63 protein-coding genes and 1 other RNA gene (3 of these 64 running past the window's edge) are annotated in these 57,671 nt (G+C 37.1%); 49 read left to right on the top strand and 15 right to left on the bottom strand.

Annotated elements, in window-relative coordinates:
• The 11 genes in view from N3C60_07580 to flgB are tightly spaced (at most 55 nt apart) and all read right to left on the bottom strand, a layout consistent with a single transcriptional unit that may run on beyond the window.
• On the bottom strand, nt 1-217 hold the 5' end (the start) of the coding sequence (locus N3C60_07580; protein MCX8084761.1) for a U32 family peptidase. 983 nt of this gene lie to the left of the window's left edge; only the first 217 of its 1,200 coding nucleotides appear in the window; its start codon is at nt 215-217; its stop codon lies off the left edge, out of view.
• The gene (locus N3C60_07575; GenBank protein ID MCX8084760.1) at nt 207-836 is read right to left on the bottom strand and encodes a methyltransferase domain-containing protein; all 630 of its coding nucleotides are present in this window, start codon (nt 834-836) and stop codon (nt 207-209) included. Before N3C60_07575 ends, N3C60_07580 begins: the two co-directional genes overlap by 11 nt.
• A gap of 3 nt (nt 837-839) precedes the next feature.
• Complete coding sequence (locus tag N3C60_07570) at nt 840-1,310, bottom strand: hypothetical protein (protein MCX8084759.1); 471 nt, start codon at nt 1,308-1,310, stop codon at nt 840-842.
• A complete protein-coding gene (locus tag N3C60_07565; protein MCX8084758.1) occupies nt 1,300-1,737 on the bottom strand; it encodes a flagellar FliJ family protein in 438 nt (145 codons plus the stop codon). Before N3C60_07565 ends, N3C60_07570 begins: the two co-directional genes overlap by 11 nt.
• Nucleotides 1,738-1,741: 4 nt before the next feature.
• Complete coding sequence (fliI, locus tag N3C60_07560; protein MCX8084757.1) at nt 1,742-3,046, bottom strand: flagellar protein export ATPase FliI; 1,305 nt, start codon at nt 3,044-3,046, stop codon at nt 1,742-1,744.
• On the bottom strand, nt 3,024-3,788 hold the full coding sequence (locus tag N3C60_07555; protein MCX8084756.1) for a FliH/SctL family protein: 765 nt from the start codon (nt 3,786-3,788) through the stop codon (nt 3,024-3,026). Before N3C60_07555 ends, fliI begins: the two co-directional genes overlap by 23 nt.
• 12 nt (nt 3,789-3,800) lie before the next feature.
• Nucleotides 3,801-4,805: a flagellar motor switch protein FliG gene (gene fliG / locus N3C60_07550; protein ID MCX8084755.1), complete on the bottom strand. Its 1,005-nt coding sequence runs from the start codon at nt 4,803-4,805 to the stop codon at nt 3,801-3,803.
• A gap of 4 nt (nt 4,806-4,809) precedes the next feature.
• On the bottom strand, nt 4,810-6,474 hold the full coding sequence (gene fliF / locus N3C60_07545; protein MCX8084754.1) for a flagellar basal-body MS-ring/collar protein FliF: 1,665 nt from the start codon (nt 6,472-6,474) through the stop codon (nt 4,810-4,812).
• Between the two features lie 7 nt (nt 6,475-6,481).
• Nucleotides 6,482-6,784: a flagellar hook-basal body complex protein FliE gene (gene fliE, locus N3C60_07540; GenBank protein ID MCX8084753.1), complete on the bottom strand. Its 303-nt coding sequence runs from the start codon at nt 6,782-6,784 to the stop codon at nt 6,482-6,484.
• A 55-nt stretch (nt 6,785-6,839) separates the two neighbouring features.
• Nucleotides 6,840-7,244 (bottom strand): flagellar basal body rod protein FlgC, encoded by a 405-nt coding sequence (flgC, locus tag N3C60_07535; GenBank protein MCX8084752.1) that lies wholly within the window; start codon nt 7,242-7,244, stop codon nt 6,840-6,842.
• Nucleotides 7,245-7,254: 10 nt separating this feature from the next.
• Nucleotides 7,255-7,659, bottom strand: coding sequence for a flagellar basal body rod protein FlgB (gene flgB, locus N3C60_07530; protein ID MCX8084751.1), 405 nt, complete (start codon nt 7,657-7,659; stop codon nt 7,255-7,257).
• A 79-nt stretch (nt 7,660-7,738) separates the two neighbouring features.
• On the opposite strand from flgB, the gene N3C60_07525 reads away from it, so the two are divergent.
• From N3C60_07525 to larA, 5 genes are read left to right on the top strand one after another with little or no spacing between them, the layout of a single operon-like run.
• Nucleotides 7,739-8,755 (top strand): L-threonylcarbamoyladenylate synthase, encoded by a 1,017-nt coding sequence (locus N3C60_07525; protein MCX8084750.1) that lies wholly within the window; start codon nt 7,739-7,741, stop codon nt 8,753-8,755.
• A 57-nt stretch (nt 8,756-8,812) separates the two neighbouring features.
• Nucleotides 8,813-9,100 (top strand): twin-arginine translocase TatA/TatE family subunit, encoded by a 288-nt coding sequence (locus tag N3C60_07520; GenBank protein ID MCX8084749.1) that lies wholly within the window; start codon nt 8,813-8,815, stop codon nt 9,098-9,100.
• Nucleotides 9,097-9,846, top strand: coding sequence for a twin-arginine translocase subunit TatC (gene tatC / locus N3C60_07515; GenBank protein ID MCX8084748.1), 750 nt, complete (start codon nt 9,097-9,099; stop codon nt 9,844-9,846). The genes N3C60_07520 and tatC overlap by 4 nt, the downstream gene beginning before the upstream one ends.
• Entirely contained in the window at nt 9,839-10,822 is a 984-nt protein-coding gene (gene moaA / locus N3C60_07510) for a GTP 3',8-cyclase MoaA (GenBank protein ID MCX8084747.1), read from the top strand. Before tatC ends, moaA begins: the two co-directional genes overlap by 8 nt.
• 1 nt (nt 10,823) lies before the next feature.
• A complete protein-coding gene (gene larA, locus N3C60_07505) occupies nt 10,824-12,074 on the top strand; it encodes a nickel-dependent lactate racemase (protein ID MCX8084746.1) in 1,251 nt (416 codons plus the stop codon).
• On the opposite strand, the gene N3C60_07500 is transcribed toward larA, so the two are convergent.
• A complete protein-coding gene (locus tag N3C60_07500) occupies nt 12,071-13,024 on the bottom strand; it encodes an ADP-ribosylglycohydrolase family protein (protein MCX8084745.1) in 954 nt (317 codons plus the stop codon). The genes larA and N3C60_07500 overlap by 4 nt on opposite strands.
• Nucleotides 13,014-14,720, bottom strand: a complete 1,707-nt coding sequence (locus tag N3C60_07495; protein ID MCX8084744.1) for a hypothetical protein — start codon at nt 14,718-14,720, stop codon at nt 13,014-13,016. The genes N3C60_07500 and N3C60_07495 overlap by 11 nt, the downstream gene beginning before the upstream one ends.
• A gap of 553 nt (nt 14,721-15,273) precedes the next feature.
• On the opposite strand from N3C60_07495, the gene mgtA reads away from it, so the two are divergent.
• Both mgtA and N3C60_07485 read left to right on the top strand, forming a co-directional pair.
• Entirely contained in the window at nt 15,274-17,919 is a 2,646-nt protein-coding gene (gene mgtA, locus N3C60_07490) for a magnesium-translocating P-type ATPase (protein ID MCX8084743.1), read from the top strand.
• Nucleotides 17,920-17,943: 24 nt separating this feature from the next.
• Entirely contained in the window at nt 17,944-18,642 is a 699-nt protein-coding gene (locus tag N3C60_07485; protein ID MCX8084742.1) for an MgtC/SapB family protein, read from the top strand.
• Between the two features lie 89 nt (nt 18,643-18,731).
• Here N3C60_07485 and N3C60_07480 read toward each other — a convergent pair whose 3' ends face one another.
• Entirely contained in the window at nt 18,732-19,103 is a 372-nt protein-coding gene (locus tag N3C60_07480; protein ID MCX8084741.1) for a PD-(D/E)XK nuclease domain-containing protein, read from the bottom strand.
• Nucleotides 19,104-19,167: 64 nt separating this feature from the next.
• Nucleotides 19,168-19,446 carry an AAA family ATPase gene (locus N3C60_07475; protein ID MCX8084740.1) on the bottom strand — a complete coding sequence of 93 codons (279 nt, stop codon included), beginning with the start codon at nt 19,444-19,446 and terminating at the stop codon, nt 19,168-19,170.
• 145 nt (nt 19,447-19,591) lie between these two features.
• Between N3C60_07475 and rpmE the strand changes: the two genes are divergently transcribed.
• Entirely contained in the window at nt 19,592-19,804 is a 213-nt protein-coding gene (gene rpmE, locus N3C60_07470; GenBank protein ID MCX8084739.1) for a 50S ribosomal protein L31, read from the top strand.
• 12 nt (nt 19,805-19,816) lie between these two features.
• The gene (gene thyX / locus N3C60_07465; protein ID MCX8084738.1) at nt 19,817-20,542 is read left to right on the top strand and encodes an FAD-dependent thymidylate synthase; all 726 of its coding nucleotides are present in this window, start codon (nt 19,817-19,819) and stop codon (nt 20,540-20,542) included.
• 77 nt (nt 20,543-20,619) lie between these two features.
• On the top strand, nt 20,620-21,471 hold the full coding sequence (locus tag N3C60_07460) for a DUF1385 domain-containing protein (GenBank protein ID MCX8084737.1): 852 nt from the start codon (nt 20,620-20,622) through the stop codon (nt 21,469-21,471).
• On the top strand, nt 21,464-22,534 hold the full coding sequence (prfA, locus tag N3C60_07455) for a peptide chain release factor 1 (GenBank protein MCX8084736.1): 1,071 nt from the start codon (nt 21,464-21,466) through the stop codon (nt 22,532-22,534). The genes N3C60_07460 and prfA overlap by 8 nt, the downstream gene beginning before the upstream one ends.
• A gap of 9 nt (nt 22,535-22,543) precedes the next feature.
• Complete coding sequence (locus tag N3C60_07450; GenBank protein MCX8084735.1) at nt 22,544-23,368, top strand: peptide chain release factor N(5)-glutamine methyltransferase; 825 nt, start codon at nt 22,544-22,546, stop codon at nt 23,366-23,368.
• Entirely contained in the window at nt 23,350-24,612 is a 1,263-nt protein-coding gene (gene murA, locus N3C60_07445) for a UDP-N-acetylglucosamine 1-carboxyvinyltransferase (protein ID MCX8084734.1), read from the top strand. The genes N3C60_07450 and murA overlap by 19 nt, the downstream gene beginning before the upstream one ends.
• On the top strand, nt 24,605-25,225 hold the full coding sequence (gene hisG, locus N3C60_07440; GenBank protein ID MCX8084733.1) for an ATP phosphoribosyltransferase: 621 nt from the start codon (nt 24,605-24,607) through the stop codon (nt 25,223-25,225). The genes murA and hisG overlap by 8 nt, the downstream gene beginning before the upstream one ends.
• Nucleotides 25,222-27,456 carry an outer membrane protein assembly factor BamA gene (gene bamA / locus N3C60_07435; GenBank protein MCX8084732.1) on the top strand — a complete coding sequence of 745 codons (2,235 nt, stop codon included), beginning with the start codon at nt 25,222-25,224 and terminating at the stop codon, nt 27,454-27,456. Before hisG ends, bamA begins: the two co-directional genes overlap by 4 nt.
• Nucleotides 27,457-27,475: 19 nt before the next feature.
• A complete protein-coding gene (locus N3C60_07430; protein MCX8084731.1) occupies nt 27,476-27,997 on the top strand; it encodes an OmpH family outer membrane protein in 522 nt (173 codons plus the stop codon).
• Entirely contained in the window at nt 27,976-28,992 is a 1,017-nt protein-coding gene (gene lpxD, locus N3C60_07425; GenBank protein MCX8084730.1) for a UDP-3-O-(3-hydroxymyristoyl)glucosamine N-acyltransferase, read from the top strand. Before N3C60_07430 ends, lpxD begins: the two co-directional genes overlap by 22 nt.
• Complete coding sequence (gene fabZ / locus N3C60_07420) at nt 28,992-29,423, top strand: 3-hydroxyacyl-ACP dehydratase FabZ (protein ID MCX8084729.1); 432 nt, start codon at nt 28,992-28,994, stop codon at nt 29,421-29,423. Before lpxD ends, fabZ begins: the two co-directional genes overlap by 1 nt.
• A 12-nt stretch (nt 29,424-29,435) precedes the next feature.
• Complete coding sequence (lpxA, locus tag N3C60_07415) at nt 29,436-30,212, top strand: acyl-ACP--UDP-N-acetylglucosamine O-acyltransferase (GenBank protein MCX8084728.1); 777 nt, start codon at nt 29,436-29,438, stop codon at nt 30,210-30,212.
• Nucleotides 30,209-31,177, top strand: coding sequence for a Gfo/Idh/MocA family oxidoreductase (locus N3C60_07410; GenBank protein MCX8084727.1), 969 nt, complete (start codon nt 30,209-30,211; stop codon nt 31,175-31,177). The genes lpxA and N3C60_07410 overlap by 4 nt, the downstream gene beginning before the upstream one ends.
• A gap of 1 nt (nt 31,178) precedes the next feature.
• Nucleotides 31,179-31,997 (top strand): UDP-2,3-diacylglucosamine diphosphatase LpxI, encoded by an 819-nt coding sequence (lpxI, locus tag N3C60_07405; protein ID MCX8084726.1) that lies wholly within the window; start codon nt 31,179-31,181, stop codon nt 31,995-31,997.
• The gene (locus N3C60_07400; protein ID MCX8084725.1) at nt 31,987-32,451 is read left to right on the top strand and encodes a chemotaxis protein CheX; all 465 of its coding nucleotides are present in this window, start codon (nt 31,987-31,989) and stop codon (nt 32,449-32,451) included. The genes lpxI and N3C60_07400 overlap by 11 nt, the downstream gene beginning before the upstream one ends.
• 6 nt (nt 32,452-32,457) lie before the next feature.
• Nucleotides 32,458-33,237: a prepilin peptidase gene (locus N3C60_07395; GenBank protein MCX8084724.1), complete on the top strand. Its 780-nt coding sequence runs from the start codon at nt 32,458-32,460 to the stop codon at nt 33,235-33,237.
• A gap of 9 nt (nt 33,238-33,246) precedes the next feature.
• Nucleotides 33,247-34,449 carry a tyrosine--tRNA ligase gene (gene tyrS, locus N3C60_07390; protein MCX8084723.1) on the top strand — a complete coding sequence of 401 codons (1,203 nt, stop codon included), beginning with the start codon at nt 33,247-33,249 and terminating at the stop codon, nt 34,447-34,449.
• Nucleotides 34,450-34,460: 11 nt separating this feature from the next.
• Nucleotides 34,461-35,708: a DUF1015 domain-containing protein gene (locus N3C60_07385; GenBank protein ID MCX8084722.1), complete on the top strand. Its 1,248-nt coding sequence runs from the start codon at nt 34,461-34,463 to the stop codon at nt 35,706-35,708.
• Nucleotides 35,709-35,713: 5 nt separating this feature from the next.
• The gene (locus N3C60_07380) at nt 35,714-36,676 is read left to right on the top strand and encodes an RluA family pseudouridine synthase (protein MCX8084721.1); all 963 of its coding nucleotides are present in this window, start codon (nt 35,714-35,716) and stop codon (nt 36,674-36,676) included.
• A gap of 166 nt (nt 36,677-36,842) precedes the next feature.
• Nucleotides 36,843-37,196, top strand: coding sequence for an NADH-quinone oxidoreductase subunit A (gene ndhC, locus N3C60_07375; GenBank protein MCX8084720.1), 354 nt, complete (start codon nt 36,843-36,845; stop codon nt 37,194-37,196).
• The gene (locus N3C60_07370; protein MCX8084719.1) at nt 37,187-37,663 is read left to right on the top strand and encodes an NADH-quinone oxidoreductase subunit B; all 477 of its coding nucleotides are present in this window, start codon (nt 37,187-37,189) and stop codon (nt 37,661-37,663) included. The genes ndhC and N3C60_07370 overlap by 10 nt, the downstream gene beginning before the upstream one ends.
• Before the next feature lie 8 nt (nt 37,664-37,671).
• A complete protein-coding gene (locus N3C60_07365) occupies nt 37,672-38,166 on the top strand; it encodes an NADH-quinone oxidoreductase subunit C (GenBank protein ID MCX8084718.1) in 495 nt (164 codons plus the stop codon).
• Between the two features lie 12 nt (nt 38,167-38,178).
• Nucleotides 38,179-39,372, top strand: a complete 1,194-nt coding sequence (gene nuoD / locus N3C60_07360; protein MCX8084717.1) for an NADH dehydrogenase (quinone) subunit D — start codon at nt 38,179-38,181, stop codon at nt 39,370-39,372.
• 10 nt (nt 39,373-39,382) lie between these two features.
• Nucleotides 39,383-39,874, top strand: coding sequence for an NADH-quinone oxidoreductase subunit NuoE (nuoE, locus tag N3C60_07355; protein ID MCX8084716.1), 492 nt, complete (start codon nt 39,383-39,385; stop codon nt 39,872-39,874).
• Nucleotides 39,875-39,884: 10 nt separating this feature from the next.
• Nucleotides 39,885-41,672, top strand: coding sequence for an NADH-quinone oxidoreductase subunit NuoF (nuoF, locus tag N3C60_07350; GenBank protein MCX8084715.1), 1,788 nt, complete (start codon nt 39,885-39,887; stop codon nt 41,670-41,672).
• 15 nt (nt 41,673-41,687) lie between these two features.
• Nucleotides 41,688-43,979, top strand: a complete 2,292-nt coding sequence (locus N3C60_07345; protein MCX8084714.1) for a molybdopterin-dependent oxidoreductase — start codon at nt 41,688-41,690, stop codon at nt 43,977-43,979.
• A complete protein-coding gene (locus N3C60_07340; protein ID MCX8084713.1) occupies nt 43,969-44,757 on the top strand; it encodes a tetratricopeptide repeat protein in 789 nt (262 codons plus the stop codon). Before N3C60_07345 ends, N3C60_07340 begins: the two co-directional genes overlap by 11 nt.
• Nucleotides 44,747-45,736: an NADH-quinone oxidoreductase subunit NuoH gene (nuoH, locus tag N3C60_07335; GenBank protein MCX8084712.1), complete on the top strand. Its 990-nt coding sequence runs from the start codon at nt 44,747-44,749 to the stop codon at nt 45,734-45,736. The genes N3C60_07340 and nuoH overlap by 11 nt, the downstream gene beginning before the upstream one ends.
• 9 nt (nt 45,737-45,745) lie before the next feature.
• The gene (locus N3C60_07330) at nt 45,746-46,183 is read left to right on the top strand and encodes an NADH-quinone oxidoreductase subunit I (protein MCX8084711.1); all 438 of its coding nucleotides are present in this window, start codon (nt 45,746-45,748) and stop codon (nt 46,181-46,183) included.
• Between the two features lie 3 nt (nt 46,184-46,186).
• Complete coding sequence (locus N3C60_07325) at nt 46,187-46,687, top strand: NADH-quinone oxidoreductase subunit J (protein ID MCX8084710.1); 501 nt, start codon at nt 46,187-46,189, stop codon at nt 46,685-46,687.
• 8 nt (nt 46,688-46,695) lie between these two features.
• Nucleotides 46,696-46,995, top strand: a complete 300-nt coding sequence (gene nuoK, locus N3C60_07320) for an NADH-quinone oxidoreductase subunit NuoK (GenBank protein MCX8084709.1) — start codon at nt 46,696-46,698, stop codon at nt 46,993-46,995.
• Between the two features lie 10 nt (nt 46,996-47,005).
• On the top strand, nt 47,006-48,916 hold the full coding sequence (gene nuoL / locus N3C60_07315; protein MCX8084708.1) for an NADH-quinone oxidoreductase subunit L: 1,911 nt from the start codon (nt 47,006-47,008) through the stop codon (nt 48,914-48,916).
• Between the two features lie 10 nt (nt 48,917-48,926).
• On the top strand, nt 48,927-50,426 hold the full coding sequence (locus N3C60_07310; GenBank protein MCX8084707.1) for an NADH-quinone oxidoreductase subunit M: 1,500 nt from the start codon (nt 48,927-48,929) through the stop codon (nt 50,424-50,426).
• A gap of 12 nt (nt 50,427-50,438) precedes the next feature.
• Nucleotides 50,439-51,866, top strand: coding sequence for an NADH-quinone oxidoreductase subunit N (locus N3C60_07305; protein MCX8084706.1), 1,428 nt, complete (start codon nt 50,439-50,441; stop codon nt 51,864-51,866).
• Nucleotides 51,867-51,874: 8 nt separating this feature from the next.
• Nucleotides 51,875-52,336, top strand: coding sequence for a ferritin family protein (locus tag N3C60_07300; protein MCX8084705.1), 462 nt, complete (start codon nt 51,875-51,877; stop codon nt 52,334-52,336).
• An 89-nt stretch (nt 52,337-52,425) separates the two neighbouring features.
• Nucleotides 52,426-53,436, top strand: coding sequence for a phenylalanine--tRNA ligase subunit alpha (pheS, locus tag N3C60_07295; GenBank protein ID MCX8084704.1), 1,011 nt, complete (start codon nt 52,426-52,428; stop codon nt 53,434-53,436).
• Between the two features lie 9 nt (nt 53,437-53,445).
• Nucleotides 53,446-55,812 (top strand): phenylalanine--tRNA ligase subunit beta, encoded by a 2,367-nt coding sequence (pheT, locus tag N3C60_07290; GenBank protein MCX8084703.1) that lies wholly within the window; start codon nt 53,446-53,448, stop codon nt 55,810-55,812.
• Between the two features lie 40 nt (nt 55,813-55,852).
• Nucleotides 55,853-56,038, top strand: coding sequence for a cell division protein ZapB (gene zapB, locus N3C60_07285; protein MCX8084702.1), 186 nt, complete (start codon nt 55,853-55,855; stop codon nt 56,036-56,038).
• A 10-nt stretch (nt 56,039-56,048) separates the two neighbouring features.
• A complete protein-coding gene (locus tag N3C60_07280; protein MCX8084701.1) occupies nt 56,049-56,300 on the top strand; it encodes a cell division protein ZapA in 252 nt (83 codons plus the stop codon).
• Nucleotides 56,298-56,481, top strand: a non-coding RNA gene (gene ssrS / locus N3C60_07275) — 6S RNA. Before N3C60_07280 ends, ssrS begins: the two co-directional genes overlap by 3 nt.
• A gap of 2 nt (nt 56,482-56,483) precedes the next feature.
• Nucleotides 56,484-57,671, top strand: partial view of an AAA family ATPase gene (locus tag N3C60_07270; GenBank protein ID MCX8084700.1) — the 5' portion only. It continues 21 nt past the right edge of the window; only the first 1,188 of its 1,209 coding nucleotides appear in the window; the start codon lies at nt 56,484-56,486; its stop codon lies beyond the right edge, outside the window.
• A protein-coding gene (locus N3C60_07265) for a 5-formyltetrahydrofolate cyclo-ligase (protein MCX8084699.1) crosses the window boundary here: on the top strand, nt 57,631-57,671 show its beginning. Its footprint extends 553 nt past the window's final position; 41 of the gene's 594 nt are visible here — the first part of the coding sequence; the start codon lies at nt 57,631-57,633; the stop codon falls past the right edge of the window. Before N3C60_07270 ends, N3C60_07265 begins: the two co-directional genes overlap by 62 nt.

The following is a 57,671-nucleotide window of genomic DNA, read 5'->3' as shown; positions in this document are numbered from 1 at the left end:
CATCATTTCTTGCATATATATTCACGGTAATATACCCTTTCTTCCCTCTTGATCTCAAAAACTCAAAAGCCTCCTTCATCTCCTCCAATGAAAAATTACCTGCAGCAGCCCTCAATCCAAAATCTTTTCCAGACAAATATACAGCATCAGCACCAAAATTTATTGCTGCCTTTAGCTTTTCCATATTGCCAGCAGGAGCAAGTAACTCAACCCTCATAATGTAACACCACCAAACCGTTTTCTATTGGTACAAACATAGATGATATACCCTTTTCATACTTTATGTTATTTATAAATCTTCTTAGCAATCTCACACCTTCCCTATATTTATAAGGTGTCTCTGACTCCTCTTGAAACACATAGCCATATAAGAAGAGATCATCAAAAATCACCACCGAACCTCTTGTAAGAAGAGGTTTCAATAGATACCAAACCTTTTCATAATCTTTTTTTATGGAATCCACAAATACAAAATCGTACTTACCGCTATCACTTTTCAAAAATTCTTCTACCCTTGTGTGAACAAATCTGACACCGGAATAATTCATCAAAAATCTTTGAGCTACCTCCAGACGCTCTTTATTGTTATCCACACCTGTATAATTTGTCAAATGTCCGTCCAGCATATACTTGGCTGCAGTACCAATGCCACAACCCAGTTCCAATATATTCGAAGGCTTCAATAATGAACTAAAAAATCTCAGAAGAATCCCCACAGATTTGGCCACAACAGGAACATCCCTTTTAGCAGCATAATCATAAAAAGGGTCATAACCTTCGAAGAAACTATTTTCAAGAAAATTATATACATAGGGCAGTAAAAGTTGGGTCTTCATATTCTACTTTTTTGGAGGGAGTAATTGCTCTGAGATCTTTGCAGCTTTTTCTGGGTTTGTTTTACCCATTGCAGTCATTATATTACCAGCTTTTTTACTATCCATCTTTTTTAAAACTTTTACAGCCTGCCCTTCCTCCATCTTTTCTAAAATAGCAGCTGCAGACTTAGGTTTTGTATTTGATAATGTTTTCACAAGTTTATCTATATTTTCGTCATCCACACCCTTAATATCATCATACAATTTCTGCAAGGAAGCCCTTATATCCTCAAGCTCTTTCTGCTTTGCTTTCAAATCATCCTCCAGTAGCTTTAACTTTTTCTCCTTTTCGTTCAGTTGTTTCTCCTTTTCTGCAAGCTGCTTCTCCTTAGCCTGCAAAGATTTCTGAAGATTTTGGATATTGATCAATTGATCTTCTGCATATACACTAAAAGCAATCAAAACTAAGAAAAATATCAGAAAATTAACTCTCATTACCACTCCTTGTAATCACCAGATCATCTATCAACTTCATCTCCTCTTTCTTTAGATAAGCAATATAGTTTATATTGTGTTTCTCCTTTAATTTTTCCATGATTTTCACATCATTCATTGCTGATATAACCTTTTCTTTTTGCTTTTCTATATCTTTCTTCAAAGATTCTATCATATTATTGAGATTTTGCAACATCCCATATAATCTATCGAGATATCTGTTAGCCATTACTATCATATCAAAGTTACCTTCAGTACTAAACAGATCCACATCTTTCCTTTTTATCTCTATCTCCTTAGATAAAGATTCTCTTTTAAAACGGTAGTCCTTCAGTCTATTCTGAAGTTCGATAAGTTTCTGTTTTTCTAATTCAAAAACCTTCTCTCTATATTCAAGGATCTTCTGTAATTTAAACTTTCTATCCAAAACCTTAACCCACTATCTTTTTCATTTGGGCATACGTCGTCTCAAAATCATACCTTTCATCCATCGACTGCCTTAAAAAACCGTTTATTGCATCTATCTTAGCGATAGCAGTATCTATCCTTTTGTTACTCCCTTTTGCATAAGCACCTATGTTTATGAGATCCTCTGCTTCATTATAGGCAGCCATAAGATCCCGCATAATGCCAGCAATTTTGAAATGCTCATCACTGACAATCTCCTTCATAAGCCTACTGGCACTCATGAGTACATCAATTGCAGGAAAATGGTTTCTTGCAGCAAGTAGCCTACTAAGAACGATATGACCATCTATAATGGATCTAACACTGTCAGCTATTGGGTCATTTAAATCATCACCCTCTACAAGCACTGTATAAAGCCCCGTAATCGCACCTTCACCCTTTTTTGTTCCAGCTCTTTCCAAAAGCTTGGGTAAAAGTGCGAACACAGATGGAGTATAACCTTTTGACGTGGGCGGTTCCCCAACGGTAAGCCCAATCTCCCTCTGAGCCATAGCAAATCTTGTAACCGAATCCATCATAAACATGACATTTTTTCCAAGAGCTCTAAAATACTCTGCAATGGTCGCAGCAACAAACGCACCCAATTTCCTCACAAGTGGAGACTGATCACTTGTAGCAACCACCACCACACTCCTTTTGAGCCCCTCTTCACTTAAATCTCTTTCGATAAACTCCCTTACTTCTCTACCCCTCTCCCCTATTAGTGCAATTACATTAACCTCAGCTGTGGTATTTCTGGCAATCATCCCCAAAAGAACAGACTTACCTACACCGCTACCAGCAAAAATACCTACCCTTTGACCATTACCAACAGTAATAAGCCCATCGATTGCCTTCACACCAGTTGGTATAACTGTTTTGATTATCTCCCTGTCCAATGGTCTTGGAGGTTCGTTATAAACCGGCATCAGCTCAAAATCTGTTATGGGACCTTTATCATCTATGGGATTACCCAAACCATCAAGGATTCTACCCAAAAGCTTTTCTGTCACCTTAACACTGTTACCATAGGAGACATTTCTTACCCTACTTCCAGGAGCAATACCTTCACTTTCGCCATAAGGCATAAGAACAATTCTATCATCTTTAAAACCTATAATCTCTGCTAAAACACCATTTTTAGATCCATTTTCGATAAGGCATCTGGTACCAATACCCATCAAGGGGCCATCGGCCTCTATTGTAAGACCAACGATCTTTGTAACCTTCCCAAAAATCGTCAGTTCCTTTGAGAGTTTAACCCTCTTAATCGATTCCAAGCTCTTCATGGATACTTTTTGAAAGGTCATTCAAGATAGATTCTAAAGAGAAATCGGCTTCACCTATCTTTGTTTTTACCTTAAGACTACCTTGAAGTATCGAAGGATCGCCTAAGACATTATAACCAGGAAAATATTCCTTAACTATCTCTACATCTCGCGGATTTACAATAAAATCAGAAATCTCTATATCCTTCAGCTTACCCAAAGCTTTCTTAATCATATTGACGATAAGGGTATCGTTTATTTTTCGTTCTACCCCAATGATTTCATTTATGAAATTGATAATTATATCTGGTATATCCTTGTCTATACTATCCATAAATGTATGAAGCCTGTTTATATATTCCTGAACATGTTGAAGTTCTGATTGGAGGAGTTTAATATAATCTTCTTTTTTAGCATTGTACTCTTTAGTTAGCTGTTGTTCTGCATCGGAAAATCCCTTTTGATACCCTTCAGCTAATCCTTCCTCTTTTCCAGCCGTAAACCCTTTTTCGATGCCTTCTTTAAGCCCTCTTTCATACTCGTTTTTTATCTGTTCTTCAAACTCCTCCTCCGTAATATTTAAGTGTGGGCGAAGCTCCTCCTCAAGGGTATCCTTTAGAATATTTTTAGGGGGTTCCTCCTTTTTTAGTTCAAAAGGTTTAAATACAAATGATGATATGCCCCGCTCGGCATGGGTAAAAACCTTCATGTCAAAAGGAGTTATCACCCGTTTTTCACCTGATTTTAAAATCCTATTGGCCACAGGATCCCCTCATTATACATACTGATCCTCTTCACCACCAGAAATACTCACTAGACCTTCACTATCAAGCTCCCTTACTATCTCAACAATCTCATGCTGAGCCTTCTCAACATCTTTGAGCTTCACAGGCCCCATAAACTCCATCTCCTCTTTCATTGCCTCAACACCACGCTTTGACATATTAGCAAAAAACTTTTCTTTCAATTCATCATCAGCACCCTTTAAAGCAAGTGTAAGAGCTTTTTTATCTGCTCTTTTGAGTATTTCTTGAATTGCAGTGTTACTAAGCCTTTTTATATCATCAAATACAAACATCATATCCCTAATGTTTGAAACAAGTGTTGGTGCATCCTTCTCCAAACGCTCCATGATAACCTTACTTGTATTCTTATCCAATCTATTAAATATTTCCGCAACAGCTTTCGTTCCACCAACTTCTACATTGTATGAACTGATAGATTCAAACCTTTCTTCCAAGACTTTTGCCAATGTTCTAACAACCGATGGAGATATATCTTGAAGGTTGGCTATTCTCATCGTTACCTCAGCTTTTAAATCATCAGGTAACTCAGCCAAAGACTCGGCAGCATGAGAAGGATCAAGATGAGCAAGAACCAATGCAATGGTCTGGGGATGTTCATTAGCTATAAACTTGGCAAGCTGTTTGGGCTCGACCCTTGACAAAAACTCAAAACCACTCGTCTGTTCCAGCATCTTAGTAAGACGATCGATGATCTTACGTGCCCTATCAGGCCCCAAAGATTTTGTAAGGATAGTTTTAGCATACTCCAAACCACCTTTAGCGATAAACTTTTTAGCAAGCATCATATTGTAAAACTCTTCGACAACCGCATCAGCCACCTCAGGCGGAACCACTTTTGTCACAGCTATCTCTTTGGAAATCTCCTGAACCTCCTCATCATCGAGATGGCTCATTATCTGTGCAGAAAGATCATCGCCCAATGTGATCAAAAGCATAGCTGCTTTTTGAATACCAGTGATATTAGACTCTGACATAGCCCTAATCCTTTATCCAAGTTTTTATCAAATTTGCTAACATCTCTGGGTCCTCCTTTACAGCCTCTTCTATCTTCTTGATCATAACCTTTGTCTTTACAGAGCCCACATCCACATTTACCTTTTCCTCTAATTCTGACTCTATCTCCCGCTCCAGTTCTTCCAATGTCTTAGGAAACTTTACACTGTCATCCAATTTCAAATCCAACTGGCTCCCTTTAATAGGGATATCACCTACAGCAGCTAATTCACCCGTTTTAGTTTCCTTGATATCTCCCAACTTTTTCAAGATTGGGCGTATCACAAGGAAATAAAACAGCAAAAACATAATGAGAGCCATAACATATTTTGAAATCTGAATTATGAGCTCATTCATCTTTTCCTTCTCTATTAATTTACTTTCAGTTGTTTGTGAGGTATCAAAAGAGACATTTGTCACCTCTATCTGATCACCTCTTTTTTCATCAAACCCTGCAGCCTTAGCAACTAAAGCTTTTATCTTTTCCAGCTCCTCTTTTGTTCTGGGCACATACTTTGTTGTCTCTTTTTTACCATCTTTGACAATCTCAGCCTTATCATTTACCACCACAGCTATCGTAAGCCTTTTAACGCTTCCGATGGACTTTTCCTCTTTTGTAACAGTTCTACCCACCTCAAAGTTCTGGGTTTCCTCATTTTTAGTATACTGGGAATTGGTCCCCTGTTGCTGAATATTGGGTTCAGCCAAATTAGGCTCCACTCCTGGTTGACCCTGGGGAGTATTTGGGGTATTCTTGCTCTCAATCTCAATGGTTTGGGAGGACCTGAGCACAGGGTTTTGATCAAACTCCTCTTTATTGATCTCTTTTTTATCAAAATCTATCTCTGCAGTCACCTGAGCAACAGCATTATTTTCACCAAGCGTAGTAGCCAAAAGAGTATTTATTTTAGAAGCTATCAGTTTTTCAACTTTCTTCTGATACTCAAGCTGAGTCTGAGTTTTGACATAGGGAAGATTTTCCTCACTTAACGATTCACTTAAAAGATTTCCAGCAGTATCTACAATCTGCACATTCTGTATTTTTAGCCCTTTAACAGAACCAGCAACAAGGGAAGCAATGGCTTTTACCTTTTCCCGGGAAAGGGTTTCACCCTTTTTCAATTTTAATACAACCGCAGCTTTTGCCTCAGTATCTTCAGAGAGGAACAAACGATCCTTAGGTATCGTCAGATGAACCCTTGCAGCCTCCACCTCTTCTAAGGTACCAATAGTCCTCGAGAGCTCACCTTGAAGCGCCCTCTGATAATTCACATTTTGAGCAAACTCAGTAATGCCAAAAGACGCTTTGTCAAAAAGCTCAAATCCTACACCACCACCTTTTGGGATACCTTCCTGTGCCAACTCTATCCTTGTTTCGTAAACATTTTTCGCTGGCACCTCTATCGTCTTACCACCGTCCTTGAGGTTATATGGGATTTTTTTAGCCTTCAGCCGGGAAACAACCTCAGCAGCATCCTCCTGAGTCAGGTTTGCAAACAAGACTTTATAAACAGGCTTATTAGCCCAATAAACTAAAACAACAATGGAAAGCAAAATAGCTACAGCAGCCGTAATTATTGTGATCTGCTGTATCCTCGAGAACTTCTGAAATACCGTCTTAAACTGTTCGGCAACATCCCTCAGATTCATCTAAACACTACACCTGTGTCCTCATTATATCCTGATAAGCTTCAAGTAATTTATTTCTTACCTCCATCATTAGCTTTAAAGAGACATCCGCTTTCTGAATCGCAATCATGGTATCATGTATATCAGTATTTTCTCCAGACATCGCTTTTTTTATAGCTTCATTGGCTTCCAATTGGGCGTTGTTAACCTGCTCGATACTTTTTTTAAGTATGTCAGAAAAAGAGACTTCACTACCACTTTCACTTGCTTTATTCTTAGACTCAGTCAATTTGTTTGGTAGTAGTAAACTTATATTCTTTATCTCGGACATAGCACACCTTACTAACTATTATATTTATTTTTTTACTATTTTACAACAAAAATTTTTATCCTCTTCCTATCTCAAGGGCCCTCATGGCAAGCTGTTTAGCAGTATTAAGAACCGTAACGTTTGCCTCATAACTTCTACTAGCTTCGATCATATTTACCATCTCTTCTATGGGATTTACATTTGGGTACTGAACATAGCCCTCTTCATTGGCATCAGGATGCCCCGGATCATATTTCAGCACAAAAGGTTTTTTATCTTCCACAATTTTTTCCACCACAACACCACCCTTATACTTACCCTCTAACACCTCTTTAAAAATAAGATCCTTCCTCCTATAGGGCTCACCAGTTTCTGTTTTTGTGGTATTTACATTTGCAAGGTTTGAAGAGATCACATTTACCCTAATCCTTTGTGCTGACAACCCAGTTGCTGCAGTATTTAGAATATTAAAAAAGCCCATAAACTACCTCCTATCTACCTTGAATTGCAGATTTAAGACCAGTAAACTTACCTGAGATGATCTGGGAAAACATGGAGTATTGGATACTGTTTTTAGCCATTTCACTCATTTCATAGTCAAGATTTACGTCATTACCATCGTTTCGAAGGGATGGATTGTTCTGTAATCTTACAAAACTTGATGGATCATCTATATTTATACCCCCTTTTATATGCTTATGGTTAGTTGTTTTAAGGGGCAATCTCGATCCACCGGAAAAATATTCCTGCATAACCTCAGTAAACTCAAGTTTTTTAGCTTTATATTTAGGTGTATCCACATTGGCTATATTATTAGCCAAAATACTATTCTTGACACTATTTACCCTCAATGCATAACTTAGATCGTTCACCAAACTTTTATTAAAAATATCCATAATCTGCCTCCTGTAACAATAATTAATCAAATTTTATGCCACTTGACGATGGGAATTTTTTGATGTAATCTCACCCATCATGTCAGAAACAGAGATTGTAAAACTTACAGATAGCAATTTTTTTCCCGCGTTAGACTTAACGGCATCGGTTATAAAAAACGATGGTATAGCTGTTATCCCCACAGAAACAGTATACGGAATTGCAGCTTCCATCTACAGCTCAAAGGGACTAAAAAAGATTTTTTTGGCCAAAGATCGCCCTAAGGATAACCCCCTCATAGTACATATCGCCAATGTGGAACAGCTCAAAGAACTAACAGAGGAAATAAACGAACCTTCTGTCAAACTTATAAATCATTTTTGGCCTGGGCCGCTTACAATCATATTTAAAGCTAAAGGAGATATAAACAGAATAATTACCGCAGGACTGAATACAATAGCAGTGAGAATGCCTAATAACCTTTTCACTCTGAAACTCATAGAAAAAACAGGACCCCTCGCGGCACCATCAGCCAATATCTCCGGTAGACCATCTGGTACCTGTGTAGAAGATATTAAACAGGAGCTTTTAGGTAAGGTGGACATTATCATAGATGAAGGTCTCACAGAAATGGGTCTTGAATCCACTGTAATAAACCCTTTAACAATGCCACCATCTATACTGCGCAAAGGTTCCATCTCAAAGGAAGAGATAGAAAAAGTGATTGGTGATACAACGTTTTTCAAGGAAACAGACAAAGTCCTCTCTCCAGGCACAAAATATAAACATTACGCTCCTAAGTTACCTCTGTGTTTTATAAAAAAAATCGATTCTCATACTAACTTTAATAACTTATTAAGCACACTTTCTAAAGAAAAACGCTTAGCCATTATACATTTTGATCATGATATAACCTACAATCAGGAAAATATCCTGTTATTCAATTTAAGCAACAAACCCCAAAAAGCGATGAAACTTTTTTTTAGTACTTTAAGAAAAGTCGAAGTTCTTGTAGATGAAATTGTAGTATTACCTTTACCAGAATATAAAGGGCTATGGTCGAGTCTGGAAGATAGAATAGAAAGAGGTGCTACCAGGATAATACCAGTTCTTTAGTATTGATTTTGAATAAAAAATGATACATATTCAAAAGGTAAAAATACGAGGTTAACTATGTTCGGTTTGGGATTGTCAGAAATATTATTAATAGCAGTTGTAGCTATAGTGGTAATTGGCCCTAAAAGACTACCTGAGGTGGCAAAAGCCTTGGGCAAAGGGTATGCAGAGTTCAGAAGAGCTATGGATGGGTTTAAGGAAGCAGTTAAAATAGATGATGTTTTAGAAGATAAACCCAAAGAGAAAGACCTAAAAACCGTTTATGAAGAGAAATGGAAACAAACCTCAGAAGAAAGCAATTCGTCATCCCAGAAAAATACGCAAGAGAAAAAGGTTGATCAATGAGACATGTAGATACGGAACAGCCCTTGATGGCTCACCTTGAAGAACTTAGAAAAAGGCTCATCAGGATACTTGTAGCCCTAACAATAGCCTTTTCCCTCTGCTACTGGAAAAGTAGCTATTTTTTCGCCTTTATAAAAAAACCTTTGGATATATACCTGCCCCCAAACTCAACATTATCCATGCTAAAACTAACTGAGGGTTTTATCACAGAATTAAAGATATCTTTCATGGCTGCCGTTTTTTTTTCAATGCCCTATATCCTATACGAATTATGGAAATTTATAGCACCAGGTCTATATGCCCATGAGAAAAAATATGTCTCAGGGTTTGTAATTTCAGCATCAATATTGTTTTTTGCTGGAGCTTTTTTCTGCTATGAATATGTGTTACCCATAGCTTTTAAATTTTTCCTTTCTTACGCATCAGAAGGGATAAGTGCAAACCTTTCATTGTCATGGTACCTATCCTTTGTAGTTAAGCTGATGTTGGGATTTGGTATAGTTTTTGAGCTACCAGTAGTTGTTTTTTTCCTGGCCAATATAGGTCTTGTGACAGATAAAATGTTAAAAAAATATAGGGGTTATTCCATAGTAGGAATCTTCATAATTGCAGCTATCCTTACTCCACCGGATGTGGTCAGTCAGATAATGATGGCTATTCCACTACTTTTTTTATATGAAATAAGCATATTCATAGCTAAAATCTTTGGTAAAAAAGATACTAACCAAGTTAACATTTATGAATGAGCTTGCAGACAAGTACGGAAGAAAATACAAATATATACGTGTATCCATCACAGATAGATGTAATTTCAGATGCAAATACTGTGTCCCCCATGATGGTTTTAAATTTGCTGATCACTCAAATATTTTAAGATACGAAGATATCCTCTTTGTTTTAAAGCTATTGACTAATATGGGCGTAAAAAAGGTTAGGATCACCGGAGGGGAGCCTCTTGTTAGAAAGGGGCTTGTAGATTTTGTAAAGATGCTCAGGGAAAATACGAGCGTAGACGATCTCACACTGACTACAAATGGGGCACTTTTATCAAGATTTGCCCATGGTCTAAAAAAAGCTGGTCTTGACAGAATAAATGTAAGTATCGATTCTTTAAGACCAGAAAGGTACCAGCAAATAACCGGTGGGTTTGACCTAGTAGAGATTATAAATGGTATAAAAACAGCTCAGGATGCTGGCTTTCTAAACATCAAGATAAACACCGTGCTGATAAAAGGGTTTAATGATGATGAAATCATAGATTTTTGTGATTTTGCATCCGAACACAACGTCACTGTGAGATTTATAGAATTTATGCCGATAGGAAATTTTAGTGAATGGTCAAAAGATTCCATCATCAAAGGTAAAGAAGTTATAGATGAGATCGCCAAATATTTTGAGCTAAAGAAGATAGAAAAACATAAATACGAAGGACCAGCACTTAACTACAGGTTGTCAAACGGTGCCAAGATAGGGATAATCACTCCAGTATCCAACCATTTTTGTGGAGATTGCGATAAACTAAGGCTTACTTCAGATGGGAAATTACGCCCATGCTTACTCTCCGATAAAGAGATCGATTTAAATGATGCAATCAAAACAAAGGATGAAGGATCACTCATAGAAAAACTAAAACAATCCCTTGAATTTAAAGACTGGTCGCACCATTTGGATGACTGTTCCCACAGAAGCTTTAAAAGAACCATGTCAAAGATAGGTGGCTAAAATGCAGATTAGGTATGGAAAAGATATTTTAAATCTGGGCATAGATACCGCTGATATACTTTCATTAGACTACTCAAAATCACCTTTAAGCTTAGAAAAAATTGTGAACATTCTAAACAACGAATCAATTTTAATGGAGGGTATAGAAGAGGTTATAGCTCACTCTAACCATACCCTTATAATATTACCAGATATCACAAGGAAATCTGGTGCGGAGATTTTTATACCGTATCTCTTTAATATCTTTGAACAGTACAATAAAAGTTTTAATATTATTTTTGCTATTGGCACCCACCGAAGCCTAACTGAAGATGAAAAAAAACTGATTCTTACTGAACAGATCTATGAAAAGTACTCCCACAAAATCATAGATCACAACCCCGACGATGTAGACTCACACTTTTATTTTGGTAAAACGAGAAATAATACCCCCATCCTTATAAATAATGCTTATTTAAAAGCAGACACCATTATACCTATAGGATCAGTTAGTTACCATTACTTTGCAGGTTTTGGTGGAGGTAGAAAGCTTATTATCCCCGGCATTGCAGCACGAAAAACAGCACTTCACAACCATAAGCTTGTCTTAGATGAGGAAAACAGATGTAAAAATCGCTTTGCTACTACCGCAAACCTTAAAAACAACCCTGTCCACAACGATTTAGTAGAAGCAATCATGATAGCCAGAAGGGGAAAAACCTTTTTTTCCATAAACACCATCCTAAATGATAACAACGAAATAATAGATCTAACATGTGGAGATCTCTTTACTGCTCATATAGAGGCTTGTGAAAAGTTAAAACAATACACCTCCATCCGGGTAGGTGAAAAATATAATAACGTAATTGTATCAGCAGGTGGCTTCCCAAAAGATATAAATATGGTACAGGCTCAAAAATCTTTGGATCGCATCACAAACATTGTGAAAGATGGTGGTAATATATTCTTTTTTGCCGAATGTAAAGACGGATACGGTAACGAACACTTTAAAAACTTTTTTGATCTTCCATCTTCAAAGGAGATGTTTAATAGGCTTTTATTTGACTATCAGATAAACAGACAAACCGCCTATAACCTAAGAAGTATCACTGAACGCTTTAATTGTTACCTTTTTTCAGGTTTCAATGAAGAAGATACAAAAAGAATGGGTTTTATAAAGCTCAAATCCATAGACGAGATAAAAAACTTAATCAAAAATCAAAGTCTGGCCATCGTTCCTACCAGCTACAACTATCTCTTTGTGATAGACTAACATATCTCCGTGAGAAAACTGTATTTCTCATACACGGGCTTGATAAGAACCCTGAGTTCCTCAGGTATAGCACAAAATCCATAAATAGCCCCAGCAATTGCACCTGTTACTGCGGCTATTGTGTCTGCGTCTCCGCCAAGATATACCGCCTTTAAAATAGCCTCCATAAAACTATGGGATTCCAAATTTAGCCATATAGCAGTCTGCAATGTAGTCACAACATACGCCGTATTTTTATAGAACAGAGGCTCAAAAAATATCTCATTTATATCTTCGATCAAATTGTAATACCTTTTATAAACATCTTCTATTGCGTCTAAAAGGTTTTTACCTAAGATAAGATCCTTTAAAAGGATATTGTAAATGATATTGGTAAATATAGATACAGGATGGCCATGGGTCACAGATGTGGACTCAGCGGAAACTCTTTCCAAAAACTCATTGGATCTATTATAAAAAAAACATGATAAAATCGAAGATCTCATCAAAGCACCATTGCCATTATCTTTTCTTGTACCAGCGGGTACACCTTCAACTACAGCCTTATAAGTTGTTTTCCCGTACCCAAAAGCTCTACCTTCAGGAGTATATTTACCCTCAAATAACCATTGACGATATTTGATCAATTCGTTCTTCTTGTCTACACAACCTTTCTCCAAAAGGGATTCAGTAAGAGCAAGTAACATAGAGGTATCATCGGAATAGAGATCGCATTTATAGTTTTGTAAATGCTCCTTGAGTAATATATCTGGGGCACGTGGTAGCAGGATAGGCCTTTTACAATCACCTATACTTTTACCTTCAAAGGGCAAACCAAGCATATCACCAATTATATTACCAGCAATAACCCCCTTAACCCTATCGGAGGTTTCTCTAATTACCTCACCTAATACTTCTGTCACTTTTTTTGAATGCAAGCAATCAGAGACAGCGTCACTGTTACTTAACAATGATCTCCCCCTTTTTTAGTATCAAATCTCTACCACTAAAAACCTTATCAGGTATTCTTATCCCAGACCAGATAGCTTTCCCTTGAAGCGCACAAAATTCCATAAAATGGGAAAACAAAGGGACATTGTTTACTATGACACCGTCAAAACTTATTATTTCATCTACATAACTTATTGAAGAAGATGGTAATATCTTATAGTTTTTCACATCATCCTTATAGAAAAAAGTCACCGTCTTATGGGTATTCAAAGCAAATAACCTCTTTACAAGATTATCAGCAATCTCCTCTACCCTGTCTATATCCCCTTCATAGATCTCAGGTGGTACAAACTGTATCTTAAATCGATCCATCTGGGCCTTTCTAAAATAGATATTAAAAGCTACATTCCCGTAAAAATTGTTATCAAGAATCTGTTTTATTTCATCCAGCTCAAGATAGTAGATATCATCTTTTTTCTTTATTTGCATATTTTCCATCAATCTGGAAGCAATCTTATCAACTATCTCCTTTGTTTTTATCATTAGATTGTTTCTTATTACAAATAATTCATCCCTGACATCCAATCCATTATGCAAATGTTCCACTGCTTCCAAGATCTTTTTCTTATAAAAAACTCTCTTAATAGATGAGATCTCTTTTAGAAAATCTTCTACATCTACAGGCTCGAATGATGGTATTTCGACGAATCTAACTTCAGTGTTGAGATCAAAGTATTCACAAACTTTTATTTTTGAATTGGACAAAGGGTTGTGCCTTCTCGTTTTATAAATAAACATCAATGTGTTATCCAGGTCTCTAAATGTATCAAGAAGAAAACATAATCTTCCCATCAAAAGTAGAAAATTCATCTCCTCGCACATAACAATAAGCGACAATAGCTGTGTATAGTGTTCGGAAAATATCTTTTCATCATCAAAACTCACCAAGTATTCTCTGATCTCATCAAGAATACTTTTAATTTCATCAAAAGTGATATTCAACTCATACGAATCAAGTTTTGGGATTTTTTTATAATCTTTTTTTACAAAAAGATGTTGTGCAAAATTTATATCATAAAAATAATCTCCAACATTCAGTGTAGCACCCCATATAGAAGCATTTCTCATATTAAAATAGGGCTTATTAAATATAATTTTTATTGAAGGGGTATATGTTTTAAAGTTTGCATGTACAAAAAGTGGAGAAAAAATCTCAGAATGTTTCTTCAACAAACTTGAAGTAAAATATGTCAGCGTATCAGGGAAAAAACCCGAAAAGATCGTGTTCGAATAGAGATTTTTTTCGATGGATGAATCTTTAAAAAGACTATATTCCACACCTGTTAAAGGACTTTTTATCTCCCCAAAAGGTATCATATCTTTAGTAGCTAAATCATCTTTTAACCCCTTTATTATAAAATCATCCCCAAAGATCGAAAACTCTACCATCAGATCAAAAGAGTGGTTTCGTTCGATATTTGATAGAAAATCAGATATTCTGGATAATATCCTGTCATCTAAATCGACTACACCAGACAAAACTCTGACAAAATCTTTGTGAATACTCTTTATTAAAAGTATATTAAAAGTATCACAAAAAATATGAAAAAATCCCCTGTTACCTTTGTAATGGAATTTTGCCACATAGGTAATCCCATCAACACTCGGATCGTACTTTAAATTTAGACTTTCAATTAAACTCTTATATCTCTCCATAACTTTTCTATAAATCCAATCGTATTAAAAATCAATCTCATTTACCGAAATTAAAAAGATTCACACATAATAGTAGACAAATAACAATATCCAAATGATTTTGTTATTCATCTTTAATATAACATAAAAATAAACCTTAAATATCAGGGAATTTTAGTTGCCAGGGAGTATAAACACAACCTTGATACATTTTATATTGACATTTGATTAATTAAAATATAAGAAGTAAAACCTTTTAAAAATGAGGTGATGTCAATGGAATCGGGACCTTACGATAGTTATAGCACAAAACATTCCAGTAGGTGTTCGGTAAATATCAATTCCGGTTACCATTTGGCATCACTGAAGATGTCAATCTAACCCCGCCTAAGCAAAAAAATCAACCGAACAAACTGCTGGTCATTTAACAATTTCCTTTAATAAGGGAAATTTTAGAAACAACAAGAAGTATTTTTTTGTCTTTTTGTAAAAAAGTTATGCGTACTTTTTTCGTTAAAGCTTAAAAGTGTAAACAATCGATCACTCAAATACTTACAAAAGGAGGTTCATAAAAATGAAAAATAGATTCTTAAACCCAATTAACGAGAGCAATAACCTAAAAGATAAGCTTGTCTTTTATAGCCAACAATCTTTAGAAGATGTTCTAAAAAAACTACAAACAGACGTAACAGGTTTATCTGATGAAGAAGCCTTAAAAAGACTCGAGCAATATGGTGATAACGTAATCACCCAAGAAAAACCTACTCCATGGTACATTCACCTGATAAAATCATTTATAAACCCTTTTAACATAATTTTGTTAGCCATTGCTACCGTTTCTCTTTTCACAGATATCATATTTGCACACCCTGAAGATAGAAGCTACAAGACTTTAATAGTTATTTCTTTAATGGTTACAATCAGTGGTTTTTTACGCTTTTTTCAGGAATATAAATCCAATAAATCAGCAGAAAAACTAAAAGAGATGGTTAGAGTAACCACCACCGTACTTCGCAGAGATTCTGGGAAAAAAGAGATTTTGATGAAGGATATAGTACCTGGTGATATAATATATCTTTCCGCTGGAGATATGATACCAGCAGATATGCGTCTGATTTCATCAAAAGACTTATTTGTGAGTCAATCAACATTAACAGGAGAATCCGAACCTGTAGAAAAACGAACTGAAGCAAAAATATATCCTACTTCAAAAATTAACATAACAGAATTAGAAAACATCTGCTTATTAGGAACAAATGTAGTAAGCGGCACAGCTATTGGTGTAGTTGTGGCAACAGGTAGTAACACTTATTTCGGTTCTGTAGCCCAATCAATAATTGGCAGACGTGCTATTACAAGTTTTGACAAAGGAGTGAACAGTGTCAGTTGGCTCTTAATCAAATTCATGGCCTTTATGGTTCCTATTGTTTTTTTCATAAACGGTCTTACAAAAGGAGACTGGTTTGAAGCTATACTTTTTGCTCTTGCCATAGCAGTAGGTTTAACCCCAGAGATGCTTCCAATGGTTGTAACCACCAATCTTGCAAAAGGTGCAGTAACAATGTCTAAAAAAAAGACTATTGTTAAAAGACTAAATTCCATTCAAAACTTTGGAGCTATGGATATCCTCTGCACCGATAAAACTGGTACCCTTACTTTAGACAAAGTGGTATTGATGAAATACCTGGATGTTCATGGTAACGAGGAAAAAAGGGTATTACGACACGCATGGCTTAATAGCTATTATCAAACTGGACTTAAAAACCTTCTTGATGTAGCCATTTTACAAAAAGGGAGAGAGGAAGGGCTTGAAGGTATAGAACATATATATAAAAAAGTAGATGAAATACCATTTGATTTTACACGCAAAAGAATGTCCGTTGTACTTGAAAATGGAGCTGGAAAACGTCAACTTGTCACAAAAGGTGCAGTGGAAGAAATGCTATCTGTTTGTACCCTTGTGGAATATCAGGGGGAAGTTATACCTTTGACGGAAAGTATAAAAGAAGAAGCCTTAAAAAAAGTAAAAGAACTCAATAAAGATGGACTACGTGTAATAGCTGTTGCCCAGAAAAATGATGTACCTAACGAAAATATCTTCAGTATAGCTGATGAAAGTAACCTCGTTTTAATGGGATTTATAGGATTTTTCGATCCCCCTAAAGAATCAGCATTTCCCGCAATCAAAGCTTTAAGGGAATATGGAGTAAGTGTAAAAATACTTACAGGTGACAACGAAATTGTAACAAAAAAAGTTTGCAAAGATGTTGGGCTAACTGTAGATAATATCATGTTGGGTCATGAAATAGATATGCTAAGTGACGAAGAGCTTGCCCAACGAGCTGAGAATACAACAGTTTTTGCAAAACTTACCCCATATCACAAATCTAGAATCATTAGGGCACTACAGCAAAAAGGTCACACAGTGGGTTTTCTCGGTGATGGTATCAATGATGCAATTGCCTTAAGAGACGCAGATGTTGGTATCTCAGTTGATTCTGCAGTAGATATTGCAAAAGAATCAGCTGATATTATCCTTTTGGAAAAAAGTCTATTGGTATTAGAAGAAGGTGTAGTTGAGGGACGTAAAGTTTTTGGTAATATTATTAAATATATAAAGATGACCGCTAGTTCAAATTTTGGCAATGTCTTTAGCGTACTTACAGCAAGTGCGTTTTTACCATTTTTGCCCATGTTGCCAGTGCACCTATTAGTACAGAATTTATGTTATGATATCTCTCAAACATCTATCCCATGGGATACAATGGATGAAGAGTACCTTAAAAAACCACGTCAATGGATAGCAGATGATATAGCTAGATTTATGATTTGGATAGGCCCTATTAGTTCCATTTTTGATATTGTTACCTATTTGGTAATGTGGTATGTCTTTAAAGCTAATTCCCCAGAAGTACAGTCACTTTTCCAGTCAGGGTGGTTTATCGAAGGATTACTTTCTCAAACACTTATTGTACACATGATAAGGACTGAAAAGATACCCTTCATTCAAAGCCGGGCCTCTACCCCTGTAATGATAATGACTAGCTTAATAGTTTTCACAGGTATAATCATACCTTTTTCCCACTTTGGCGCTTCCATAGGTTTACAGCCTCTTCCACCAACATATTTCATCTGGCTTGTTTTGATACTTGGCTCTTACATGCTCCTAACTCAAACGGTAAAAACTATTTATATTAAAAGATTTAAAACTTGGCTTTAACACTTCTTCTAAGGGGTAAAAATTATGTTTTTTAATCTAAATGTTCTTACAAACCTTTTAACTGCATTAGGACTTGGTATTCTGATAGGCTTGGAACGCCAAATAAGACAGAGAGCTGCAGGGTTAAGAACCAATACCTTGGTTTCACTTGGTTCTGCTGCCTTCGTAATACTAACTACTTTGGTAGAAGGTGAAAATAGCCCAACACGTATTGCAGCACAGGTTGTTTCTGGAATAGGCTTTCTAGGTGCTGGCTTAATTATTCGGGAAAGTTCTGGAATTCGTGGGTTAAATACAGCAGCAACCCTTTGGTGCTCAGCATCTGTAGGTGTATTAGCTGGTTCAGGACACACATATGCAGCAGTGGCAACAACAATTCTGGTTTTATTGAGTAACATACTACTTAGGCCTATTGCAATTTATATAGATCGTTTCGGAAAAGGCGCTAATGAATTAGAACAGATATACATTGTAAAACTAAAATGTTTGCCAGAGGGTGAATTACACTTACGAACACTGTTGGTTCAAATGTTGGCTCCAAGTCATTTACTACTAAGAAGTCTTCACAGTGAAGATATAGATGAAGGTAAAAAGGTATGTATAAAGGCAGAGGTTATAGCAAATATTCATGCTCAAACAATTTTGGAAGATGTAGTATCGAGACTAAGTCTTGAATCGAGTGTATCTTCTGTTAGCTGGGAAATACAAACTAATCAAGAATAATATTACTTATTAGACTCATCACTGCCTCTATAAGCATAGGGGCAGTGTTTTTTAGTCAGAACAATAAGTTTAGTGGCTTAAACTTTACCCTAACTTGGATATATAAAAGTAACTTTATAGTCCTCTATATTTCTTTTCTGAACAACAAAATTTATACCCACAAGATAGATATTCTTACCACTATGTAGATACTGTCTATGGCAGTCTCTTTCTTTTATCTGGTTTAGAGCAACCTCTGCACTCTGATTACACTTAAACTCAAAGATATATACCTTATCCCTCATCTCCAATACCATATCTATCCTACCACTGTAGTTTAGCACCTCACTCCTTGCTGGTAAACCACCTGCTGATAACATAAGGTAAAACAACGTATGGAAACTCCCCTCATTCAACCTAATACCTTCCTCATAAGGGATAAATGCAAATATCGAACTTACAACAGAAATAAATCCAGCCACATCACCCACCGATAACTTATCATATATCTTCGTATAAACATTGTACTCATCCTTAGAAAAACTCTTAAATCTGATTAAAGTCTATTTTTACAACTGGATAAAATCCCCAATCATAACCTGACTCATATATCCATAGCCCCTTAAAAAGATCTTTGTTCCCTTTAAAGACCTGCTCCAGTGTGGATACAAACAAAGATTTTCCAAACCGGTGGAGGCAAGAAAGGAAGTAATACTTGGAAGATGTTAATAGCTTATATACAAATTGCGTCTTATCCACGTATAAAAAACCATCATTGATGAGGTTTGCGATGTTGAACTCACCTATGGGTAATCTTTTTTTCATAATGTTATATTAACAGCAGTTCCGCTTTGTTTTAATGTTTTTGTTTGTAAGAAAAATCATAAATTAGATTGTGTAGAAATTTTTGTTGAAAAAAAATATATTTGTGCTATACATGTAGTCTTAATATTTTGTGAGGTGTGCGGTAATGAAAAAAGGTATTCATCCAAATGTAAAAGAGGTTGTTTTCAATTGTGCATGTGGAAATGAGATAAAGACAATATCTACTGCTAAAAAGACAGGTATTGCTATCTGTTCTAATTGCCATCCATTTTTTACTGGTAAACAGAAATTTGTTGACGCTGCTGGTAGAGTGGAAAAGTTTATGAAAAAATACGAGGCTTCTGCAAAGAAAAAGTAGTGCCCCATCTTTATGGAAACAGGTCTATCGGTTAGATTGCTAAGCCACACCCCTGATCCAGAAAGGGTTGTGGCTTTATCTGCAAAATTGTGTTACTCAGATGCATCTATTGGGGAGCTACTGGACAAGATTTCCGAGAAAGAACAAACCCTTTTTATAGAGAAGATTGTCAAAATAGGTCATCATTCTGTATTGGAGCATATATCTTTTACTTTTGGTATTGAAGGGGTCTCGAGGGCTTTGACGCACCAGTTGGTTAGACACAGGATTGCGAGCTATTCCCAAAAGTCCCAGCGATATGTTAAGCATAGGGAGGATATTGATTATATAGTTCCTCCGTCTATAAAGCATCATGAGCGATATTACGTTAGATATGCCGCCCTTATGAAGGAGTTGGCGTTGCTTTATTCAGAGATGATATCCCAAGATATTCCAGCTGAGGATGCAAGGTATATCTTACCAAATGCTTGCGAGACAAAAATTATAGTTACCATGAATGCAAGGGAGTTATTACATTTTTTCAAATTGAGATGTTGCAACAGAGCACAGTGGGAGATAAGGCAAATGGCTGAAGAGATGTTAAAGTTGTGTATGGAGGTGGCTCCTGCTGTTTTTAAATTTGCTGGCCCTGGGTGTGTAACTGAAAAATGCCCGGAAGGTGAGATGACTTGTGGTCAGGCTGCAGACGTTCGAAAAAAATACCTTGAACTTCTTAAGAAGTATAACCGTCTTAATTAAAAAATCTTTATCAGGTGAAAAAAATGAGTGAGTGTAAAGTGAATATAGGTGGCCAGGCGGTCATTGAGGGGGTTATGATGAGAGCTCCTTCTAAATTTGTTATAGCTGTGAGGAGGCCAGATAACACTATAGTTATTCAAAAAAAGGATATAAAGATCGATTCCAACAGTTTTTTTAAAAAGCCTTTTATTAGAGGGTTAATAGGGTTGTATGATGCCCTTGTTTTAGGTATACAGGCACTAAATTTCAGTGCTCATCACGCGTTGGGAGAGGGTGAAGAGAAACTTTCTTTTAAAGAGGTTTTTATCACAATGGTTATCGGTTTTGGTTTGGGGATTTTACTTTTTTTGTTCTTACCATTATTGATTACTGATTTATTAAAGTATGTTTTTCCAATAATTGAGCGCTCCTTTCTTGTTTATAACCTCGTGGATGGGGTGATAAGGGTGGTGTTCTTCGTGTTGTATATTTACTTTATTTCTTTTTTTAAGGATATAAAAAGGGTTTTTCAATATCATGGTGCGGAACACAAATCTATATACACTTTTGAAAGTGGTAAAGAGTTGACAGTGGAAAATGCAAGGCAGATGAGTAGGTTTCATCCGAGATGCGGGACGAGTTTCTTGCTGATCGTAATGATTGTATCTATATTCGTTTTTACCCTCATTCCAAAGGATTCCCATTTCATAGTAAAGTTTTTAGCCAGGATTGTTTTTGTGCCAGTAATTGCAGGGGTATCCTATGAGATTTTAAAGCTTAGTGCAAAATATCAGGATAATACCTTTGTCAAAATGCTTATAGCACCTGGTTTGTGGTTGCAGAAAATCACCACACAGGAGCCTGATGATAGTCAATTGGAAGTGGCTCTCATATCTATCAAAGAAGCACTCGATAAAAATGAAAGAAAGGAAGGGTTGATATATGTTTGATAAATTAGAAGAGGTATATCAAAAATACAATGAGCTTACAGAAAAGCTTTCTGATCCAAATGTGATAAGCGATATAAAGCTTTATCAGCAGCTTAGTAAAGAACATTCTGAGCTTAAGCCTGTTGTGGAAAAGTATGTGGAATATAAAGATGTGAAAAAAGCTGTCGAAGAGGCTGAGGCTATTCTCCGGGATGGTGGGGACAAAGATCTCATCGAATTAGCTGAGATTGAGGTGGAAGAAGGCCGAAAAAAACTGGAAAAGATTGAGGAAGAGTTAAAACTTTTACTATTGCCAAAGGACCCTTTTGACGAAAAGAATATCTATATTGAGATAAGAGCTGGTACAGGTGGGGAAGAGGCTTCCCTTTTTGCAGCAGATCTTTTAAGGATGTATATGAGATACGCTGAAAAGTGCGGATGGAAAACTGAGATTATCGATGCCAATGAGACTGGTATGGGTGGGTACAAAGAGGTAGTGTTATTGGTAAAAGGGAAAAATGCTTATAGTAAGCTTAAATTTGAAGCTGGTGGGCATAGGGTTCAGAGGATACCCGAGACTGAGGCCAGTGGAAGAATTCACACATCTGCATGTACTGTGGCGGTTTTACCTGAGGCTGATGATGTGGATGTTCACATAGATCCCAAAGATTTAAGGATAGATGTTTATAGATCGTCTGGTGCAGGCGGACAGCACGTGAATACTACCGACTCAGCTGTGAGGATAACCCATATACCTACAGGTGTTGTTGTGGCTTGTCAAGATGAAAGAAGTCAGATAAAAAATAAAGAAAAAGCTATGAAGCTTTTGAAATCAAAGATATTGGAAATGGAGATAGAAAAACAGAAAAGTGAACTGGCTGAAAGTAGAAAACAGCAGGTGGGTTCAGGGGATCGAAGTGAAAGGATCAGGACGTATAATTTCCCCCAAAATAGGCTTACCGATCACAGAGTTAATCTGACTGTTTACAACCTTGATATGGTGATGGAAGGTGAGTTGGATGAGATAATTGATGCCCTTATAACCCATGATCAGGCTGAGAGACTAAAAAATATCGGTTTGTAAGGGTGTGTTTTGTTTGATTGGGATCGTATAAAAGTATCGGCACTATATACTGAACTTTTATCATTACTACCATCTTATCAGGCGAAAGAATTTTTATCTTTTCTTTTGCATGTGGATTATGACAAAGTCTTTGAACACTTAAATGATACAATATCTTTAAACGGATATAGAAAATATATTTTACAAAAGGTATTTGATGGGTATCCTGTTGCTTATGTAACAAAAAAGAGAAATTTTTATGGGTATGATTTTTATGTGGATGAACGGGTTCTAATCCCCAGACATGAGAGTGAGATATTGGTAGAGAGTGCTTTAAAGTTGGGATTGGTTAATGAAAAGGTTTTAGATATTTGTACAGGTTCTGGGGTACTTTTACTTGCTTACCTTTTAGAGAAGACTAATGCTAAAGGTGTAGGAGTGGATATCAGTTTACCTGCGCTGGACGTAAGTAAAATAAACAGGGATATGTTTGTCTTGACTGAGAGGGCTGATCTTGTGTGCATGGATGTTCTGAGTAGTTTGGATGCCCTTGATTTGTCTAAATTTGATGTAGTATTATGTAATCCCCCTTATGTTGCTAACTATGAAAAATTAGACAGGTCTTTGTATTATGAGCCATCTATAGCTATATTTGCGGGTGAAGATAGATTTTTGTTCTATAAAAAACTATTGAGAATATTATCCAAATCATGTAAGAAAAATACTGTTGTATTTTTTGAAATAGGTATTGGGATGAAATCTGGTTTGGAAGAGATCTTTCAGGAGGAAGATATATATTTTATAAAAGATTACGCTGGTATAGATAGGGTTATGGTATGGACAAATTCAGGGTAACAGGTGGTCATTCTTTAAACGGTAGGATTAAGATAAGTGGTGCGAAAAACTCCTCATTACCTATTCTTGCCGCAACCATTTTGACATCTGGTGAGTATGTTATAGATAATGTACCTCATCTGATGGATGTGAAGACCATGCTCAAGCTTTTAAAAGTTTTGGGAATGGATTATGATTTTTCAGAAAATAGGGTGTATATAAAAAATCATGATGTGGTAGATCTCTGGACAGCTCCTTATGAGTTGGTTAAGACGATGAGAGCTAGTGTCTTGGTTTTGGGGCCCTTAGTAGCAAAAAAGGGGAGGGCAAAGGTTTCGTTGCCCGGTGGTTGTGCCATAGGGGAAAGGCCTGTGGATCAACATATAAAAGCTTTGGTCCAAATGGGTGCAAGGGTGGATATTGAGCATGGTTATATTATTGCAGAGGCCGATAGACTTAAAGGGACAGAAATATATTTTGATCTTGTTACTGTTACTGGTACAGAAAATATTATGATGGCTGCTACCCTCGCTGAAGGGGAGACGATACTTTACAATGCTGCCCAGGAACCTGAGGTGGTGGATTTGGCCAGGTTTCTAAAAAAGATGGGGGCAGATATCACCGGCGAAGGTACAAATGTAATCAAGATTAGGGGAGTCTCTGAACTATCTCCTACAGACTACTCTGTAATGCCAGATAGAATTGAAGCAGGAACTATTATGTGTGCTGTAGCTGGAGTGGGTGGGGAAGTTTTAATAGAAGATGCGCCCGTTGAGGCGATGAAGGCTACTATTGATAAATTGATAGAAACTGGTTGTCAAATAAAGATAGTAAATAAAAATACTTTAAAAATTTCATCTAGTGGTGTTTTAAAATCTGCAGATGTTGTTACTCAGCCTTACCCCGGTTTTGCAACGGATATGCAGGCCCAGTTTATGGCAATTATGACAAAGGCCAAAGGGCTATCGGTTATTACCGAAAATATCTTTGAAAACAGGTTCATGCATGTGTCGGAGATGAAGAGAATGGGGGCTGACATAAGACTCAAGGATAGATCAGCGGTTATAAAAGGGGTGGAACGGCTTACTGGGGCTGATATTATGGCTTCAGATCTAAGAGCAAGTGCTGGGCTTGTGATCGCCGCCATGATGGCGGAAGGTGAGTCTAATATCCACAGAATCTATCACCTCGACAGGGGCTATGAAGATTTTGATAAAAAGATGAATGCTTTGGGTGCCCAAATAGTAAGGGAAAAGGATGAATGATATAATAACTGTCGCGCTACCAAAGGGTAGGCTTGCGGAAGAAACTATAGAACTTTTTATAAATAAGAAGATACTCGATGAGAACTGTATTGATTTTGATTCAAGAAAGCTCATATTTGAAGATCTGGATAAGGGGTTCAGGTTTTTAATCGTTAGAAATATGGATGTACCCACGTATGTAGAATATGGGGCATGTGATCTTGGAGTTGTTGGTAAAGATATTATATGCGAAACAAAGGCGGATGTGTATGAGTTTTTAGATCTGAATTTCGGATTTTGTAGCATGTGTGTAGCATCCACCGATCCAAATTTTAAATACAAACACGATATAAAGGTGGCTACTAAGTTTGTTAATGTAACGAAAGATTTCTTTATTAAAAAAGGTTTTTTTATTGAAACTATAAAACTTTATGGTTCGATAGAGATAGCGCCTTTGTTGGGATTGTCAGATATTATTGTTGATCTTGTTTCCACAGGCGAGACCTTGAGGAAAAATGGGCTTCATGTAATTGATAAGATAATGGATTCTACAGCAAGGCTCATTGGCAATAAGAATCTTACAAGAGTAAAATATGTAAAAATAAAAAAGATATTGGAGATGTTGAGAGGATGAAAAGGTTTTTGGCTGTTTTAGGATTGCTGTTGTTTCTTGGTAGTGTTCATGCTGGGACTATTGATAAGGTATTGATTCAAGGTAACAAGAGGGTATCCGAGTCTAAGATTCAGACGTTTTTGCCCAAAGCAGGTGAAGAACTGGATCTTAAAAAGATCGATGACTCCATTAAGAAAATGTATGAATCTGGTTTATTTTTGGATATTAAGGTCGATCTTCGATTTGATGAAGACAAGATGGTACTCATATATGTGGTAAAAGAAAAGCCTTTTGTTAATAAGGTGTATTTTGAAGGGAATAAGGAGATTAAGGAAGATAAATTAAAAGAAGAGCTTAAAATAAAGGATAACTCCCCTTTCGATAAAAAACTTATAGAGGATAGTGTTAAGCAGATCCGTAAGAAATATGAGGATAACAATTTTTTTAATGTGAAGATTAGTTATGATATTGAAGAGAGGGGTAACAATGCTGTAGATATTGTATTTACCATTGATGAAGGCGTTGAGTCGAAGATATATACCATAAATTTCTATGGTAATAAGGCGTTTAAGGAAAAAGAGCTAAGGAAACTTATTGAAACAAACGAGAAAGGCTTTTTCTCATGGCTTACCGGTAGTGGTAAAATTAAACGGGAAAATCTGGAAATTGATAGGGAACGCATAAGACAGCATTATCTTAACAATGGTTTTATGAGGGTAAAGGTGGGTGAACCAGAGCTAATTTATTCTGAGGATAAGAAGAAAGTTACCCTAAACTTCAGGATAGAGGAGGGTGAAAAATACAAGATTGGTGAGATCTCTTTTAAAGGCAATGTTCATATTGATAATAAAACATTGATGGATAAATTGAGTCTAAAAAAAGGGGATCTCTTTAGTGCTGAAAAGTTTCAAAAGGATATAGCCGCTCTAACAGATGCGTTTACGGAGATTGGATATGCCTTTGCTAATGTGGATCCTGTCAATGATATCAAGGATGATGAGAAGATTGTAAATATAACCTACAATATAGAGGAGAACATTCTTTATCATATAAATAGGATAATAATATCTGGTAACAACAAAACAAGAGATAGGGTTATAAGAAGAGAGTTTGATATAGTTGAAGGGGAGAAGTATAATTCAATAAAGATACGCGACTCTAAGAGACATGTGGAGTTTACCAATTATTTTGAAGAGGTTAATTTAAAAGAGGATGTGGTAGCTGATGGTCTGATAGATCTAAAGCTAAGTGTAAAGGAAAAACCTACAGGCATGTTTACTGTTGGAGCAGGTTATTCAAGTCTTGATGGTTTTACGGCAATGGCATCGGTGAATCAGGCCAATCTTTTTGGATTGGGGTATAACCTTGGTTTGAAGGCAGAGTTTTCTGAGAAGAGAACAGATTATACCTTAAGCTTTACTGATCCATGGCTTTTTGATAGACCTATTACTGCTGGGGTTGATCTTTACAATCTTAAACGAAGCTACTATGAGTATACAAAGAAATCTGAGGGTATAGCTTTTAGGTTGGGGCATCCAATAATTAAACGTAAGCTTTATATAAATTATAGACTTGCTTACGATAAGATAAAGATATACGATATAGATGTAAATGCTTCTGAATATATAAAGGCACAAGAGGGTGATACTGTAACAGTTAGTTTTACACCAAGCATTGTTTGGAATACTTTAAATCATCCTTTTGATCCATCAAAGGGTAACAAATCGAGTTTATATATAAAATATGCTGGTGGGTTACTTGGCGGGGATAATGAGTTTGTGAAAACAGGTTTAGAGAGTAATCAGTATTTCCCACTTTTCTGGTCCTTCGTGGGAATGGTCAGAGGTGAACTGGGGTACTTGACACCCTTAGGTGGTAAAGAACTACCTATTGATGAACGATATAGACTTGGTGGTATGTATAGTGTGAGAGGGTACAAATATGGAGATATATCTCCGAGGGATAAAGATGGATATGCTTACGGTGGTGACAAATATTTGCTCTTTAATGCTGAACTCTCTTTCGATATATCTAAGGAGAACAAGTTTAAAGGTGTTTTCTTTTTTGACGCTGGACAGGTATATGATAAAGGGGAAGCATACCTGTCAAAGGATTTTGTGAAGACGGTGGGTTATGGTTTTAGGTGGTTTTCACCAATTGGGCCACTTAGGATAGAGTATGGTCACAAGCTTGATAGAAAACCGGGAGAAGCACCTGGCAGGTGGGATTTCTCCATAGGTGGACTATTTTAATAAATTATCTGGAGGATTTATGAGGAAGTTGTTTTTGTCTGTAGTGATGTTTACGTTTATGTTTAGTTTAGCTTTTGCAAACACTAAAATTGCTGTTTTTGATATGCAAAAAGCCCTGGATGAGAGTAACGCTGGTAAGGCAGCAGTGGAGAGTATGAAAAAGGAGTATCAGGATCTTCAAAAGGAGATAGATACAAAGAGCATGGAGCTTAAAAAGATGCAGGATGAGATAAATGCTCAAAGTGCTGTACTAAGCGAGGATGCAAAGCAACTTAAGATGGATGAGTATCAAAAGAAGCTCAAGGATCTACAGAGAATAATAAAGGATGCCAATGAAGAGTTTAAGAAAAAGGAGCAGATGTTAGTTAATAAGATAGCTAATGAACTCCGGGATGTTGTGGAAAAATTAGGTAAAGAATTGGGTTATGGTATAATATTTGAAAAAAGGGAGTCTGGAGTACTTTATAACTCTGATACAACCGACATAACCAAGCTTGTTATTGAAAGGTATAATAAAGAATGGAACAGCAAGAAAAAATAAGATTATCTGAGCTTGCTAAAAAGTTGGGTGGTAGATTAGTTGGGGAAGATATCCCAGTAAAAAACTTTTCTTCCATAGAACAACCAAAACCTGATAGTGTGGTTTTGCTTACCCATAAAAAGTTTTTAGATTTGGTAAGTAATTCTAATATATTAGCTGTTGTTGTTTTTAGTTCGCTAAATATATCATTGGAAAAGCCTCATGTGGTAGTTGATGATGACAAGCTAACTATTGTGAAAATGCTTGAGATTTTTTATCCGGAAGAACAATTTTCTCCTTATCTATCTTTCAGAGCATCGATATCTAAGAGTGCTAAGATTGGGGATAATTGTTATATAGATGATTTTGTAGTGATTTCTGACGGAGTTACTATTGGTGATAACTGTTTTTTGGGTGCTGGGGTTAAAATAGGTAAAAATGTAACTATAGGTAATAATGTGAAAATATACCCCAACGTTGTTATATATAACGATACTGTTATAGGCAGTAATGTGATAATACACGCTGGTACAGTAATCGGCTCTGATGGGTTTGGTTATGTTAATCTTTCTGATAAGCATGTAAAGATAAGGCAGGTGGGTAACGTTATAATAGAAGATAATGTGGAGATAGGTGCAAACTGTTGTATTGATAGAGCTACCTTATCAGCCACAGTGATAGGGGAAGGTACTAAAATAGACAATCTGGTTCAGATTGGCCATAATGTCAAGATAGGGAAGAATTGTATTATTGTTGCCCAGGTTGGTATTGCTGGCTCATGTAATATCGGTAATTATGTTATCCTTGCTGGTCAAGTGGGTGTTGGGGATCATGTTAGTATTGCTGATGGTACAATTGTAATGGCTCAATCTGGTGTTATGTCTGATATTGAGTCAAAGGGTGTTTATCTTGGGTCTCCTATTATAGAGTCCAAACAGTTTATGAAAAACTACGCTGTTTTTAAAGAGCTATATAGCCTTAAAAAAGATATCGATAAACTTAAAGGGAGTAACTGATGGACATAAAAAAGATAATGTCATTAATCCCGCATAGGTATCCCTTTTTACTGGTAGATAAGGTTATTGAAAAAGGGGACGGGTGTATCATTGCCCAAAAGAATGTGACAATAAATGAGCACTTTTTTATGGGGCATTTCCCTGGGGATCCGATCATGCCTGGAGTTTTACAGATAGAAGCGTTGGCACAGACTGGGGGGATTTTATGTCATGACTATGTGGAAGATGCTGATGCTACTAATTGTGAGATTTTTTTTATGAGTATAGAGAACGCAAAGTTTAGAAGACCGGTGGTTCCGGGGGATGTGATGATACTTAAAGTTGAAATGGTAAAAAAGAAAGGGAATGTGTTTAAGTTAAAGGGTGAAATTACAGTTGATGGATATATAACCACCGAAGCTGAATTTATGGCAATGATGAGAAAAAGATAAGATGGAGATTACATGATAGATAAGTCAGCATTTATTGACAAAACTGCAGAGGTAGCTCCTTCGGCTGAGATTGCAGCGAATGTATATATCGGTAAAAATTGTAAAATAGGGGAAAATGTAAAGATAGGTTTTGGAACTGTGATCGAATGTAATACCGAAATAGGTGACGGGACTGTTGTATCTCCAAATGTAAATTTGGGTGGTGCTCCACAGGATATCAGTTATAGAGGGGAAGATACAAGGCTTGTTATAGGCAAAAACTGTGTTATAAGGGAGTTTTCTTTTTTACATAGGGGAAGTACAAAAGAGGAATGGGTTACTACCATAGGTGATAACTGTTTTATAATGGCAGCAAGTCATGTGGCCCATGATTGTAGAATAGGTAATAATGTTATAATCACTTCCTATGTTGCTTTAGCAGGGCATGTACATATCGATGATGGTGTAATTTTAGGTGGTCAGGCTGCAGTACATCAGTTTACCAGAATAGGTCGACAAGCGATGGTGGGGGGCTGTGCTAAAATAACAAAAGATGTTCCCCCTTTCTGTCTTGTGGATGGAAACCCAGCTAAGTTATATGGACTTAATATGATAGGTTTAAAACGTAGAGGAGTACCAGCAGAGGTTAGGAGTGAGTTGAAAAAGGCTTATGATATTCTTGTAAATATGGATTACGTTTTGGAAGATGTCATAAAGGAGATCTCGAAGCTTAATCAATACGACGAGGTAAAGGTCTTTTTGGAGTTCATCCGCAAATCGAAAAGAGGTTTGATGAGGAGGGGAGAATGATAAGGATGGGGCTTATCGGTGTCGGTAGAATGGGTAGATACCATTTGAACCTCTATGATGAGATCAGTGATATTCAAAAGGCTGCAGTTTGTGATATTGATGCGGATATATTTGATACATTACCGTTAAATCCAGATACAATTGTTACGACAAATTATAAAGAGATTTTGGACAAGGTAGATGCAGTAACCATTGCTGCCCCTACAAAATTCCATTATCAGATAGCAAAAGACTGTCTAAACGCAGGTAAGCATGTTTTAGTGGAAAAGCCTATTACCACAGATTATGAGCAAGCGGTGGAGCTTTTTAATATTGCCCAAAAGAAGGATTTGGTATTACATATTGGTCATGTGGAGAGATTTAATGCTGCTGTTCAAGAGTTGAAGAAGCTTATAAATAACCCTTTTCTAATTGAGTCCAGAAGGGTAGGACCATTTGTTGAGAGGATGAAGGATGACAGTATAGTTTTGGACTTAATGATTCATGATATAGATATCATACTGAATCTTATAGGTAGGGATGTAATTGATATAGAGGCAAAAGGTAGTCTTGTTTACTCAGATCTACCAGATTTTGCTTCCGTAACCCTTGTGTTTGATAACAATGCTATTGCTAATATCCTTGTAAGCAGAGTAACTCAAAAAAAAGATAGAACTATGAGCATCAGTCAACAAGATGCTTTTATATATATAGATTATACAAATCAAGATATAAACATCTATAGAAAAGGAGCTTCCCAGCATGTATTTGGGAATAAAGAACTAAAATATATAAACGAGTATGTATTAGAAAGGGTGTTTGTATATAAGGATAACCCATTAAAAATGGAGATAAAACATTTTTTAAGTTGTATAAAAAAAGAGACCAGTAGGATAGTGACAGTGGAGCATGAGCTTAACTCCCTCAAAGTAGCCCTTAAAGTGGATAGTATACTTAAGACCAAGATAGGTAGGGTCAGGGTGTAAAGTGACCGTAGGTCTTATTGCTGGTTATGGAAAATTACCTCTTATTGCCTATGAAAAGCTCATAACTCTATATAAAGATGTAGTAGTGATATCCCTCTTAGAGGAAGTTACAGTTGATTTTAATAAAATTCACAGCAGTGTATATCAATTCAGTGCAGGTCAAGTTGGGAAGATTATAAAAACGTTAAAGAAAAATAATGTGGACAAGATCCTTTTTGCAGGGAAAGTAAATAAAACTCTTTTGTATAAAAATCTAAGGCTTGATTTGACAGCAATGCGACTTCTTTTGGAACTTAAAGATAGAAATGATGATACCATTATGCTGAAAATCGTTGATGAATTCAGAAAAAATGGTATAGAGGTTTTAAAGCAGAGTGACATTTTGAGGGATCTTTTCGTATCTAAAGGTGTAATTTCAAAACGGAAACCCACTAAAAAGATTCTTGAAGATGTAGCTTTTGGTTATAAAGCTGCAAAGCTGTTGGGAAGTATTGATGTGGGTCAAACAGTGGTAGTAAAAAATAAGGCAGTTATGGCATTGGAAGCCATAGAGGGAACTGATGCAGCTATTGAAAGGGGATGTGGTTTAGCGAAAAGGGATGCTGTGGTGGTTAAGGTTGCAAAGCCTAATCAGGATGAAAGGTTCGATATTCCAACAGTAGGTATTGACACTTTGAAAAAAATATTAGATAATAAAGGTATATGTCTTGCAATAGAAGCAGATGCTACTATTGTTGTAGATTATGATGAAGTAAGAAGATTTTGTGATGATAATAATCTAATTATGATATCTTACAAGGGAGAAGATTATGAAAGCTGAGTATATTAATCCATTTATAGAATCCACTTTATCTGTTTTCAAAACTATGATCGGTATAGAACCAAAAAAGAATAATATTTATATAAAGCAGGGTGATGAGCCATCTTTTGATATCTCAGGTGTTATAGGTCTTGCTGGGCAGGCCACGGGGTCTGTTGTTATCAGCTTACCTGAAGATCTTGCCCTTGAGGTTGTGAGCAAATTCTTAGGGGAAGATAAAAAGAAAGTTGATGACGATGTTGTTGATGCAGTTGGGGAATTTATAAATATGATTGCTGGAAGTACCAAGAAGGTCTTTTCTGAAAAGGGGCTTAAGTTCAAAATCTCTATACCTAATGTAATAGTTGGGAAAGGTCACAAGATCAATCGTCCTAGCAATGTTCCTTGTTTGGGGGTAAAATTTGATGTGGGGAGTAGATTTTTTGTAGTGGAAGTAGCTTTAAAAGAAGAATAGATACAGATGTGTTTTCTCTTTTTTGTTTTAGGATCGATATTTGGCAGTTTTATGAATGTTTTGATTTATAGATTGCCCAGGGGGGTATCGATAATTGCTCCTGCTTCATCTTGCCCTAATTGTAAGGCACCTATTAGGTGGTATAATAACATACCAATAATTAGTTATATCTTTTTAAAAGGTGTCTGTAGGGATTGTGGGAAAAAAATCCCTTTTAGATACCTTGTTGTAGAATTTACTGTAGCTTTAATTTTTTTATTGATTTGCTACCGGTTTGGTATCAATATGCAGGGTATAAGTTATCTGGTATTCTCTTTTTTTATGTTAACCTCTGGTTTTACAGATCTTTATACTGCATTTGAAAAAGATGAGTTTGAGTGTGGCGTTATACCCGCTGTAATATTATATATGGGTATTGTTCTTGGAGTTGTAACATCTTACTTTAATGGGGTAGGTGTTTTAAATAGTCTTTTAGGGATGGTGCTGGGGTTTTTATCCCTTTTTTTGCCTGCATTTCTTTATAAGCTGTTTAAAAAAAGGGAAGGTATGGGGGATGGGGATATGTATCTTATGGCCATGACAGGTTCTTTTTTGGGTTTTAAATCTGTTTTGCCGGTAATTTTAATTTCATCTTTTTTAGGAGCTATAGTTGGGATTATTATCATCAGGTATTTGAAGGATAATAGCTTTCCAATACCTTTTGGGCCTTTTATAGCTTTTGGTTCTCTGTTTTATATGTTTTATGGGGAAAAAATTATAGATTTATACATCGGAATGGTGAGATAGGAGGTCATTTTGTTAGGCATTGAAGATCAACTTAAAGTAATAAAAAGGGGTGCTGAAGAGATAATATCCGAAGAGGAATTAAAGGAAAAGCTGGCATACTCCATAAGAAATAACATCCCCCTTAGAGTGAAAGCTGGGTTTGATCCAACAGCTCCAGATCTACATTTAGGCCATACGGTCTTAATCCAAAAGATGAAACACTTTCAAGATTTAGGTCATCATGTTATCTTTCTAATAGGGGATTTTACGGGACTGATTGGTGATCCTACAGGTAAATCTGAAACACGGAAGCCACTTACAAGGGAAGAGGTCCTAAAAAATGCAGAAACCTATAAAGAACAGGTTTTTAAAATTTTAGATCCAGAAAAAACAGAGATTGCATTTAATAGCCATTGGATGGATAAGATGTCGTCCTATGACATGATTAAGCTTGCTTCTTGTTATACAGTGGCAAGGATGTTGGAAAGGGATGATTTCTCAAAAAGGTATAATAGTGGCAGACCTATAAGTATTCATGAGTTTTTATACCCTTTGGTGCAGGGTTATGATTCTGTGGCCCTTAGAGCGGATGTAGAGCTTGGCGGTACAGATCAAAAGTTTAACCTGCTGGTTGGTAGGGATCTACAGAGGATGAATGGGCAGAGCCCACAGATTGCTTTAACTGTGCCCATTTTAGAGGGATTAGATGGTGTTCAAAAGATGAGTAAATCGTTGGGTAACTACGTGGGTATAACTGAAAAACCCACTGATATGTTTGGAAAGATAATGTCCATCTCCGATGAACTTATGCTTCGATACTACTTGTTACTTAGTGATAGATCTCTGGATGAAATTGAACGGATCAAAAATGCCATAAAGGATGGTTCCCTTCATCCAATGCAGGCCAAAAAAGATCTAGCAGAGGAGATAGTGAAAAGATTTCATGGATATGCTGAAGCTAAAAATGCAAGGGAGTGGTTTGAGCAGGTTTTTTCTAAAAAGGAGATCCCTGAAGATATTAAAGAGTTGGAGATGTCAACATTTGATAAGCTTATAGATATAATTAAAAAATTGGGTTTTGCTCCATCAAACAGTGAGGTAAGGAGATTGGCTGTATCTGGTGCTATTACTCTGAATGGTGAAAAGGTGGAGAATGTAGATATCTGTTTGGATACAGGGGAGTATGTTTTGAAGGTAGGTAAAAGAAATTTTGCAAAACTAATTGTGAAGTGATGGAGGATGTCATGGTATGTGTAAAACCTTTTAAAGGTATTAGATATAATCTTGAAAAAACTCTATTAAAGCAGGTTATAGCCCCTCCTTATGATGTTATCGATGAGGGGATGCGAGAAACACTCATAGGGAAATCACCATATAATATAGTCCAGATAGACTTGCCTGTAGGTGGGGATAACCGCTATAGAATTGCGGGGGAGCTTTATCGAAAATGGAGAGAGGATAAAATTTTGATCAAAGATCCAAGTCCAGCTTTTTATGTCTATGAACAGGAATATGAGTATGGTGGAAAAAACTACGTTAGAACAGGTTTTATTGGACTTTTAAAGATTGAGGAACTTGGAAAAGGTAGCGTTTTTCCCCATGAAAAGACCTTGCCAGGACCTAAGCAGGATAGGTTTGAATTAATGAAAGCTACAAATGCCAATCTAAGTCAGATATTTGGATTGTACTTAGATAGTGAAAATAAACTGGAAAGGATATTTTCTTTAGCAAAAAAGAATATGGCATCTGCTTCAGCTGTGGACGTGTATGGAGTTAAAAACAGTATATGGGTGGTAGATGATCCAGAAAGCATAGAAAAGATTATAAATTTTATGAAAGATAAAGCTGTCTACATAGCTGACGGTCATCATAGGTATGAAACCGCTATTAACTTTAGAAACTATATGAGGGAGAAAAACCCTACTGGTAAGGGAGAGGAAGGGTATGAGTATGTAATGATGATGTTTGTCAACTTTTATGATGAAGGGTTAAAGATATTCCCCACTCATAGAGTTGTAGATCTCCCAGAAGGTTTCAATTATTCTGAGTTTATGGGTAGACTTGAAGAGGAGTTTAGTATTACAGAGTTAACAGAAGATAAAAAGTGGAGATTTATGGATGTACCAGGGGAGATAAGAATGCTTCTTGTCACCAGGGACTCTTATTTTGGTTTGAGGGTAAAAGATTCAGTTTTAGATAGGTATGATCCAGTTTTTAGAAGGATTGATCCGTACATATTACAAGAGTCGGTTCTAAAACCTCTTTTGGAGTTTACCGATGAAAAACTGCTAAAAAAACAGGGGATTTGTTTTGTTCAGACTGAGGAGGAGATAAGGGAATTATTAGCAAGTGGCAATAGAATTGCATTTATGTTAAATGGCATAGATATCGAAGTTGTTAGGGAGGTATCTGAGAGCGGCTTAGTTATGCCCCAAAAATCCACATATTTCTATCCTAAGCTGCAGACTGGACTTGTAATAAACGATCTTTAAGAGACGTGGAAGACAGGGTTAGGATCTTAGAAAAAATAGAGATTGTCGCTGATATCTATGGTAAAAGACTGGATCTGTTTTTGTTTGAGCGTTTGGGTAGGTCGAGATCATATTTTAAAAACCTAATAGCCGATGGCCTTGTTACTGTTAATGGGAAGGTTTGTAAGGCTTCATATAGTGTTAAAACAAGTGATGTTATATCTGTTTCTATCCCCGACGAGTCCATCGATCTTACGCCAAAAGAGATAGACTTTTCAATTGTTTATGACAGCAAATGGTATGCGGTTGTTGATAAGCCAGCTGGTGTTGTTGTGCATCCTGCTCCTGGTAATACCACAGATACTTTGGTGAATGGTATATTGGCAAGATTTGAGATAAAGGATGATGAAGTTTTGAGACCTGGCATTGTTCATAGACTTGATAAAGATACTTCTGGTCTTATTTTGGTTGCTAAAAATAGAGATGTAAGGCAAAGATTATCCGAAATCTTTCAGCAAAGGGAGATAGTAAAGGTTTATCTGGCGATCTGTTTAGGTAAACCTAAGAAGGATTATATTAGGGTGGAAAACTTTATAGGCAGGTCCCCTTCTGACAGAAAAAGGATGGCAGTAGTCGATAAAAACGGAAAACTTGCTGTTTCAGAAGTTTATGTGTTAAAAAGGTTTAAAGAGATTTTTTTAGCTGCTATTCGAATCTATACAGGTAGAACCCATCAAATTAGAGTGCATCTTTCTCATTTAGGCTACCCTATAATAGGTGATAGTGTATATGGGGGCAGTAAAGTAATGAAATATGGCATTGAAAGACAGGCACTCCACTCTTACTATTTAAAGTTTTTTGATCCCTATCTTGAAAAAGATGTCTTTTATAAAAGTGATTTACCCCTTGATATGATGTCTCTTTTATTAAAATACGGTTTTGATTCTGGAAGGGATTATTTAAATCCGATTGAGGCTGTAAGAATTTAAAATTCTGTTAATATTTATAGAAAAAGTCAATAGCAACAATTTAAGGTCTAACTCATATGGCTTAAGTCTTTTTGATACATTCTATTAAAACGATGTTTATTGTTGACAGTTTTAAATTCATGTGTTAAATAGATGAATACTGTATACAAAATACAGAGGTGATGATATGAGCGGATATTTACCAATTGTTGTAATGTTAGTAATAGCAGCGCTTATAGGAATAATCAGTATATCGGTGGGATTCCTTATAAGACCTAAAAAGCCAGAAAAAGTTAAATTGAGTGTTTATGAATGTGGTATGCCAGAGTTTAGCGATGCGAGGCAAAGGTATAATGTAAGGTTTTATGTTATAGCGATGTTGTTTGTTATATTCGATGTGGAAACTGTTTTCCTGTTTCCGTGGGCAGTTGCCTTTGATGTTCTCGGGTTATTTGGGCTTATTGAAATGATTATTTTCATCATAATTTTAGTATTTGGCTATTTTTATGCATGGAAAAAAGGAGCGTTAGAATGGGCTTGATGGAGCATAGGTTCTCAGACAATATTATTACTACTACCATTGATGGTGTTATAAACTGGGCAAGGCGTTCATCCCTTTGGCCGGTTACCTTTGGTCTTGCTTGTTGTGCTATTGAGATGATGGCCGCAGGTGCATCTAAGTATGACCTTGACAGGCTTGGTATTATATTTAGGGCTACTCCAAGGCAAGCTGATCTTATGATAGTTGCAGGTACTGTGACTAGAAAGATGGCTCCTGTGGTTAGAAAGGTTTATGATCAGATGCCGGAGCCGAAGTGGGTGATTGCTATGGGTAGTTGTGCCACAAGTGGTGGGATTTTTAATACATATTCCACGGTACAGGGTGTTGATGAGATAGTTCCAGTGGATTTTTATATACCCGGATGTCCTCCAAGGCCAGAAGCGTTGTTGGATGCGATTGTCGCCCTTCAGGAGAAGATTAAGGGCGATAAAATATTGAGGAAGTGAGGTGGATTATGACATTTGCTGATCTTGTTGCAAAGCTTAATGAAAAGTTTCCGGGTAAAATAAATTGCTTTGAGAAATTTGGTAATAAAAATATTGTTGTTGATAGATCTGTTGCCAAAGAGCTGTTGAAGTCTCTTAAGGTTGAGTTTGGATTTACTTATCTTGTGGATATTGTTGCAACACATTGGCCTAAGAGGAAAGAGAAATTTGATCTTGTATATAACCTTTTTAATATAGATAAAAAGCTTAGGGTTTTTGTGAAGTACTCAATAGAAAATGATAGGACATTTACTGTTGTGGATATATGGAAAGGGGCTAATTTCCTTGAAAGGGAGCAGTATGATCTTGTGGGAGTTTTTTTTGAGGGGCATCCTGATCTAAGAAGGATTCTGCTTCCTGATTTCTTTGATGGGCATCCACTTAGAAAGGATTACCCGCTCAAGGGTAGAAAGTGGTTTAATAATGCCGATGAACAAGGCTTAGGTCTTAAGTTTAGCAGATAGTAGGGGTGGCAGATGAGCGTAATCAGTGAAAAAGACAACCTTAGTGAAATTATAACGGTCAATATGGGGCCTCAGCACCCAAGTACCCATGGTGTTTTGAGGCTTGTTGTGGATCTTGATGGGGAAACCATTGTTGGTGTTCGCCCTGATGTGGGTTTTTTGCACAGGGGTGTGGAAAAGTTGGCTGAGCATAGAACATATCATCAGTTTATACCGCTTACAGATAGATTGGATTATCTTTCGCCACTTTCTAATAATTTGGCTTTCTGTTTGGCTGTGGAAAAATTTTTTGATGTTAAGATCCCTGAGAGGGCTGAGTATCTAAGGGTTATTTTTGCAGAGCTAGCAAGGATTGCAAGTCACCTTGTTTGGGTTGCTACCCATGCATTAGATATAGGTGCCATGACAGTTTTCCTTTATGCCTTCAGGGAGAGGGAACTTATCCTTGATATGTTTGAAATTGCCACAGGTCAGAGGATGACATCGTCCTGGATAAGGGTGGGTGGTATTAGAGAAGATGTTCCGCCTTTGTTTTTTGAAAAATTGAGGGAGTTTGTTGAAGTATTTGATGAAAGGGTTGATACCTATGAGGGGTTGCTTACTAAAAATAGAATCTGGTTAGCCAGGACTGTTGGGGTGGGTAAGTTGTCCAAAGAAGATGCCCTTGATTATGGAGTAAGTGGTCCAATTATGAGGGGTTCAGGTATAGATTTTGATCTAAGAAGAGATGAACCTTATGGTATTTATAGTAGATTCAAGTTTGAGGTCGCTGTGCAGGATGGTTGTGATATCTACGCCAGATACCTTGTTAGAATAAAGGAGATGAGGGAAGCCAATAAAATATTAAAACAGGCTCTCGATCAGATTCCAGAAGGTCCAGTGATGACAGATGATCCAAGATTGGAGATTCCGTCCCATCAGGATGTGTATGAAAAGATGGAAGCCTTGATACGTAGGTTCTACATAATTACCAAAGGCTTCACTACACCTAAGGGTGAGGCTTATGCGTGTGTAGAGGCTCCTAAAGGTGAATTAGGATTTTATATTGTTAGTGATGGTGATACAAAGCCATACAGATTGAAGATTAGGGCTCCTTCCTTTGTGAATTTGGGGGCAATAGAAGCTATGGCCAAAGGGCATATGGTTGCTGACCTTGTTGGTATTATAGGTAGCATAGATATAGTCCTTGGCGAAATAGACAGATAAGGGGAAGGCGATGGAAGCAGTTGCTATTGATAAAGAGTTGGATTTTACAGAGTTAGATCATATATGTGAAAAATATAAAGGGAAGAAAGGGGCAACGATTCCTGTTCTTCAGCAAGTGCAGGAGCACTATGGTTATTTGTCTAAGGAGATGATCGAAAGGATTGGCGAAAATCTCAATATGTCCCCCCATACGTTATATGGTGTTTTGACATTTTATGCGCAGTTTTATACGACTCCGAGGGGTAAATACGTGATCAGAGTTTGTCGTGGTACTGCTTGTCACGTTAAGGGATCTGGTAGGATTTCAGAAGTTGTCTATGAGGAGTTTGGTATCAAAAATGGTGAGACTACACCTGATATCAAGTTTACCTTAGAAGAGGTATCATGTATTGGTGCCTGTGGTATGGCTCCGGTTATAATGATAAATGATAAAACCTATGGAAACTTGACCCCGGAACAGTCAAGGAGCATATTTAGGGAATATGCTCAAAAACAGGATTAGGGGGTAAATGATGAGTGTTGGTTCTAATATTATAGAAGTCCATGTGTGTATGGGTACAGCAGGTGTTGCCTCTGGTGGCTACGAGGTAATGGATGCCTTTGCTGCGGAGTTTGAAAAAGAGGGTATTCAGGCGGTTTTAAAAGAGAGAAATTGTAAGGTCAAAGCTACAGGCTGTAGGGGGTTGTGTGCTAGGGATGTTTTGGTGGATATACATATTCCTGGTGCTGAACCGGTAACCTATGAACATGTAACTGCTGAAATGGTACCTGCCATAGTCCAGGAGCATATTATAAATGGACATATAGTGGATAAGTGGGCAGCTAAGAAAGATTATTACGATTTTTATAAATTCCAGAAGAGATATGTTTTGAAAGACTGTGGTAAGGTGGATCCTGAAGATATAGATGATTATCTATCTATGGGTGGGTATGAAGCCATCAAAAAGGTATTAAATGAGATGACACCTGAGCAGGTGATAGCAGAAGTTAAAAAGTCAGGTCTAAGGGGCAGAGGTGGTGGAGGTTTCCCGACTGGTCTCAAATGGGAGTTTTGTAGGGCGTCTAAGGGGGAACTTAAATACCTCATATGTAATGCCGATGAGGGTGACCCTGGTGCCTTCATGGATAGAAGTATAATAGAAGGTAATCCCCATGTGGTTATAGAAGGTATGCTCATTGCAGCCTATGCGATCGGTTGTAAAGAGGGTTATATCTACTGTAGAGCTGAGTATCCTTTGGCCATTAAAAGGGTTAAAAAAGCTTTAAAAGTTGCGGAGGAAAGAGGTTTTTTAGGTAAAAATATATTAGGTAAGGACTTTGAGTTTCATCTCCACCTCAAAGAGGGTGCTGGTGCCTTTGTCTGTGGTGAAGAAACTGCTCTTATAGCATCCATTGAAGGGGAAAGGGGGATGCCAAGGCCTAGACCACCATTTCCTGCTGTTAGGGGTTTGTGGGGCAAGCCTACAAATGTTAATAATGTCGAAACATTTGCAAATCTTCCATTGATAATTCTTGATGGTGCAGATTTTTATGCATCCATGGGTACTGAGAAGTCCAAAGGTACAAAGATATTTGCCCTTAGTGGTAAAGTAAAGTCCACTGGGCTTGTTGAAGTTCCTATGGGTATAACTGTAAGGCAGCTCATATATGATGTGGGTGGTGGTATACCTAAGAAAAGAAAATTTAAAGCTGTACAGTTGGGTGGACCATCTGGTGGCTGTCTACCAGAATCGTTGCTTGATACCCCTATTGACTACGATTCCCTTATTGCTGCTGGAGCTATGATGGGTTCTGGTGGTGTGGTTGTTATGGATGAAACCAACTGTATGGTGAATGTTGCTCAATTCTTCCTAACGTTTACCCAGAGGGAGTCTTGTGGTAAGTGTATACCATGCAGAATAGGTACTAAAACGATGCTTGATATCCTCGATAGAATTACAAGTGGGCAGGGTAGAGAAGGTGATATAGAGAATCTGATAGATTTAGCAAATGATATTAAAACTGCATCGCTTTGCGGTCTTGGCCAGACTGCTCCTAATCCTGTACTTACAACAATAAAATATTTTAGAGAGGAGTATGAGATACATATCAAACAAAAGAAGTGTCCGGCGAGGGAATGTGCTCCACTTATAGAGTTTATTGTGGATGATGTGAGATGTAAAAAGTGCGGGATCTGTTTTAAAGTGTGTCCAGTCAATGCTATTACATGGGAAAAAGGGAAGGTTGCATATATTGATAGATCTAAGTGTGTTAAGTGCAGGGAATGTATCGTCAACTGCCCATTTAACGCAATAGATTAACGAAGGGGAATGAATATGGTTACGTTAAAGATAGATGGAATAGAAGTTCAAGTAGAACCAAATTCAACAATACTTGATGCAGCAGAAAAAGCTGGTGTCCATATACCGGTGCTATGCCATGATAAGATTTTAAAGCCATTTGGTGCTTGCAGAGTCTGCTTAGTGGAGGTCAAAAACAATCCTAAGCTGATGACTGCATGTACCACACCTGTAGCAAACGGTATGGAGGTTATTACCACCAGTGAAAAGCTTGCCAAAATAAGAAAGACACTTATAGAACTGCTTCTGATTAACCATCCCCTTGAATGCCCTGTTTGTGATAAAGGGGGGGAGTGTATGTTGCAGGATCTTACCTATGAGTTTGGTGTAAACCAGGTTAGGTTTGATCCAAAGCCAAATGACACTCCAGTTGACCATACTAACCCATTTATAGAAAGGGATATAGACAGATGTGTCTTGTGTGGTAGATGTGTAAGAATATGTGACGAGGTTGTGAATATTCAAGCTATTAGCTTCCAGAACAGGGGTACAGATACCATAATAGGGACAGCTTTTAATCAACCATGGAACTGTGAATTTTGCGGTCAGTGTATGAGTGTTTGTCCCGTTGGATCTTTAAACAACAGGGTATATTTGTTTAAGAATAGACCGTGGAATCTTGAAAAAACTGAAACTATATGTGGTTTCTGTTCTTGTGGCTGTTCTATCGTGGTGGATAGTGAGGATAATGAGGTATTTAGGATTACGGAAAAGTATGAACTTGGTGTTAATAAAGGTTTGTTGTGTGTGAAAGGCAGATTCGGTTTTGAGGCTTTTAATAGCGTAAAGAGGGAAAAAGTAGCTAAGATAAAGTCAGGAGATGATTATAAAGATATATCGAATGAAGAGGCATACAAGATAACTTCGGAAAAACTTAAGGAAATCAAGGATAAATTTGGTGGAGATTCCATAGCTTTTATTGTTTCGCCCAGGATCACGAATGAAGAAGCATATCTATTGCAGAAATTTGCAAGAGAAGTCTTAGGTACAAACTATATATATTCATCAGAATCGGCAAATTGTCTACCAGAAGGTACTTATTCTGATGTGGAATCTGCTGATGATATCACGGTATTGAATATCGATTTAACAGAGTCTAATCCGATATTAGGTCTTTTCGTAAGAATGACTGCTAGGAAGAATGAGGGTGGTCTTAGGGTCTTTTATCCAAAATATACTGCTTTAAAAAGAGTGGCGTCAGAGTTCTATACTGGTAAGCCCTCTGAGCTTTATCAGCTCATGGAGGATTTTGTTAAGGCTATAGAAGGTGAATCGAATAGATGTTCTTCTGTAGCGCAAAAATTGATCTTTGCTAATGCACCTGTACTGATCTACAATCCCTATAGTGTTGTTGATGTAAGTTTGGTTAGCAGGATAAAGAAAGCTCTACCCAAGATAAAACTTATCCCCTGTAAGCTTAAAAATAACTCTCAGGGGATTGTGGATATGGGTTGTGCTGAGGGTGTTTTACCCGGTATAAAGAGAACAGTTGTTCCAAAACTCGAAGATCTAATGAGTAACAATAAGATAAAAGCTTTAGTGATAGTTGGGGAGAATATAGTCCATAATCCTGATTATTACAGAGTTTTGGGTTTCTTGTCAAAAACAGATTTTATAATGGTTACTGATCCCTATTTTACTGAAACAGCAAAATTGGCTAATGTGTATATACCGGTCTCTTCTTTTGTTGAAAAAGAGGGAACTTTCACAAACCTCGAAGGTAGAGTGCAGAGATTGCAAAAGGCTGTTGATAAAGGGGTTGTTTCTGATGCAGAGGTATTCTCCCAGGTTTCAAGATGTATGGGGGTTGTGCTTCCATCTGATATTGAAGAGTTACAGAAACTTATCAAAAAAGATGTTGAACTTTATAGAGATGTGGATTTTGATGGTGGTTTGGTTAAATATCCATACGTAATCGATAGAACAGACGACTGTGGGTTTAAAATGTCAGGAGAAGGTGCTTTTGAGTTGTATCAAAGTAGCTTAAGATTCCACTCAGGTACCTATACCACTTGGTCCCCTGATTTATCGAAAGCTTATAGTGATACGTTGTTGGAGATTAATCCAGAGGATGCAAAAGGGTTAAATTTATCCGAAGGGGATTATGTTTCTGTAAAATGTGGTGATATCATGAAAAGGTTTAGAGTGGAATTCGAAAAATATATGCCAAAGGGTGTAGTTGCTCTACCTAAGAATTATATTGGGGTAGAGTCGATATTTGCTAAAGGTGAATATTTGCGGGTTGATCTTGTAAAGCATGAAGGATAACGATCTTAAAAGAGGGATACAGGAATATCTTAAGGGCGAACCAGAGATGGCGATTGAGGTTCTAAGTGAATATTTAAGTAATAATGATGATACGACAGGTCAGGCCTATTTTTACAGAGGCCTGGCCCATTATGATCTTGGGGATTTCCCAGAAGCTGTAAGTGACATAAAACGGGCTATCGAGATTAATCCTAACTATTCCCAATATTATTTTCGATTAGGGATGGCTTATTCAAGGATGTTTCAACACAACGAAGGGATAAAAGCCCTTGAGAAAGCTATCAAGATGAACAATAAAAACACGAGAGCTAAGTTTCTATTAGGCACTTTATATTTTGAAATTGGAGAGATCTCAAAGGCTTCAGAGATTTTTAAAAATATCATAAAAACAAATAAATCACATACCTCAGCAAAGTATTATTATGCTCTTAGCTGTTATTACCTCGGAAAACAAGATGAGGCGGTGTCTATTCTTAAGGAGATCATAAGTATAAACCCCATGTTTGTGGATGCGTATATCAAACTAATTGATATATATATCAGAAACTCAGCTTTTGATGATGCTAAAGAGATATTCATACTCAGTCTTAAAAATAGTATAAAAAGTGTAGATTTCTCTATCAGGGTGTATGAAATGCTTGTAGAAAAAGGTATTATTGATAAGAGTGGTTTTATAGATCTGGTTTCTAATGCTGTTACGGACATCCAATTTTTAAACAAGATCATTGAAGTTTTAAATGATACAAAAAAAATTAAAGAGGTTGGTTATGTTAGTTGAACTAATTTTTGTGGTTATCAAGATTCTTGTTGTAATCACGGTTCTGCTCTTGGGCGTAGCTTACATGACCTGGCTTGAAAGAAAAGTCATTGGTCATATGCAGGTGAGGCTTGGACCGACACATGTTGGTTGGAAAGGTCTCCTGCAGCCTATAGCCGATGGGTTAAAACTCGTGGCAAAAGAGGACATTGTTCCTACAATGGTTGATAAGCCGGTGTATATTATTGCGCCACTTTTAAGTTTGATACCTGCACTAAGTGCTTTTGCCGTTATCCCTTTTACAAATGCTACCATCAACCTTTTTGGAAAAGAGTATAATCTCTATATCGCTGACGTTAACATAGGTCTTCTCTATATTCTTGCTCTATCGTCAGTGGGTACTTATGGGATTATCATGTCTGGTTGGGCGTCTAATTCTAAATATGCACTCTTGGGATCTTTAAGATCTTCAGCCCAAGTGATCAGCTATGAAACTGCAATGGCTTTATCCCTTGTTGGGCCGATCCTTTTAGCGGGTACATTGAGCTTAAAAGGAATTACAGAGGCCCAGGCTAATGGATTGTGGTTTTTTATACCGCAGTTTGTTGCATTTGTTATCTATATAATATCTGCTGTTGCTGAGACTAATAGGGCGCCATTTGACCTGCCAGAAGCAGAAACAGAGCTTGTGGCTGGTTTCCATGTGGAATATTCCAGTATGAAGTTTGCCATGTTTTTCCTTGCTGAATATGCAAATATGTATGTGGTTTCTGCTATTGCTACGATTGTTTTCTTAGGTGGATGGAATGGACCTTTTGGACCGAGCTTTATATGGTTTGCAGCTAAGGTACTGTTTTTGATGTTTTTTTATCTTTGGCTGAGGGCAACACTACCGAGACTTCGTTTTGATCAACTTATGACGTTAGGGTGGAAGATCCTTATTCCTATTGCTCTTTTGAACGTAGTTGTTACGTCCATAGTTGTGTATGCTATGAGTTAGAGGTGGAAGATGAGAAATATTGTAGATACACTATTTTTTACAGAGATTCTTCAAGGTCTTGGGATTACTCTTAAACATCTCTTTAAAAAGCCTGTTACCCTTAAATACCCTTTTGAAAAGCCGGTAATATTTGACAGGTTTAGAGGTGTTCATTATATAAAAACAGATGAAAAAGGGAATCCAAAGTGTGTGGGTTGTTACCTTTGTCAAAAAGTATGCCCATCTGAATGTATCTATATAGAGACAGATGCAGGACCAAACGGTGAAAGACTTATAAGGAAGTTTGTCATCGAACTCGACAGATGTATTTACTGTGGATTCTGCGAGGAGGCATGCCCTAAAGATGCTATTCATATGGGTAAAAAATATGACATAGTTGAAGCAAATAGAGAAAAATATGTCGTAAATATGAACTACTTAGTAAAAAATTATAACAAAGGAGAATAGATTATGGAGCAGCTGGGATTTTATGTTTTGGCTTTTGTGGCGATCATCTCCTCGTTATTCATGATAACAAGGGAAAACCCTGTTCATTCAGCACTATGGATGCTGCTCACGTTCTTTGCTGTGGCTGGTATATTTGTTCAGCTCAATGCCGAGTTCATCGCCGCGATTCAGGTACTTGTGTATGCAGGAGCTATATTGGTATTGTACCTCTTTGTTGTTATGCTGCTTAATCCAAAGAGTAAGGGTTTTATAAAAATCCCTTTTAGATATGCTCTGGGCATAGTTGCATCTTTTGTAGTGTTTATACAGATACTGATTACGCTACAAAGTGCAAATGTTATTGGAAAAAGCGGACCTTACACACCTGAAATCTATAAACAGTATGGCAATGTTAAGATTTTTGGTTATGAACTCTTTAATAACTACTTGGTGCCATTTGAGATTGTCTCAGTCATGCTGTTGGTGGCTATGATAGGGGCAATTGTGCTCGCTAAGAAGGATTAGGAGGAACTATGACACTTCAACATTACTTAGCACTAAGTGCAATTATATTTACAATTGGGATGACTGGAGTACTTGTTAGGCGAAATCTAATAGTTATGTTTATGTCAGTGGAATTGATGTTAAATGCTGTAAATATAAATCTTGCTGCATTCTCAAAGTATCTAAATGCTTTAGGTGGGCAAGTGTTTATAGTGTTTGTGATGGCTGTGGCGGCAGCTGAGGCAGCGGTAGGGCTTGCTTTGATCATTGCACTTTTTAAGAACAAACCTACTGTCAACGCTGATGAACTTAATACAATGAATGGGTAAGGAGTTGCCAATGATTGAGTTAGGAATTCTAATTGCACCTTTGGTGGCGCTGTTGATAAATGGGATCTTTGGCAGACTATATATAAAGGATAAGGCTCACTATGTGGCTGTCACAGGTGTGCTTATATCTTTGGCTATATCAATCATCACTTTCTTTAAGGTAATGAACGGTTATAGGTTAGATGCTGTAGTCTATAAATGGGTGTTAGCTGATGACATTGTTATACCCTTTGGTATACTTATAGACCCTCTTACGGCAATTATGCTTGTTGTTGTAACCTTTGTTAGTTCGATGGTTCATATCTACTCCATCGGATATATGCATCATGATAAGGGGTACTGGAGGTTCTTTACCTATTTATCAGTCTTTACCCTTTCTATGCTTATTTTGGTAATGGGTAATAACTTCCTCATGTTATTCGTGGGATGGGAGCTTGTGGGCTTATCCTCATACCTTTTGATCGGTTTCTGGTTCCACAAAAAGAGTGCAGCTGATGCAAACAAGAAAGCATTTGTTGTAAACAGAGTTGGGGATTTCGGTTTTTATATCGGCTTGTTACTTGTGATTGTAACATTTAAAAGCTTAAACTACTCAGATGCCTTTAACTATGAAGCCATAAAGGCTATTAAAGGTGTTGGTTTTAATCTCTTTGGCATTGACTTTAGTTTAATAGATCTTATGACATTTGGTCTGTTCTGTGGTGCCATTGGTAAATCGGCACAGTTCCCACTTCATGTGTGGTTGCCAGATGCGATGGAAGGTCCTACTCCTGTTTCTGCTCTTATCCATGCTGCTACAATGGTTACAGCTGGGGTTTACATGGTAGCAAGATGTAACCCACTTTTCTCTGAGGCCCATATTACAAGTGAAATAGTTGTTTATGTGGGTGCTGTTACTGCATTTTTAGGTGCTACAATAGGTTTAACACAGTTTGACTTCAAAAGGGTATTAGCATACTCAACTGTGAGTCAGCTGGGGTACATGATCATGGCTACAGGTACAGGGGCTTATATTGCGGGGATATTCCATCTTTTCACCCATGCATTTTTCAAGGCGCTGTTGTTTCTTTGTTCTGGTAGTGTTATGCATGCTATGCAGGATAATCTCGATATAAGGGTTATGGGCGGATTGAGGAAAAAGATGCCTATAACTGCATGGACATTTTTAATAGGTTGTATTGCAATAGCAGGTATCCCTCCTCTTGCAGGTTTCTGGAGTAAGGATGAGATTTTGGCTATGGCTTTTGCCACTGATCATAAATTGGCATGGTTTATAGGTACGGTGGTGGCTTTTATGACGGCATTCTACATGTTTAGGTTATGGTGGATGGTGTTTATGGGTGAGCCAAGGGATCATCACTTATACGATCATGCCCATGAGTCACCATGGCAAATGACTTTACCTTTGGTGCTACTTGCTATATTGTCTGTGCTGGTGGGTATGCTCTTTGGCTATCCTTTGGAAAATGGGTATATTCATAAATTCTTAGGACCAGTGTTAACTCCACCGGGGTTAAAACCTCATCATTTATCTCATGGTACAGCAGTTGCATTGATGGTGCTTTCTATAGTGGTTGCGGTGGCTGGAATTGCACTTTCATATCTATACTATATGAAGTCACCTGATCTTCCTGAGAAAACAATCAAAACATTTAGACCAATACATAAGCTCTTTTACAACAAATGGTATTTTGATGAAATTTATGACGCATTGATTGTTCAGCCATGTGTAACTATCTCAAACTTCCTGTGGAAAGGTTTTGATGCCAACTTCATAGATTTTATAGTGAATGCTTTTGGAAAAGTATCACAATTTTTAGGTAGTATACTAAGGATGATCCAGACTGGAAGGATACAAACGTATATCTTTACAATGGTGGTTGGGGTTGTCATCCTTGTTGCAATATTTTATGTAGGTTAGGAGGCTGACAATGATGGATAATATATTATCGATACTGATTTTCTTCCCGGTTGTTGCAGCCGTATTTATACTGATATTTAGTAAAAGCGGTAAATTTGCAATGTGGAGTGCCTTTGTTGCAAGTGTGATAGAGTTTATTCTTACTATTCCACTTATGACAAACTTTAACAAAAGTGAAGCAGGTATGCAATTTGTAGAAAGATACTATTGGATCAGATCATTGAATATAGACTACTACCTTGGTGTAGATGGTATATCTATTTTAATGGTGTTTCTCACGACGTTTTTGTCAGCTATTTCAATATTGGCTTCATTTACATATATTGAAAAGAGGCAGAAAGAGTTCTATGTGTCGATGTTGATACTGGAAGCTGCGATGGTGGGTGTATTCTGTGCCCTTGATTTCTTCCTATTTTACATATTCTGGGAGGCTATGCTGATCCCAATGTACCTTATAATAGGAGTTTGGGGTGGTCAGAGAAGGGTTTATGCTGCTGTGAAATTCTTTCTTTATACACTTGCTGGCTCTGTGTTCATGCTACTTGCCATTATCGCACTGTACTTTAAGTATGGAAGCATGACAGGGGAGTATACGTTTGATATATTAAAGATATCTGCTTTGGGTGCTAAGTTCCCAATAGAGTTCCAGATAATTGTGTTCCTTGCCTTTTTCTTTGGTTTTGCCATAAAGGTTCCGATGTTCCCATTCCATACATGGTTGCCAGATGCCCACGTGGAAGCTCCGACAGCGGGTTCTGTGATCCTTGCTGGTGTGTTGCTTAAGATGGGTACTTATGGATTTTTAAGATTCTGTTTACCTATTACACCGATTGCATCGATAAAGTTTGTTCCACTGATTGCTATACTATCTGTCATTGCTATTATTTATGGTGGACTTGTAGCGATGGTTCAGGAAGATGTGAAAAAACTGGTTGCGTATTCCTCAGTAAGTCATATGGGTTTTGTTACGTTGGGTATATATGCCTTTAATCAGTCTGGTATAGAGGGTGGCATATTACAGATGTTTAACCATGGTATCATAACAGGAGCTCTCTTCTTGCTGATAGGCCTTATCTATGAAAGGACACATACAAGGTTAATCGCAGATTATGGTGGTATAGCAGTTAAAGTCCCTGTGTATGCCACAGTATTTTTGATATTTACTATGGCTTCTGTGGCGTTGCCAAGTATGGGCGGTTTCGTGGGTGAATTTTTGGTATTGGTGGGTGCATTTAAAGCGTTTCCCACTTATGCTGGTCTTGCAGCTTTGGGTGTGATTGTTTCGGCCGTTTATATGCTCTGGATGTATCAAAGGGTGTTTTTCCAGACCGTCAATCCCAATCTACATGACCTTGAAGACATGAATGTAAGAGAGGTATTTTACATGATGCCGCTGATAATTGTGGTATTCTGGACAGGTTTATACCCAGAGACGTTTACATCGTACATGCATGAATCTGTTAAAGCTCTTGTGGAACAGATTAATGCAGTAAGTGTATCAATGAAGTAGAGGAGGGCAGATATGATAAGTAACTTAGTTTCAATAATGCCTGAACTTCTGATGACGATTTTTGGTCTGATACTGATTGTCATAGATATAATTGCAGGTAAAAATAGTAAATCTGGTGTTGGTTATTTTGGAATATTTTTTATCATAGTAGCTGTTCTTGCCTCTATACCGGTGGGTGGATTTAAGATTTTTGGGTTTGGTCAGACATTGGTATGGGATATGTACTCCTTTGCGTTCTTCTGTGTATTTGCTATCGCATATATTATGAGTACATTGGGGTCAGTGGATTATCTCAGGGATAGGGATATACTTAAAGGAGAATTTTTTACCATCATGTTCTTTAGTATTGTTGGCATGATGTTTATGGTAAGCGCTACTGATCTATCGGTACTCTATGCTGGTATGGAGACAATGGCGATATCCATGTACATCTTAGCTGGTTTTGAGAAGAGGAATCTTAAGTCTAACGAATCAGGGTTAAAATATTTCATTATAGGTGCTTTTTCATCAGCGATTTTCCTTTTTGGATTGTCCTACATATATGGTTATACAGGATCTACAAAGTATGTGGATATTGCAAATATGATCAAAGCAAATGGAGCAGCTAATTTTAATATCAAGCTTGGCATGATTATGATGCTTGCGGGGTTAGCATTTAAGATATCTGCTGTACCATTCCATATGTGGGCTCCAGATGTTTACACAGGGGCACCTACACCAGCTACCGGCTTTATGACAGTTGCACCAAAGGCTGCTGCGATGGGTGCAATTGTAAGATTCGTATGGATTGCCCTGGAGCCAGCTGCTGCCCAATGGCAGATGTTTTTCTCGATTTTAGCTGTTATTACAATGACCTATGGTAATTTAGTGGCATTAGCTCAAAACAATGTCAAAAGGATGTTGGCTTATTCTGCTATCTCCCATGCAGGTTACATGCTCATAGGCGTTGTATCACTAAATGAGCTTGGTTATCAGGCTATAGCCTTTTATGCTATGGTTTATGGCTTTATGAATATTGGAGCTTTTACGATACTTTCTCTCCTTAAGAATAAAGGTATGATAGAAGATGAAAGGATTGAGAGCTTTGCAGGGATAGGTAAGAAATATCCAATGGCTGCCCTTGCGATGCTTATATTTATGTTCTCCCTTGCAGGTATTCCACCCCTTGCTGGATTTATGGGTAAATTTTATATATTTACGGCAGCTTTAAAAAGTGGACTGATATGGCTTGCTATAATTGGTGTAATAAACAGTGTAATAGCATGTTACTACTACATGAGGGTGACAATTTTCATGTACTTCAGGGAGCCGGAGTATGAGGTGTCCTTGGAGATGAAGCCAGCGAGCTTTATAGCTTCGCTACTTGCGGTGATATTCGTGTTAGTAATAGGTGTGTTTCCAACATTCTTTATAAATATAGTTAAATATATGATCGTTTAAGGTGATGTATGGAAATAACTATTAGAGAAGCATTAGAAGATGCTAAAGAAAAAGAAGTGCTTGCATATGAGTTTTACCAGAAGCTTCTAAACTTTGTAAAGGATCTGGGAGCCAAAGCTATTATCAGGGAACTTGCTGAAGAAGAGATAAAGCACAGAGATCTTATAGAAAGGATCATACAGTCTGGTGATATAAGTATTGTAGGATTGGATTCAAAATGTTATTATACAGATCTTGGGATTACTAATATGGTGCTACCTAAAGTGATAACAGAAGATATGTCTGTTCAGGATGTACTGAGAATTGCTATGAAGCATGAAGATAATTCAAGAATATTTTATGAAAAGCTTGCAGAGAAGTTTAAGGGTCAGGAAGTGGAAGAGCTTTTCAAGAAGTTAGCTATAGAGGAAGCTTGCCATAGGAATAACATTCAAAAGATGTATGATGACATTGTGCTGACCGAAAATTAATTGATCATTAAAATCAAAAAGAGGGGCTTTTGCCCCTTTTTTTTTATCTAATTTTATTATATAAGATTAAAAAAAAGTGGGAGTAGCTGATGGAGATAAAGGAAGAAATCTATAGGTATATTGAGGAGATAGAAAAATCAAAAAATGTAGAGGAGCTATATCAAGTTTGGGTAAAGTATCTTGGTAAAAAAGGTATAATTTCGCTGCTGAACAAAGAGTTGAGAAATGTGGAAGAGAGCAAGAGGGCAGAGGTTGGTAAAAACCTTGTTAAAATAAGAGAGGATTTTGAACAAAGGTATGCTGAAAAAGAGAGCCAATTAAAGAAAGAAGAGATAGCGTTGAAATTATCAAAAGAGAAGTTAGATATTACGTTACCAGCTTTTCCCCTTGAGTATGGCAGTTTGCACCCAATCACACAGGTCTATTACGAGATCGTTGACATATTTAAGTCTATGGGGTATGAGCTTGCTACCGGTCCAGAAATAGAACTTGATTTTTACAACTTCGAAGCACTAAACATCCCTAAAGAACACCCGGCAAGGGATATGCAGGATACTTTTTATATTGAGGGTGAGGTGCTCCTTAGAACGCACACATCCCCAGTTCAGATAAGAACAATGGAGAAAAAAAATCCACCTATAAAGATCATAGCTCCTGGCAAGGTTTATAGATGCGATAGCGATGTGACCCATACACCGATGTTTCATCAGGTGGAGGGGCTTTTGATAGATGAGTATGTTACATTTGGCGATCTTAAAGGGGCTTTGGTTACATTTATTCACAGACTTTTTGGAAAGGATATACCTGTTAGGTTTAGGCCTAGTTTCTTCCCATTTACCGAACCTTCTGCTGAGGTAGATATGGGATGTGTTATCTGTAACGGAAATGGCTGTAGGGTTTGCAAAGGAACTGGCTGGCTGGAGATATTGGGATCTGGGATGGTTCATCCTAAGGTTTTAGAATCAGTAGGTTATGACTCTGAGCGGTATAAGGGGTTTGCTTTTGGTATGGGGATAGAAAGGATTACTATGTTAAAATTTAGAATAGATGATTTGAGATTGTTTTTTGAAAATAACATAAGATTTTTGAGACAATTTTAAGGAGTTGATATGAGAGTTAGCTTAAATTGGTTAAATGAGTTTGTGGATATTAGAGATATTGAGTTAGATACATTGATCAACAGGCTCACTATGAGTGGGCTTGAGGTGGAAGGAGTTGAAAGAAAGGAAAGGGTAACCAATGTAATTACTGCTAAGGTACTATCAAAATCGAAACATCCAGATGCTGATAAACTCTCTGTATGTGTTGTTGATACCGGTAAAGCAACGTATCAGGTGGTATGTGGTGCGGCTAATGTCGCGGAAGGTCAAGTTGTCCCTTTTGCTATGGTGGGTGCTGTATTGCCCAATGGTTTGAAAATTAAAGAGACAAAAATCAGGGGTGTTGAGTCTAAAGGGATGATATGTTCAGCATCAGAATTGGGGCTTGAAGAGGAGAGTGATGGGATACTTGTTCTTGATGAAAGTACAAATGTGGGGGTTGATTTTAATGAAATTGTGCAGACTGGGGATACAATATTAGAACTAAATGTTACTCCAAATAGAGCTGATTGTCTAAGCATACTTGGTGTTGCAAGAGAGGTTGCTACCCTTTTTAATAAAAAAGTTATTCGTAAAAGTGTTAGTATACTACAGAGTGAAGATGTTGCAGATAAATATAGGTATGTAAAAGTTCTTAATGATAAAGATTGTCCCATATATTTAGGAAGAATCATAAAGAATATAGAGGTGAAAAGTTCACCAATATGGGTACAGTATAGACTTAGATCTGCAGGGATAAGACCGATAAACAATATTGTCGATGTTACCAACTATCTTATGATAGAATACGGACAGCCTTTGCATGCTTTTGATCTAAAGATGATTGAAGGTGGTATCGTAGTGAGGAATGCATCACAAGGTGAGAAGGTGATAACCCTTGATGGAAAAGAGAGAGTATTAAATAGTGATATGCTTGTTATCGCCGATGAGAAAAAAGTATTGGCGATAGCTGGTGTTATGGGCGGAGAATTTTCAGGAATCAGCGATGACACTGTTGATGTTTTTCTTGAATGTGCATATTTTAGACCAGAATCTATAAGAATGACTGCCAGGAGATTGGGGATGAAGACCGACTCCTCATATAGGTATGAGAGGGGTATTGATAGGGTTCAAACATTAGAAATGATAGACAAAGCAGCAAACATGATAATAGAACTTGCTGGTGGAGCAATACTTACAGGTATCCTCAGCAATCCTTACAAACCGTATGAGCAGGTAAAATTAAGATACGATTACAAAAAGATAATAGATTTTATAGGCGTAGATTTAAATAAGGAGGAAGTGGATAAGATACTTACATCTGCTGGCTTTGAATTAGTTGGGGATGAAGTAGTTGTTCCTTCGTATAGACATGATGTGGAAAGATGGCAGGATTTGGCTGAAGAGGTGGCCAGAATATATGGATATGATAAGATACCAGTTACTATACCAAAAATATATGCTGTATCGGATGAAGAGGATAATCTGCAAAAGGTGATTAGAGAAATCAAGTTTTTGATGGCAGACATAGGTTATCATGAAGTGATCAACTATTCTTTTATGAGTGCTGATATTGTGGATAGGTATGCTGAAGGGTGTAGGACTGTTAAGGTTAAAAACCCTATATCTTCCGATATGGATACCATGAGGTGTCAGGTTTTTCCAGGTATTATTAAGAGTTTGATCAATAATTATAAAAGTGGTGTTAAACAGTTAAAAGTGTTTGAAGTGGCCAATGTTCATAGTTGGAAGGATGGGCTAAACTTACCAGAGGAAAGGGCAAGATTAGCCTTCGGTGTTATGGGTGGGTTTTATGGGAATAATTGGGTAGGTAGAGAAGAAGCTGATACATTCTTCTATCTAAAGTCTACTCTGGAAAATGTTTTAAAGAAGTTGAACCTGCAGTGTGAATACAGGAGAACAGAGATCGATTTTTTACATCCTGGAAAAGGAGCAGATCTTTATCTCTCTGGTGTAAAGGTGGGTTTCATTGGGGAGCTTCATCCATCAGAGTACGAACGCCTTGATGTGGATACTGCGCTGTACATTTGTGAAATAGACCTAAATATTTTAAGTGATGCAAATGCCAAGATAAGAAAAAAGTATTCTAAGATAACCCAGTACCCATTTATTTATAGGGATATAGCTGTTGTTCTAGACAAAGAGCTATATGCTGGAAAGATTTTAGAATTTATTAAAGCTTATAATGAGCTTATAAAAGATGTGGAACTGTTTGATAGATATGAGGGTGAAAAGATAGGAGATGGTAAAGTAAGTCTTGCTTTTCGTATATATTTAAACCATCAAGAAAAAACACTGACTGATGAAGAGGCAAATGTTATCGTGGAAGCTTTGTTAAAAGACTTGTCAAATAGATTTGGAGCCTTGCTGAGGTAAAGATATTGACACAAGTATAATTATGTATTAGATTATCTATATGGAAGAGTTGATAGATAAGTTGAGTAAAAAGATTGATAAGCTTTTAGAAGATTATAATGCATTACAATTAAAGGTAGAAAGATTAGAGATAGAAAAAGATGAAATATTAAAGGAGAATCAGAGGTTAAAGCAAGAGCGAGAGGCAGTGGCAGAGAGGATTGAGCGGTTACTGGAGAAGATTTAGGGGTGAATAGTTGGCAACAAATGAGGTTTTTGTATATGGGAATAAATATAGAATATCCTGCAATGATGCAGGGTTAGTTAAACAAGCTGCATCGTATGTCGAAGAAACTATGAAGCAGATTGAAAAAAATGGACATATATTAACAACGTCAACGTTAGCAGTTATGGCAGCTATTAAGATAGCTGCAGAATATTATGAAGTTAAGAGAAAGTTAGAAGATTGCGAATCTAAATTGCAGGAACTAATCGGTAGATTGGAATAAACCCTGCGGGATTCGTGGTTGCAGATAAGTTTGGAGCCAACACCTCTAAATTAAGGGATGATACGCACCATGGTGTGCAGGCCTGCCCAGTAGCAGGAAGCCTAAAGTGGTGGTGATTCCCAAAAGTACCTGGTAAGCCAGGGCTTTAAACCGACTCTGCACACGGTCTTGCGGGGTTTTTTTATGCAGAGATTAGTAGATGAGCTAATACCAAAAAGTTTGGATGAACTGATAGGGCAAAAGGTACTTAATTCCCCTAAGGTGAGGTTTATTTTAAAAGGGGAGTTTGATATCCTTATTTTAACAGGGCCTACAGGGACCGGAAAGAGTTCATTTGCTAGATTACTTTGTAATGAGCTTTGTCTGCCATACTACTGTTTTCATGCGTCATCATCAGGTAGTTCCGATATTAAAAAGATCATAGATACTGCAAAAAAGACCGGTCAAGGTGCTCTGATCTTCATTGATGAGATACATAGATTTACGAAAGTACAACAGGATTTATTGTTAGATGTTGTTGATGAAAAATATGCAAAGGTAGTTGGTGCATCTACAGAAAACCCTTTTTTTTCTTTGACACCTGCTATAAGGTCGAGGGCACATTTTTTAAAATTTGAAAAGTTAGATGATGCGTCATTAAAAAAGATAGCAGAAAGGTCTATTGTTCATCTTAAAAGATCAAGAGGTATAAAGGAGATAGAGTTTGAAGACCATCTAGTGGAAAGAGCAGTAAAAGTTTCTGGAGGAGATGGTCGAAGGCTATTGAATTTCATAGATGCTGCAATAAGCTGTGCTGATATTTCAGATGGTTCGGTAAAACCAATGTTTGAGGTGGATGAACTTATTTTGTCCTCCCAATATTCTGTGGATGATCACTATGATCTTTTGTCTGCGTTGATCAAGAGTATAAGGGGAAGCGATCCGGATGCTGCCCTATTATGGTGCTATAAATTGCTTAGATCTGGTGTAAGTGCTGATACTATCTTTAGAAGGCTTGCAATAAGCTGTTCTGAGGATATAGGAAATGCTCATCCGGATGCTGCAGTGTTCCTTATGGCTGTTTGGAATCTCTTTGAAAGGGTTGGAATGCCTGAAGGGGAGATCCTTTTGTCCCATGCAGTTACTTATCTGGCTTCTTGTCATAAGAGTAATAGAAGCTATGAAGCGATGAAAAATGTTAGCAACTTTTTAAAAGAGCATGATGTATTAGTACCAAACACTATAAAAAGCAACTCCAAAAGCTATAAGTACCCTTTTGAATATGGCGGTTTTGTTTCTCAGGATTATATGGGTATTGAGGAGCAATTCTATTTTCCTTCGGAGTATGGTTTTGAAAAGAAGATCAGGGACAGATTATCAGAGTTGTGGAAA

The organism is Calditerrivibrio sp., assembly GCA_026415135.1.
In the GTDB taxonomy this organism is placed as follows: Bacteria; Chrysiogenota; Deferribacteres; order Deferribacterales; family Calditerrivibrionaceae; genus Calditerrivibrio.
This window is presented reverse-complemented; position numbering and strand designations above follow the sequence as displayed.

Excerpts from the sequence above, each read along its gene's own strand:
- N3C60_07575 (MCX8084760.1), bottom strand. The coding sequence starts at position 836 with ATGAAGACCCAACTTTTACTGCCCTATGTATATAATTTTCTTGAAAAT.
- N3C60_07570 (MCX8084759.1), bottom strand. The coding sequence starts at position 1,310 with ATGAGAGTTAATTTTCTGATATTTTTCTTAGTTTTGATTGCTTTTAGT.
- fliI (MCX8084757.1), bottom strand. The coding sequence starts at position 3,046 with ATGAAGAGCTTGGAATCGATTAAGAGGGTTAAACTCTCAAAGGAACTG.
- fliG (MCX8084755.1), bottom strand. The coding sequence starts at position 4,805 with ATGTCAGAGTCTAATATCACTGGTATTCAAAAAGCAGCTATGCTTTTG.
- fliF (MCX8084754.1), bottom strand. The coding sequence starts at position 6,474 with ATGAATCTGAGGGATGTTGCCGAACAGTTTAAGACGGTATTTCAGAAG.
- fliE (MCX8084753.1), bottom strand. The coding sequence starts at position 6,784 with ATGTCCGAGATAAAGAATATAAGTTTACTACTACCAAACAAATTGACT.
- flgC (MCX8084752.1), bottom strand. The coding sequence starts at position 7,244 with ATGGGCTTTTTTAATATTCTAAATACTGCAGCAACTGGGTTGTCAGCA.
- flgB (MCX8084751.1), bottom strand. The coding sequence starts at position 7,659 with ATGGATATTTTTAATAAAAGTTTGGTGAACGATCTAAGTTATGCATTG.
- N3C60_07525 (MCX8084750.1), top strand. The coding sequence starts at position 7,739 with ATGTCAGAAACAGAGATTGTAAAACTTACAGATAGCAATTTTTTTCCC.
- N3C60_07520 (MCX8084749.1), top strand. The coding sequence starts at position 8,813 with ATGTTCGGTTTGGGATTGTCAGAAATATTATTAATAGCAGTTGTAGCT.
- tatC (MCX8084748.1), top strand. The coding sequence starts at position 9,097 with ATGAGACATGTAGATACGGAACAGCCCTTGATGGCTCACCTTGAAGAA.
- moaA (MCX8084747.1), top strand. The coding sequence starts at position 9,839 with ATGAATGAGCTTGCAGACAAGTACGGAAGAAAATACAAATATATACGT.
- larA (MCX8084746.1), top strand. The coding sequence starts at position 10,824 with ATGCAGATTAGGTATGGAAAAGATATTTTAAATCTGGGCATAGATACC.
- N3C60_07495 (MCX8084744.1), bottom strand. The coding sequence starts at position 14,720 with ATGGAGAGATATAAGAGTTTAATTGAAAGTCTAAATTTAAAGTACGAT.
- mgtA (MCX8084743.1), top strand. The coding sequence starts at position 15,274 with ATGAAAAATAGATTCTTAAACCCAATTAACGAGAGCAATAACCTAAAA.
- N3C60_07485 (MCX8084742.1), top strand. The coding sequence starts at position 17,944 with ATGTTTTTTAATCTAAATGTTCTTACAAACCTTTTAACTGCATTAGGA.
- N3C60_07475 (MCX8084740.1), bottom strand. The coding sequence starts at position 19,446 with ATGAAAAAAAGATTACCCATAGGTGAGTTCAACATCGCAAACCTCATC.
- rpmE (MCX8084739.1), top strand. The coding sequence starts at position 19,592 with ATGAAAAAAGGTATTCATCCAAATGTAAAAGAGGTTGTTTTCAATTGT.
- thyX (MCX8084738.1), top strand. The coding sequence starts at position 19,817 with ATGGAAACAGGTCTATCGGTTAGATTGCTAAGCCACACCCCTGATCCA.
- N3C60_07460 (MCX8084737.1), top strand. The coding sequence starts at position 20,620 with ATGAGAGCTCCTTCTAAATTTGTTATAGCTGTGAGGAGGCCAGATAAC.
- prfA (MCX8084736.1), top strand. The coding sequence starts at position 21,464 with ATGTTTGATAAATTAGAAGAGGTATATCAAAAATACAATGAGCTTACA.
- murA (MCX8084734.1), top strand. The coding sequence starts at position 23,350 with ATGGACAAATTCAGGGTAACAGGTGGTCATTCTTTAAACGGTAGGATT.
- hisG (MCX8084733.1), top strand. The coding sequence starts at position 24,605 with ATGAATGATATAATAACTGTCGCGCTACCAAAGGGTAGGCTTGCGGAA.
- bamA (MCX8084732.1), top strand. The coding sequence starts at position 25,222 with ATGAAAAGGTTTTTGGCTGTTTTAGGATTGCTGTTGTTTCTTGGTAGT.
- N3C60_07430 (MCX8084731.1), top strand. The coding sequence starts at position 27,476 with ATGAGGAAGTTGTTTTTGTCTGTAGTGATGTTTACGTTTATGTTTAGT.
- lpxD (MCX8084730.1), top strand. The coding sequence starts at position 27,976 with ATGGAACAGCAAGAAAAAATAAGATTATCTGAGCTTGCTAAAAAGTTG.
- fabZ (MCX8084729.1), top strand. The coding sequence starts at position 28,992 with ATGGACATAAAAAAGATAATGTCATTAATCCCGCATAGGTATCCCTTT.
- lpxA (MCX8084728.1), top strand. The coding sequence starts at position 29,436 with ATGATAGATAAGTCAGCATTTATTGACAAAACTGCAGAGGTAGCTCCT.
- N3C60_07410 (MCX8084727.1), top strand. The coding sequence starts at position 30,209 with ATGATAAGGATGGGGCTTATCGGTGTCGGTAGAATGGGTAGATACCAT.
- N3C60_07400 (MCX8084725.1), top strand. The coding sequence starts at position 31,987 with ATGAAAGCTGAGTATATTAATCCATTTATAGAATCCACTTTATCTGTT.
- N3C60_07395 (MCX8084724.1), top strand. The coding sequence starts at position 32,458 with ATGTGTTTTCTCTTTTTTGTTTTAGGATCGATATTTGGCAGTTTTATG.
- N3C60_07385 (MCX8084722.1), top strand. The coding sequence starts at position 34,461 with ATGGTATGTGTAAAACCTTTTAAAGGTATTAGATATAATCTTGAAAAA.
- ndhC (MCX8084720.1), top strand. The coding sequence starts at position 36,843 with ATGAGCGGATATTTACCAATTGTTGTAATGTTAGTAATAGCAGCGCTT.
- N3C60_07370 (MCX8084719.1), top strand. The coding sequence starts at position 37,187 with ATGGGCTTGATGGAGCATAGGTTCTCAGACAATATTATTACTACTACC.
- N3C60_07365 (MCX8084718.1), top strand. The coding sequence starts at position 37,672 with ATGACATTTGCTGATCTTGTTGCAAAGCTTAATGAAAAGTTTCCGGGT.
- nuoD (MCX8084717.1), top strand. The coding sequence starts at position 38,179 with ATGAGCGTAATCAGTGAAAAAGACAACCTTAGTGAAATTATAACGGTC.
- nuoE (MCX8084716.1), top strand. The coding sequence starts at position 39,383 with ATGGAAGCAGTTGCTATTGATAAAGAGTTGGATTTTACAGAGTTAGAT.
- nuoF (MCX8084715.1), top strand. The coding sequence starts at position 39,885 with ATGAGTGTTGGTTCTAATATTATAGAAGTCCATGTGTGTATGGGTACA.
- N3C60_07345 (MCX8084714.1), top strand. The coding sequence starts at position 41,688 with ATGGTTACGTTAAAGATAGATGGAATAGAAGTTCAAGTAGAACCAAAT.
- N3C60_07340 (MCX8084713.1), top strand. The coding sequence starts at position 43,969 with ATGAAGGATAACGATCTTAAAAGAGGGATACAGGAATATCTTAAGGGC.
- nuoH (MCX8084712.1), top strand. The coding sequence starts at position 44,747 with ATGTTAGTTGAACTAATTTTTGTGGTTATCAAGATTCTTGTTGTAATC.
- N3C60_07330 (MCX8084711.1), top strand. The coding sequence starts at position 45,746 with ATGAGAAATATTGTAGATACACTATTTTTTACAGAGATTCTTCAAGGT.
- N3C60_07325 (MCX8084710.1), top strand. The coding sequence starts at position 46,187 with ATGGAGCAGCTGGGATTTTATGTTTTGGCTTTTGTGGCGATCATCTCC.
- nuoK (MCX8084709.1), top strand. The coding sequence starts at position 46,696 with ATGACACTTCAACATTACTTAGCACTAAGTGCAATTATATTTACAATT.
- nuoL (MCX8084708.1), top strand. The coding sequence starts at position 47,006 with ATGATTGAGTTAGGAATTCTAATTGCACCTTTGGTGGCGCTGTTGATA.
- N3C60_07310 (MCX8084707.1), top strand. The coding sequence starts at position 48,927 with ATGATGGATAATATATTATCGATACTGATTTTCTTCCCGGTTGTTGCA.
- N3C60_07305 (MCX8084706.1), top strand. The coding sequence starts at position 50,439 with ATGATAAGTAACTTAGTTTCAATAATGCCTGAACTTCTGATGACGATT.
- N3C60_07300 (MCX8084705.1), top strand. The coding sequence starts at position 51,875 with ATGGAAATAACTATTAGAGAAGCATTAGAAGATGCTAAAGAAAAAGAA.
- pheS (MCX8084704.1), top strand. The coding sequence starts at position 52,426 with ATGGAGATAAAGGAAGAAATCTATAGGTATATTGAGGAGATAGAAAAA.
- pheT (MCX8084703.1), top strand. The coding sequence starts at position 53,446 with ATGAGAGTTAGCTTAAATTGGTTAAATGAGTTTGTGGATATTAGAGAT.
- zapB (MCX8084702.1), top strand. The coding sequence starts at position 55,853 with ATGGAAGAGTTGATAGATAAGTTGAGTAAAAAGATTGATAAGCTTTTA.